At 66.7% G+C, this 56213-nt stretch carries 53 protein-coding genes, 1 tRNA gene and 4 pseudogenes (1 of these 58 running past the window's edge); 29 read left to right on the top strand and 29 right to left on the bottom strand.

Features of this window, described 5'->3' with window-relative positions:
- Both E4A53_RS03960 and E4A53_RS03955 read left to right on the top strand, forming a co-directional pair.
- Window positions 1-447, top strand: partial view of an ATP-dependent DNA helicase gene (locus E4A53_RS03960; protein WP_136161828.1) — the end only. It extends 3174 nt beyond the left edge of the window; the window shows 447 of its 3621 coding nt (coding positions 3175-3621); its start codon lies beyond the left edge, outside the window; it ends in the stop codon at window positions 445-447.
- Window positions 448-597: 150 nt separating this feature from the next.
- Window positions 598-1218, top strand: coding sequence for a hypothetical protein (locus E4A53_RS03955; RefSeq protein ID WP_136161827.1), 621 nt, complete (start codon window positions 598-600; stop codon window positions 1216-1218).
- Window positions 1219-1565: 347 nt separating this feature from the next.
- On the opposite strand, the gene E4A53_RS03950 is transcribed toward E4A53_RS03955, so the two are convergent.
- Both E4A53_RS03950 and E4A53_RS03945 read right to left on the bottom strand, forming a co-directional pair.
- The gene (locus tag E4A53_RS03950) at window positions 1566-3362 is read right to left on the bottom strand and encodes an ATP-dependent helicase (protein WP_136161826.1); all 1797 of its coding nucleotides are present in this window, start codon (window positions 3360-3362) and stop codon (window positions 1566-1568) included.
- Complete coding sequence (locus tag E4A53_RS03945; RefSeq protein WP_136161825.1) at window positions 3343-5166, bottom strand: ATP-dependent nuclease; 1824 nt, start codon at window positions 5164-5166, stop codon at window positions 3343-3345. Before E4A53_RS03945 ends, E4A53_RS03950 begins: the two co-directional genes overlap by 20 nt.
- A 210-nt stretch (window positions 5167-5376) precedes the next feature.
- Here E4A53_RS03945 and E4A53_RS03940 point away from each other — a divergent pair.
- Window positions 5377-5730, top strand: a pseudogene (locus E4A53_RS03940) (IS91 family transposase); the annotation flags it as partial.
- 235 nt (window positions 5731-5965) lie between these two features.
- Here E4A53_RS03940 and E4A53_RS03930 read toward each other — a convergent pair.
- From E4A53_RS03930 to E4A53_RS03875, 12 genes and pseudogenes are all read right to left on the bottom strand, one after another.
- A pseudogene (locus E4A53_RS03930) lies at window positions 5966-6208 on the bottom strand (phosphoglucosamine mutase); the annotation flags it as partial.
- Between the two features lie 86 nt (window positions 6209-6294).
- Window positions 6295-7110, bottom strand: coding sequence for a sulfonamide-resistant dihydropteroate synthase Sul2 (sul2, locus tag E4A53_RS03925; RefSeq protein WP_001043260.1), 816 nt, complete (start codon window positions 7108-7110; stop codon window positions 6295-6297).
- A gap of 261 nt (window positions 7111-7371) precedes the next feature.
- Window positions 7372-8727, bottom strand: coding sequence for an IS1380-like element IS1247 family transposase (locus E4A53_RS03920; RefSeq protein WP_078527637.1), 1356 nt, complete (start codon window positions 8725-8727; stop codon window positions 7372-7374).
- 542 nt (window positions 8728-9269) lie between these two features.
- Window positions 9270-9989, bottom strand: a complete 720-nt coding sequence (gene arsH / locus E4A53_RS03915; RefSeq protein WP_136161824.1) for an arsenical resistance protein ArsH — start codon at window positions 9987-9989, stop codon at window positions 9270-9272.
- Window positions 9989-11044 carry an ACR3 family arsenite efflux transporter gene (arsB, locus tag E4A53_RS03910; RefSeq protein WP_136161823.1) on the bottom strand — a complete coding sequence of 352 codons (1056 nt, stop codon included), beginning with the start codon at window positions 11042-11044 and terminating at the stop codon, window positions 9989-9991. Before arsB ends, arsH begins: the two co-directional genes overlap by 1 nt.
- Before the next feature lie 9 nt (window positions 11045-11053).
- A complete protein-coding gene (arsC, locus tag E4A53_RS03905) occupies window positions 11054-11479 on the bottom strand; it encodes an arsenate reductase (glutaredoxin) (protein ID WP_136161822.1) in 426 nt (141 codons plus the stop codon).
- An 8-nt stretch (window positions 11480-11487) separates the two neighbouring features.
- Entirely contained in the window at window positions 11488-12027 is a 540-nt protein-coding gene (locus E4A53_RS03900; protein WP_136161821.1) for an arsenate reductase ArsC, read from the bottom strand.
- Entirely contained in the window at window positions 12020-12382 is a 363-nt protein-coding gene (locus tag E4A53_RS03895) for an ArsR/SmtB family transcription factor (protein WP_136161820.1), read from the bottom strand. The genes E4A53_RS03900 and E4A53_RS03895 overlap by 8 nt, the downstream gene beginning before the upstream one ends.
- 243 nt (window positions 12383-12625) lie before the next feature.
- Window positions 12626-13405 (bottom strand): inositol monophosphatase family protein, encoded by a 780-nt coding sequence (locus E4A53_RS03890; protein WP_136161819.1) that lies wholly within the window; start codon window positions 13403-13405, stop codon window positions 12626-12628.
- Window positions 13398-14744, bottom strand: coding sequence for a TldD/PmbA family protein (locus tag E4A53_RS03885; RefSeq protein ID WP_136161818.1), 1347 nt, complete (start codon window positions 14742-14744; stop codon window positions 13398-13400). Before E4A53_RS03885 ends, E4A53_RS03890 begins: the two co-directional genes overlap by 8 nt.
- Window positions 14745-14784: 40 nt before the next feature.
- Window positions 14785-15681: a 4-hydroxybenzoate octaprenyltransferase gene (gene ubiA, locus E4A53_RS03880; protein ID WP_136161817.1), complete on the bottom strand. Its 897-nt coding sequence runs from the start codon at window positions 15679-15681 to the stop codon at window positions 14785-14787.
- 107 nt (window positions 15682-15788) lie between these two features.
- Window positions 15789-16358 carry an outer membrane protein gene (locus tag E4A53_RS03875; protein ID WP_136161816.1) on the bottom strand — a complete coding sequence of 190 codons (570 nt, stop codon included), beginning with the start codon at window positions 16356-16358 and terminating at the stop codon, window positions 15789-15791.
- Between the two features lie 316 nt (window positions 16359-16674).
- Between E4A53_RS03875 and E4A53_RS03870 the strand changes: the two genes are divergently transcribed.
- The 18 genes and pseudogenes from E4A53_RS03870 to E4A53_RS03785 all read left to right on the top strand — a co-directional run bounded on the left by E4A53_RS03870 (window position 16675) and on the right by E4A53_RS03785 (window position 33821).
- Complete coding sequence (locus E4A53_RS03870; RefSeq protein WP_136161815.1) at window positions 16675-17418, top strand: 16S rRNA (uracil(1498)-N(3))-methyltransferase; 744 nt, start codon at window positions 16675-16677, stop codon at window positions 17416-17418.
- A 35-nt stretch (window positions 17419-17453) separates the two neighbouring features.
- Window positions 17454-18827: a glutamate--cysteine ligase gene (locus tag E4A53_RS03865; RefSeq protein WP_136161814.1), complete on the top strand. Its 1374-nt coding sequence runs from the start codon at window positions 17454-17456 to the stop codon at window positions 18825-18827.
- 67 nt (window positions 18828-18894) lie between these two features.
- Window positions 18895-20031, top strand: a complete 1137-nt coding sequence (locus tag E4A53_RS03860) for an aminotransferase class I/II-fold pyridoxal phosphate-dependent enzyme (RefSeq protein WP_136162059.1) — start codon at window positions 18895-18897, stop codon at window positions 20029-20031.
- 139 nt (window positions 20032-20170) lie between these two features.
- On the top strand, window positions 20171-20695 hold the full coding sequence (gene rimP / locus E4A53_RS03855; RefSeq protein ID WP_136161813.1) for a ribosome maturation protein RimP: 525 nt from the start codon (window positions 20171-20173) through the stop codon (window positions 20693-20695).
- Between the two features lie 6 nt (window positions 20696-20701).
- Window positions 20702-22348, top strand: coding sequence for a transcription termination factor NusA (gene nusA / locus E4A53_RS03850; protein ID WP_136161812.1), 1647 nt, complete (start codon window positions 20702-20704; stop codon window positions 22346-22348).
- Window positions 22329-23081, top strand: a complete 753-nt coding sequence (locus tag E4A53_RS03845) for a DUF448 domain-containing protein (protein ID WP_239018123.1) — start codon at window positions 22329-22331, stop codon at window positions 23079-23081. Before nusA ends, E4A53_RS03845 begins: the two co-directional genes overlap by 20 nt.
- Entirely contained in the window at window positions 23078-25645 is a 2568-nt protein-coding gene (gene infB, locus E4A53_RS03840) for a translation initiation factor IF-2 (RefSeq protein ID WP_136161810.1), read from the top strand. The genes E4A53_RS03845 and infB overlap by 4 nt, the downstream gene beginning before the upstream one ends.
- A gap of 51 nt (window positions 25646-25696) precedes the next feature.
- Window positions 25697-26095, top strand: coding sequence for a 30S ribosome-binding factor RbfA (gene rbfA / locus E4A53_RS03835; protein ID WP_136161809.1), 399 nt, complete (start codon window positions 25697-25699; stop codon window positions 26093-26095).
- A 2-nt stretch (window positions 26096-26097) separates the two neighbouring features.
- Window positions 26098-26676 carry a thymidine kinase gene (locus E4A53_RS03830; RefSeq protein ID WP_136161808.1) on the top strand — a complete coding sequence of 193 codons (579 nt, stop codon included), beginning with the start codon at window positions 26098-26100 and terminating at the stop codon, window positions 26674-26676.
- Window positions 26673-27212, top strand: a complete 540-nt coding sequence (locus tag E4A53_RS03825; protein ID WP_206366227.1) for a GNAT family N-acetyltransferase — start codon at window positions 26673-26675, stop codon at window positions 27210-27212. The genes E4A53_RS03830 and E4A53_RS03825 overlap by 4 nt, the downstream gene beginning before the upstream one ends.
- Window positions 27213-27304: 92 nt before the next feature.
- On the top strand, window positions 27305-27688 hold the full coding sequence (locus tag E4A53_RS03820; RefSeq protein WP_136161807.1) for a DUF6491 family protein: 384 nt from the start codon (window positions 27305-27307) through the stop codon (window positions 27686-27688).
- 31 nt (window positions 27689-27719) lie between these two features.
- Window positions 27720-28598 carry a tRNA pseudouridine(55) synthase TruB gene (gene truB, locus E4A53_RS03815; RefSeq protein WP_136161806.1) on the top strand — a complete coding sequence of 293 codons (879 nt, stop codon included), beginning with the start codon at window positions 27720-27722 and terminating at the stop codon, window positions 28596-28598.
- Window positions 28599-28612: 14 nt separating this feature from the next.
- Entirely contained in the window at window positions 28613-28882 is a 270-nt protein-coding gene (gene rpsO / locus E4A53_RS03810; protein WP_136161805.1) for a 30S ribosomal protein S15, read from the top strand.
- A gap of 228 nt (window positions 28883-29110) precedes the next feature.
- Window positions 29111-31435: a polyribonucleotide nucleotidyltransferase gene (pnp, locus tag E4A53_RS03805; protein WP_136161804.1), complete on the top strand. Its 2325-nt coding sequence runs from the start codon at window positions 29111-29113 to the stop codon at window positions 31433-31435.
- Between the two features lie 1165 nt (window positions 31436-32600).
- Window positions 32601-32705: pseudogene (locus tag E4A53_RS15070) on the top strand (PEPxxWA-CTERM sorting domain-containing protein); the annotation flags it as partial.
- Window positions 32706-32911: 206 nt separating this feature from the next.
- Window positions 32912-33151 (top strand): hypothetical protein, encoded by a 240-nt coding sequence (locus E4A53_RS03795; RefSeq protein WP_136161803.1) that lies wholly within the window; start codon window positions 32912-32914, stop codon window positions 33149-33151.
- Between the two features lie 62 nt (window positions 33152-33213).
- Window positions 33214-33498 (top strand): hypothetical protein, encoded by a 285-nt coding sequence (locus E4A53_RS03790; RefSeq protein WP_136161802.1) that lies wholly within the window; start codon window positions 33214-33216, stop codon window positions 33496-33498.
- Between the two features lie 41 nt (window positions 33499-33539).
- Window positions 33540-33821, top strand: a complete 282-nt coding sequence (locus E4A53_RS03785; RefSeq protein WP_136161801.1) for a site-specific integrase — start codon at window positions 33540-33542, stop codon at window positions 33819-33821.
- Between the two features lie 60 nt (window positions 33822-33881).
- Here the strand turns inward: E4A53_RS03785 and E4A53_RS03780 are convergent.
- A tRNA-Arg gene (locus E4A53_RS03780) sits at window positions 33882-33958 on the bottom strand.
- Window positions 33959-34024: 66 nt separating this feature from the next.
- On the opposite strand from E4A53_RS03780, the gene E4A53_RS03775 reads away from it, so the two are divergent.
- The gene (locus tag E4A53_RS03775; protein WP_136161800.1) at window positions 34025-34747 is read left to right on the top strand and encodes a queuosine precursor transporter; all 723 of its coding nucleotides are present in this window, start codon (window positions 34025-34027) and stop codon (window positions 34745-34747) included.
- On the opposite strand, the gene purQ is transcribed toward E4A53_RS03775, so the two are convergent.
- From purQ to purC, 5 genes are all read right to left on the bottom strand, one after another.
- Window positions 34748-35413: a phosphoribosylformylglycinamidine synthase subunit PurQ gene (purQ, locus tag E4A53_RS03770; RefSeq protein WP_136161799.1), complete on the bottom strand. Its 666-nt coding sequence runs from the start codon at window positions 35411-35413 to the stop codon at window positions 34748-34750. It lies immediately after the preceding gene.
- Window positions 35413-35643: a phosphoribosylformylglycinamidine synthase subunit PurS gene (purS, locus tag E4A53_RS03765; RefSeq protein WP_136161798.1), complete on the bottom strand. Its 231-nt coding sequence runs from the start codon at window positions 35641-35643 to the stop codon at window positions 35413-35415. The genes purQ and purS overlap by 1 nt, the downstream gene beginning before the upstream one ends.
- A 72-nt stretch (window positions 35644-35715) precedes the next feature.
- The gene (locus E4A53_RS03760) at window positions 35716-37071 is read right to left on the bottom strand and encodes a surface lipoprotein assembly modifier (protein ID WP_136161797.1); all 1356 of its coding nucleotides are present in this window, start codon (window positions 37069-37071) and stop codon (window positions 35716-35718) included.
- Between the two features lie 2 nt (window positions 37072-37073).
- Window positions 37074-38297 carry a transferrin-binding protein-like solute binding protein gene (locus E4A53_RS03755; RefSeq protein ID WP_136161796.1) on the bottom strand — a complete coding sequence of 408 codons (1224 nt, stop codon included), beginning with the start codon at window positions 38295-38297 and terminating at the stop codon, window positions 37074-37076.
- Window positions 38298-38567: 270 nt separating this feature from the next.
- Window positions 38568-39347, bottom strand: a complete 780-nt coding sequence (purC, locus tag E4A53_RS03750; protein ID WP_136161795.1) for a phosphoribosylaminoimidazolesuccinocarboxamide synthase — start codon at window positions 39345-39347, stop codon at window positions 38568-38570.
- Window positions 39348-39642: 295 nt separating this feature from the next.
- Here purC and E4A53_RS03745 point away from each other — a divergent pair, with 295 nt between their 5' ends.
- The 4 genes from E4A53_RS03745 (at window position 39643) to rnk (ending at window position 43543) form a co-directional block, all read left to right on the top strand.
- Window positions 39643-40176 carry a PEPxxWA-CTERM sorting domain-containing protein gene (locus E4A53_RS03745; protein WP_136161794.1) on the top strand — a complete coding sequence of 178 codons (534 nt, stop codon included), beginning with the start codon at window positions 39643-39645 and terminating at the stop codon, window positions 40174-40176.
- A gap of 43 nt (window positions 40177-40219) precedes the next feature.
- Window positions 40220-40987 carry a TlyA family RNA methyltransferase gene (locus E4A53_RS03740; protein ID WP_136161793.1) on the top strand — a complete coding sequence of 256 codons (768 nt, stop codon included), beginning with the start codon at window positions 40220-40222 and terminating at the stop codon, window positions 40985-40987.
- A gap of 9 nt (window positions 40988-40996) precedes the next feature.
- Window positions 40997-42877, top strand: coding sequence for an ABC-F family ATP-binding cassette domain-containing protein (locus E4A53_RS03735; protein WP_136161792.1), 1881 nt, complete (start codon window positions 40997-40999; stop codon window positions 42875-42877).
- Between the two features lie 252 nt (window positions 42878-43129).
- The gene (gene rnk / locus E4A53_RS03730; protein WP_136161791.1) at window positions 43130-43543 is read left to right on the top strand and encodes a nucleoside diphosphate kinase regulator; all 414 of its coding nucleotides are present in this window, start codon (window positions 43130-43132) and stop codon (window positions 43541-43543) included.
- Window positions 43544-43561: 18 nt separating this feature from the next.
- Here rnk and E4A53_RS14995 read toward each other — a convergent pair whose 3' ends face one another.
- From E4A53_RS14995 to E4A53_RS03685, 9 genes are all read right to left on the bottom strand, one after another.
- Entirely contained in the window at window positions 43562-44176 is a 615-nt protein-coding gene (locus tag E4A53_RS14995; RefSeq protein ID WP_168694305.1) for a CatB-related O-acetyltransferase, read from the bottom strand.
- Window positions 44173-45630, bottom strand: a complete 1458-nt coding sequence (locus E4A53_RS03720; protein ID WP_136161790.1) for a flippase — start codon at window positions 45628-45630, stop codon at window positions 44173-44175. Before E4A53_RS03720 ends, E4A53_RS14995 begins: the two co-directional genes overlap by 4 nt.
- A complete protein-coding gene (gene rfbA / locus E4A53_RS03715) occupies window positions 45627-46502 on the bottom strand; it encodes a glucose-1-phosphate thymidylyltransferase RfbA (protein WP_136161789.1) in 876 nt (291 codons plus the stop codon). Before rfbA ends, E4A53_RS03720 begins: the two co-directional genes overlap by 4 nt.
- A complete protein-coding gene (rfbD, locus tag E4A53_RS03710; RefSeq protein ID WP_136161788.1) occupies window positions 46499-47368 on the bottom strand; it encodes a dTDP-4-dehydrorhamnose reductase in 870 nt (289 codons plus the stop codon). Before rfbD ends, rfbA begins: the two co-directional genes overlap by 4 nt.
- A gap of 3 nt (window positions 47369-47371) precedes the next feature.
- Window positions 47372-48430 carry a dTDP-glucose 4,6-dehydratase gene (rfbB, locus tag E4A53_RS03705; protein WP_136162055.1) on the bottom strand — a complete coding sequence of 353 codons (1059 nt, stop codon included), beginning with the start codon at window positions 48428-48430 and terminating at the stop codon, window positions 47372-47374.
- 5 nt (window positions 48431-48435) lie between these two features.
- Window positions 48436-49002, bottom strand: a complete 567-nt coding sequence (rfbC, locus tag E4A53_RS03700) for a dTDP-4-dehydrorhamnose 3,5-epimerase (protein WP_136161787.1) — start codon at window positions 49000-49002, stop codon at window positions 48436-48438.
- Between the two features lie 3 nt (window positions 49003-49005).
- Entirely contained in the window at window positions 49006-50346 is a 1341-nt protein-coding gene (locus E4A53_RS03695; RefSeq protein WP_136161786.1) for a UDP-glucose dehydrogenase family protein, read from the bottom strand.
- Window positions 50347-50463: 117 nt separating this feature from the next.
- Window positions 50464-52404 (bottom strand): S9 family peptidase, encoded by a 1941-nt coding sequence (locus E4A53_RS03690; RefSeq protein WP_136161785.1) that lies wholly within the window; start codon window positions 52402-52404, stop codon window positions 50464-50466.
- A 51-nt stretch (window positions 52405-52455) separates the two neighbouring features.
- Window positions 52456-53304 (bottom strand): peptidylprolyl isomerase, encoded by an 849-nt coding sequence (locus E4A53_RS03685; protein WP_136161784.1) that lies wholly within the window; start codon window positions 53302-53304, stop codon window positions 52456-52458.
- Window positions 53305-53407: 103 nt separating this feature from the next.
- Here E4A53_RS03685 and E4A53_RS03680 point away from each other — a divergent pair, with 103 nt between their 5' ends.
- The 3 genes and pseudogenes from E4A53_RS03680 to E4A53_RS03670 form a co-directional block, all read left to right on the top strand.
- Window positions 53408-54709 carry a thymidine phosphorylase gene (locus E4A53_RS03680; RefSeq protein ID WP_136161783.1) on the top strand — a complete coding sequence of 434 codons (1302 nt, stop codon included), beginning with the start codon at window positions 53408-53410 and terminating at the stop codon, window positions 54707-54709.
- 15 nt (window positions 54710-54724) lie between these two features.
- On the top strand, window positions 54725-55984 hold the full coding sequence (locus E4A53_RS03675) for a NupC/NupG family nucleoside CNT transporter (protein ID WP_136161782.1): 1260 nt from the start codon (window positions 54725-54727) through the stop codon (window positions 55982-55984).
- Window positions 55985-56105: 121 nt separating this feature from the next.
- Window positions 56106-56213 (top strand): annotated as a pseudogene (locus tag E4A53_RS03670) (IS5 family transposase); the annotation flags it as partial.

The following is a 56213-nucleotide window of genomic DNA, read 5'->3' as shown; positions in this document are numbered from 1 at the left end:
CGGCGAAAAGAGAATGCTCAGAGCGTACTCGTGTCGTCATCGCTGTTCGGTCGTTTCAGGACAGTTGACGAGCGCCTGCTGGCTAGAAACGGCTGGTATGAAAGCGGCAAGATTCATGAAGCGCTCAGCGGCGATATGGTGCGCTCGAAATCGGAGGTGATAATTGCAAATCTGCTCCATCAAGCAGGGATACCATTCACATATGAAGAGCCACTCTATGCTGAAGATGGTAGCTTCTTTCTGCCAGATTTCACGCTTCGGGTGGCTGGGGAGAAATATTTTTGGGAGCATTGGGGGATGCTGTCCGAAGAAGGATATTCCGCACATCGTGATCAAAAGAAATGTTGGTACGAGTCGAATTTTCCAGGTCGTCTGATTGAAACATCCGAAAGCAGCCAACTTAGTTCGGAGGCAAATCGCCTGATTAAGGGAATTGCGCGACCATAAATCCCTTGGGTGATGCCATCCCAATGTACCGGCAGTTCCATGCCTTGATTATATTGGAATGTAGGATTCGTAGCGAACGGTTGTGGGTGTGGAGGGGTAGATATGGGCAATCCTCAAAATTTCAGCGTCGACGTTCCACGGAGATGCCATATGCTTCTCGAACAACTGTGGCCTTCAGTCTCCAACAAGGTTGATGGCCGGGCACTCCCGCTGAACGCTTCATTCCTGCTAGCGATCTCCACGCCAATGGTGAACTTGCCCATCGAGAGGATCTGGAAGCCTCAGAAAGGCAGAGCCGTCGGTCATCTTAATGACGCCATCCTTGATGCCTCGCTAGCAAAAACTGTGAAAGCGGATATTGGCCAAGCCTCCGTCACAAAGGCAACTTTTTACACAGCAGGCGCGTGGCGATATCACTATTTACCAAAGGGTGCAGCGTTACCCGACCTTTCCAAACAAGGACTACCAGCGGACATTCAAGAAGCCCTTTCTGCGGATAGCGCGCTGACTGCCGCCGACGCTCTAGCGACGGAAACATTCTGTAGCATTCTGCGAAACGGGTTGGCTCACGGGGGCGTTCTGTACCTTGATAGCCACGGCCAGACAACGGAAGGATCGCCAGTGACGAGGTTCTGCTTTGTCAGCACAAAGCAGAAAAGTCAGGCTGTCCAGGGCCTTCACTTCCTTCAAGTCAAGATGAAAGATTATCGTACATTTCTCGGTCAGTGGGTCGGTTGGCTTCAAGGCGCGACTGCAACGATCGCACGATGAGGAACATAGCATGCCCACCACCGGAGTCTCGCTACATCAATCCACATTATAAGCCGAAGTAGGGGGGCTGCAGATGGTACTGAAGGGAAGCAGTGAGCAAGCTTTCGGACGAAAGCTCTGGGACGCTCATATATTTAAGAGGGGTATAGCTTGGGTGTATTTCTCTAAATTGAGGCACGAGCAAAAGACCGAAATGGGGTAGGAAACGGACTGGAAAGTTTCGGCGACTACGCCGGGAAAGCTGCACTCTACTTGCTGAACGGGCTTCGGCAGCAACGCGCCTACAATCAATCCGGTCCTTCGGAGTTTGTCGGCTAGCATTTCTGTACTTGAGCAGCCTGACAAGCTCATTCACCTTCGAGGCGCTCCTGGACTTCTGTCACGAAGCGCGACGGATTGTGCTGCCCATGCACGAGATGGATCTCATGCCTCGCGCGTGTGAAGCCGACATAGAAGAGGCGTCGAGCCTCACGGACGTCGTTCTCCGTGGCATTGCTACGCGGCAATCGGCCTTCCTCCGCGCCGAACAGGATCACCACATCGAATTCGCGCCCCTTGGCGCTGTGCAGCGTCGACAGATTGAGACGATCGAGGCCGCTCCCGATTCCCGCGAACTCACCTAACGGAAAATCATCGACATCGCCGGCTGGACCGATACGCGCGAGAAAGTCGTTTAGTGTCCCGTATTCATCAGTGAGTGATCGGGTGAGATCGACCCGGGGTCGAATGATGTCGTCGCGCAGAGCTGCCAGCCAATCGGAGAGGCTGAGCGTCTCGTCCCGCCGATCCCATAACGCTGCGGTGAGGTCGCGCTGGAAGGTGAGCCGCTCATCCTCATCGGTTATGGTTTCGCGGAACAGCCTGATGCCTTCGCTTACCACACGAGACAACCGAGGCGTCCCTGATCGCCAACCCCCACAGCACCACATTGCGCATTGCTCTAGCCATCGCATCAACCTGCTGCCGCGCGGATACAGTGCGTTGCCGTCGGTCCGTATCACGGAATAGCCATGTTCTGCAGCCGCATTGGTAACCTCATCGCCAAGGAATGCCGCAGGATACAGCACCGCGATCTCTCCGAGATTGATGTCAGACCGACGCTCGCAGATCTCCGGGATCAGCTCCTCGACGAGATATCGTGCGTGCCCGGCATAGCCCCCTGTACAGGGGTGAAAATAGATCGTTCCTTCATGGGCACCGTCTGGCGCCTTGTAGCCTCGGTTCTCTCCGAGCGCATATTCGGACGCACTGACGATTCGCGAGCCGCAGCGATAGTTGAGACCTAGCCGCACCGTCTCGACGTCATCGCGCTCGGACAGTCGTCGCAGCAGCTCTGGCGTTGCGCCGGTAAAGCCATAGATCGACTGGTCGACATCGCCGACCGCTAACAACCGCATGCCCGCGCTGAAGCAGAGGCCCATCACCATACCGTGGAGCGCACGGCCCAAGTCCTGATACTCGTCTACGGCTAGGATTGGATATTTCGCCACCATCGCCGTTCGAAGCCACTTGTTGGCAGCAAGGGCACGCACCGCGAGGAGCGGCATGTCGTCAAAATCTATCAGCCGGAGAGCGCGAAGTTCGGCCTCATACGCCTCGACGAGTTCGGTGAGCTGCGGGTCGAGCGTTCTCCACTCCGGCCGCTCGCGATTGAGGAACCGGCGCCGATGACGGCCGACCCGAATGTCCCAGTTCTGCGGGTTCTCCGGCCCACCTATGACTTTCGCATGAGCGGCAGCCAATGCAGCTCGAGTCTGCTGCCGGGTCGCCACCGTGAATTCGTCAGGCAGGCCCAGCCCGGCCACCCTGGCGTAGGGCAGCAGAATTTGTGTGAGTGAGAATGAGTGAACAGTTCCGATAAAGACGCGTCCGCCCGGTGCGATGCCGAGCGCTTCCAAGCGGCTTTCGAGCTCGCGTGCACATTCGTTATTGTAGGTGATACAGGCAATACCGCGTGGCTCGTCCACATCCTCGCTGAGCATTCTGGCGAGTTTGACCGTCAGCGTCTTGGTCTTGCCGCTGCCTGGCCCAGCCAGCAGTACGCAATGCCCGGTCGATTCATAGGCCTGCCACTGCTTCTCGTTGGGACGCAGATCTTCTGCCCCCTTGAGATAGAGAGCCCGGTTAAACGAGACCGACGACATGATTGATCGCATCCGCAATATAGTCGGGCACGAGCTTGCCAGGCGCGCGCGTCGCTAATCTTTGCGCGAACCGGCCCTTGCCCATCTGTTCGATCATCTTGAGCAGTTCATCAGCGTCGAAAGCCTTCGGCTTCGCTTCCCATCCGTCGAGGATCGCCTTGCGCTCGGCGCTAAAGTTATGCTCGCGGAGGGTGTCGATCATTTCCTGAGCATAGTCTCCCTCGAACAGCTCGGTCTCGAGTGTGCTCCAGTTCACGAAGATGCCAAACTTCTGGATTTCGGCAAATGTCTCGCCCCAAGTCTTTTTGTCCTTGATGGCTTTGACCACTGCATCGGTATCCTCACCGCCAGCGGCCTCGTCGATGATACGAACGAGCTTGAGCGCCCGATTGTAAGCGCGGGGTTTCTCGTCCACTTCGTCATAATCGGTGATGATAGAGAATGGGATGCCCAAGGCGCAGAGTAGCTTCACATAGGGCTGGAAGTTGGTCCCGGCAACCGAGCAGACCGACACGCCATGCTCGTCGAGGGAGATGTCCATATCCTCGGCAAATGCCGGGATCAGAAACCGCTCCGCGTCACCTTCGACGAGGATGACGCCGCGCGCGAAGACCATCTCCGCGCGGGTGACATCGAGATATCGTTCGAGATCTTCGGTGTCGGCTTTGGTGAAGTCGGCTTCGGCGGTCGAGTATCCCCTCGTTCCCTCGTTCAAGTGCGACCGAAGAAGCAGGAGAGACCCTAGCGGTGCGACGCTTGCGATATGCGGCGAGTGGGTGGTCAAAATGACCGAAAGCGGCCCGGCAGCCTCCCCGTCATCGTTGTCATCGACACCGTGTTCGCCATCGACGATCGTCTCAAACAGATGCTTATAGACCAAGCGCTGGAGGTGTGGATGGAGGTGCGCCTCCGGCTCCTCGATCGCGAGCAATGACTGGTCGCGCTTGTTGGCAGCGATCAAGCGCTGAAGATCGAGCAGTTTGAGCGTGAGAAAGATGAGATTTGCCGAACCCAGGCTGGCGTCGGCGACGCCGCGCCGCCCCTCATCTATCAGCAGCCGGATCTGACGATTGATGCGCGTGGCGTCGGTCGCGCTGAATCCAAGTGATGGATGCACATCCTGCTTCGATCCCGCCATTGCCAAAAACAGCTCTGCGATGCTGGCTTCGAGCGCCTTCACCTCGTCGAAGTCAATCGCCGTAGCGCTTGCCTCCGCGATCTTGTCTCCGATTTCTTTGAGCGCTTCCTTGTCGATGCCGATGAACGCATCCTCTACGAGAGGACGAAGTGGCGACCGGCGCCAAGCGGCAAGGTCCCCCTCGGCGTCCCGAAGCGCCGGCAAAAGGTCCATCGTGATGCGGCGCCGAAGATCATGGCCAAAGCGCTTAGCTTCATCCTCACCGCCGAAGCAGACGAACGAGAAATCGTCGTCACTAGCGGGGGCGTGATCGAGGCCAGGCTGAGCACGCAATTGATAGGTAAGGCGGACTGTCTCCGGGTCGTCATCGAGGCGGTAGTCGGTCAGCACCGCCAGGACATCGAGGTCTTCCTCGAAATCCTTGATCTCCACCGAGATGGTGATGGTCGTCTCGGCGGTGATCTCCTCCAGCCCATCCCAGAAGTCGGCGAGACCGAGCTGCCGGCTGCTATCGGGCAGTGAGGGGTCGAAGATCAGGCGCAGCCCAAAGAGCAGATTGCTCTTTCCGACGCGGTTTTCGCCGACAATGACAATGTTACCGCCAAGCGCGACATCAAGGTCGCGGAAGTTGCGGAAATTCTCAATCCTGATTCGCGACAGATACATAATGCCCCCTCCTACCAACCCATATCATAAATGATCACATTCAGGATTTGCCATGCCCGGAAAAACGGTGAGCGTAATAAATAATGCCTCGAAGCAGTGCAATTGCCACATATGTTTGATATTATAATGACGCGCAATCATCTAAGATATAAAGAGAAAATGGCGATCCGATGCTTGAAATTATGGACATTTTTAAAACTATCTCTCAAGTCGCTATCCCGCTTCCACGGGGTGTTCGCACCCAACAGTCGGCACCGGGCGTTGGTCACGCCGGCAAAACGGGGCAGGGGCAACAAGGTCAGGGTGGCTGATGAACCGGCAACACCAGCACAACGGCGAGCGTCGATGACATGGGCGCAACGGCTCAAGCGTGTTTTCAATATCGACATCGAGACCTGCAGCGGCTGCGGCGGCGCCATGAAAGTCATCGCCTGCATTGAAGACCCTATAGTGATCAAGCAGATCCTTGATCACCTGAAGCACAAAGCCGAAACCAGCGGGACCAGGGCGTTACCCGAAAGCCGGGCGCCACCGGCTGAGCTGCTCCTGGGTCTGTTTGACTGACGAGCCTGAAGGCCAACGATACCAATCAAAATGCTGCGTTCACAGCGCCGCGGCAGGGATCCGCCGTGCTGGTTGTCGGAAAAGGAGCCGCTAGTGGGAAAGAGGAGGGTAAATTTTCAGCGTTGCTGGCTCCCCGTCAGCCGGATTGGGTTGCATCGCAGGGGTGTCGAAAGAGTCAACTGCGGTCCAAAGCTGTTGGACTTGGGTGAAAAGGGCGTTTATTCTTCCTATACGTTGTCGGCAGCGGGCCAAAAAGGAATACGTCCATGCCCATCGAGGTGAAACCGGCTGTGAGCGCGGGTTCAAGCATATAGCCCGACAGGCGCGTATCCTTGCCGATCACGACACGATGGCGGTGGTCACCGCGACGAAAGACACGGCCAGCCGCCATGCCGACGCGCAAGGCGGTTTCCGCCGTCATCGCGCCTTCGTTGGCTTTGCCACGAATACCGTCTGTGCCGAAATATTTGCGCACCATAAGGTCGATTATCCTGTCGTCGGGTCGCCCTCAAAGGGGACATGCCTGCTGAACCGCGAATATAGAGAAATATCCCGAATGTGCAGTTAACGAATTCTTGCGGTTTCTTTCAGCGCCGCCAATACCGCCAGCCCGTCGCGCAAGGGGCGCGGCTCGTGTGTGCGGATGAAGTCAGCTCCACCTGCGGCGGCGGCAAGCTCTGCAGCGAGTGTCGCGGCCCCGACATCCCCCGGACCACGGCCTGTGAGCGCGCGCAGAAAGGATTTGCGCGAAACAGACAGAAGCACCGGCAAATCGAAGCGCAGCCGCAATTCATCGAACCGCGCCAGCACCGAGAGCGAGGTTTCGGGAGCAGCCCCCAGAAAAAACCCCATGCCGGGATCAAGGACAAGGCGGTTGCGTTTGATACCGGCACCCGTCAGCGCCGCGATGCGCGCGTCAAAGAACGCCGCAATGTGATCCATGATGTCGCCAGCGGGTGCCTCGCGCCGATCTGCCTGCCCGTCTTGCACCGAATGCATAACGACGAGTTTGGCAGATGATTTCGCCAATTGCGGATAGAACGCAGCGTCTGGAAAACCGCGAATATCATTGAGATAGGCCACACCACGCGACAAGGCATAGGCTTGCGTCGCGGGTTGATAACTGTCGAGCGAGACGGGAATGCCATCTGCCTTGAGCGCGTCCAGCACCGGCGCGATACGCGCGATTTCTGTGTCGGACGAAACAGGCGCGGCGTCGGGATTGCTGGATGCCGGACCGAGGTCGATCACATCTGCCCCCTCGGCCATCAGCTTACGCGCCTGCGCAATGGCTGCGTCTGGCGCCAGATACCGGCCTCCATCGGAGAAACTGTCCGAGGTTATGTTGACGATGCCGAAAATGATGAGCGATTTATTCATGGGGGCTTCTATAATAATAATAATCGAGCATGAGTCTCATCCTGCATTCCCCAAGTGGCGTGTCGTTTGAGGTGAAGATCGCCTGTATCCGAGCGCTAGACAAGGATTTTCTGCCGCAAGCGGCACCTGCGGTCGCGCAGACTGCTGGATCTGGACGGATCAGACCGCGAAGCCGCTGTTTCCTTGCCCAGGGGCGGCGTTTTTCAGCGCAGCGGACAGATCTGTCCAGCCGCTTTCGTTCAGTTTGAGCGTGGATCGCGATCATGCGCATAGCGGTGGCGCTCGCAATCGGCGGATAGCGGCGAGGATGGCGCGTACCATCGTGCCGGTGACAGCGACCTCGGCCAGCTGGAAGGTGATGGTGCGGGCGTGACGGACCACACGTGCCCCGATCTTGATCAGCTTCAGTTGCAGGCTGGTCAACGACCAGTCGGCCATGGCCTCGGGCAGCTCGATGCAGTGCAAGAAGGTGGCCAGGTTGTACGCCAGGGCGTGCAGTTGCAGCCGCACCTCATTGTCGCGGAACTTCCGGCACGACAGCCGCGTCCAGCGAAAGGCGTATTTGCCCTCTTTGATGTGCTGCTCGGCGGTGCCGCGCTGGTTGTAGAACCGCACCACCCAGTCCGGCTCCATCGGCAGGTTGGTGACGATGAAGCCGACACGCGGGAACAGTTCGCCCGGATGCCATTCGATCTTGGCGATCACCCGGCGTTCCTTGTCCCAGGACGCCGCCTGATACTCGAATTCCTCGAAGAACCGCTTGACCTTGGTCAGTGACGGCCGCCCGACAGGGCGCGTTAGCCGATGCGCGATCTTGTCCTTGAGGACCGCGTTTGCGGGCAGCCGGATGGCGTAGAAGAACCGCGCTTCTTCCAATCGCTCATAGATCGCCGGGATCGCGTAGGCAGCATCGGCCCGGAAGAACCTGCCACCAAGGTCGCGCTCCGCGTAGCGCGCAATGACGGGGTCGAGAACATCACGCCAGCCATCGGCGCTGTGGACGTTGCCATGGCGCAGGGCGCAGCGTTCCAGCATCCCGAACTGGTTGAACAGAAAGTTGGGGTGATAGCAGCTACAGTCGAAATGGCCATTCCAGGCGGACCCTTCCTGGTCGCCATGGGTCGGGCTGACCGAGCTGTCCATGTCCAGAACGATGTACTTCAGCCCGTTACGGTCATGGAACCGGTCGATCCATTGCCCGTTCAGGTCGGCCAGCGCGGCACGGTTCCCGGCCAGAGCCAGCGTCTCGGTCTCGAACCGTCCCATCTGCGATGCCGAGGCCGCTTGTGCATCGACCGCTCTGCCGCCGACAACTTGGCGCATGACCGGATCGCAGGCGAGACGGTTGGCGTCGTTGACATCCTCGTATCCGGCCAGCCGCCCAAAGACTGATTGCCGGAACAGGCCGTCGAGCCGATGGACCGTGTTCTTGCCAGAGCGAGTATCGCGCAGCGCCGCTGACGCCAAATCGGACAACCCGAGCGCGTCATCAAGCTCGCGCATCACCAGAAGGCCGCCGTCGGAACTGAGCTGCGTGCCGCGAAATTCCAGCCGCACGCGAGGGTCGAAATCCACCCGATCTGCCCGTTGCAAGCCCGCACCCTCTGGGTGATCCATGAAACGCGCCCCTCGCAGCCTTCAACACCATGTTTTATATAGGAAATATAATGGTCAGGACAGCGAAATCAGCGCCTTACTTGGGAAATGTGGGCACATTTCAGCACGATCAAGACTGTCTAGATCGCCCCCAATCTTGTCGTCCTCAGTCGCTGTACGAAGGGCAGCTTTCGGGAATCCGCAAACGGCCATCGAATGTCCGAGATGGGGTCGCAAGCGCCATCTCCGTTGGCAAGATATATCGGGCTATAGTGTAGAATCGGCGGTTTACTATCTCACCCGGTGAGATGCGGTAATCGGCGGCAATATCGCACCATAGAGGGTAATCGGCGGTGTTTGGCGGAACGGGAGGGATTCGAACTTAGAGGTTTTCACCTATTTTGACTTGGGAGGCGAGTTGCCAAGATCAGTAGGGTAACTGCTAGGACATATGCCTCAGCCGTTCAACAAAAGCGGGCCTTAGAGGGATATGGCGTAGACGTAGTTTCAGCTCGACCCGGCACCGCGCGGCAAGCTCTGCCAATTACCCTATCGGCAGACGATTACATCAAAGCCGCCGTCAGGTTCATCCGCCGCGCCAAGGCTTCATCACTCTCCTTTCGCTCGGAATAGCGATCCGTCAGGTAGGACGACACGTCGCGCGTCAGCAGCGTGAACTTCACCAGTTCCTCCATCACATCGACCACCCGATCATAGTAGGGCGACGGTTTCATCCGGCCGGCTTCATCGAATTCCTGATATGCTTTGGCGACGGACGACTGGTTGGGGATCGTCACCATTCGCATCCAGCGGCCGAGCACCCGCATCTGGTTGACGGCGTTAAAGCTCTGCGAGCCGCCGGAGACCTGCATGACGGCGAGTGTCCGGCCTTGCGTCGGCCTTACCGCGCCGACCGAAAGGGGAATCCAGTCGATCTGCGCCTTCATCACCGCGCTCATCGCACCGTGACGCTCCGGGCTGGTCCAGACTTGACCTTCCGACCAGAGCGAGAGTTCGCGCAGTTCCTGCACCTTGGGATGATTGATGTCAGCCCCGTCCGGCAACGGCAGTCCGTGTGGATCGAAGATGCGTGTTTCCGCCCCAAAATGTTTCAGCAGACGCTCGGCCTCGAATGTCAGGAAACGGCTGTAGGATCGTTCACGCAGGGAGCCGTAAAGCAGCAGGATACGCGGCGGGTGGGTAGAGGGTGTCGCATCGCGCAGCCTGCCAATGCCCGGAATATCAACGCAACCGGCGTCGAGATTGGGAAGATCGTCCGGCATCAACGCTGCTCTTTCGCGAGTTCGGATGCTTTTCCGCCGCGCTCATACCAGCCTTTGGAGCGGTTCACGATCCAGACGACCGAGAGCATCACCGGCACTTCGATCAGCACGCCGACGACAGTGGCGAGCGCCGCGCCCGAATGAAAGCCGAACAGGCTGATGGCGGCAGCAACCGCCAGTTCGAAGAAATTCGACGCCCCGATCAGCGCAGAAGGACCCGCGACGCAATGCTGCTCGCCGGCCATCCGGTTGAGCAGATAGGCAAGGCCGGAGTTGAAATAGACCTGAATCAGGATCGGCACGGCCAGCAGGCCGATAATCGCAGGCTGGGCGATGATCTGCTCGCCCTGAAAGCCGAACAGCAGAACCAGCGTCGCCAGCAGGGCAACGAGGGAGGCCGGGCCGAGCTTTGCAAGCAGGCGGTCGAGCGCTGCCTGCCCGCCGCTCGCCAGCATCCGGCGGCGGATGATCTGCGCAATGATGACGGGAATGACGATATAGAGCACGACAGACAGGGCCAGCGTGCCCCATGGCACGGTGATGGCGGACAGCCCCAGCAGCAGGCCGACGATGGGTGCGAAGGCGACAACCATGATGGCGTCGTTGAGGGCGACCTGGCTCAATGTGAAATGCGGCTCACCCTTTGTGAGGTTCGACCAGACGAACACCATGGCCGTGCAAGGTGCTGCGGCAAGAATGATGAGGCCGGCAATATAGCTGTCGATCTGATCCGCCGGCAGATATGGCCGGAACAACCAGCCGATGAACAGCCATCCCAGCAGCGCCATCGAAAACGGCTTTACCGCCCAGTTGATGAACAGCGTCACGCCGATGCCGCGCCAGTGGCGGCCGACTTCTCCGAGGGCGGCGAAGTCGATCTTGAGCAGCATCGGGATAACCATCAACCAGATCAGCACCGCCACCGGCAGGTTGACCTTGGCAATTTCCATCGAGCCGATGGCCTGAAATGCGCCCGGCAGCAAGTGGCCGAGCCCGATGCCAACGACGATGCACAATGCGACCCAGAGGGTGAGGTAGCGTTCGAAGGTGGACATGGAATTTCCTCAGGCCGTGGCCACGCGCCGGCCGTGTTCATCGATCACCCGCTCGCCATCTTCCTTGATGAACGCGCCGCGCTGCGGCGGCAACAGGTCGAGCACGTCCTCGGACGGCCGGCAGAGCTTGACGCCCTTTGGACTGACGACGATGGGTCGGTTGATCAGGATGGGGCGCGCCATCATGGCGTCGAGCAACTGCTCGTCACTCAAAGCCGGGTCGCCAAGGCCCAGTTCCGCATAGGGCGTGCCCTTCTCGCGCAGCAGTTCCCGCACCGATATGCCCATGCGCGCAATAAGTCGGGTCAGCATCTCGCGCGACGGCGGCGTCTTCAGATATTCGATGACATGCGGCTCGACGCCCGCATTGCGGATCATCGCCAGCGTGTTGCGGGAGGTGCCGCAATCGGGGTTATGATAGATGATGACATCCATGGCCTGCCTCACGCTGCACTGTTGCGTGGAGACGACGCGCCGTCGGATTGGCCGATCTCGGTCAGCTTTGTGCGCAGCGACGCCTTATCGAGACTGGCGACCGGCAGGGACGTGAAGGCCGAGATGCGGTTCTTCATGTAGCGGAAAGCCGCAACGAAGGCGGCTTCCTTCTGAATGTCCGACCCCTCGACGGCCGCCGGGTCTTCGATACCCCAATGCGCGGTCATGGGCTGTCCGGGCCAGACCGGGCAGGCTTCGCCGGCGGCGTTGTCGCAGACGGTGAACACGAAATCCATGACAGGCGCGTTTGGGCCGGCGAACTCTTCCCAGTTTTTCGAGCGAAAGCCCTCGGCGGGGTAGTCGAAGCTCTTCAGCACCTTCAGCGCAAAGGGATTGACCTCGCCTTTTGGCTGCGACCCGGCGGAGAAGGCGCGGAAGCGACCCTCGCCATCCTTGTTCAGGACGCTTTCCGCGAGAATCGAGCGCGCGGAATTACCGGTGCAGAGGAATAGAACGTTGAAGACGCGATACTCTTGTCCATCAGACATGGGAGGTTTCTTTCGTGGGTTCGCAGCAGGAAGACAATGCCGCCATTGCCGGATTGCAGACCTCCGGGTGGCCCTGACAGCAATCGCGCATGAGGAATTCGACCAAGCCGGACAACGTGGTCAGCGCGGCGCTGTAGATGATCGACCGCCCCTCGCGGCGGGACTCGACAAGCCCCGCCTGTTCGAGATGGCTCAGATGAAACGACATACGGGACGAAGATGCGCCATCCATCGCATCGCCGATGGCTCCGGCTGGCATGCCTTCCGGGCCGGCAGTCACCAGCAGTCGAACGATGCGCAACCTCGTTTCCTGTGAGAGTGCTGCAAAGGCATTAAGGGCTTGCTTCTCGTTCATTGTAATCTCAACAATTCAAGAATCATTGAGATGATAACTACTCCAAAGCTGTGCCGTACGCCAGCGGAAATTCTCGACGGCCTAACAGAGCGAGGCTGCGTCAGCGGCCTTGCCAGCCTTAAGGAGGGCTATGGAGGGGAATAGCGTAGACGAAGTTGTCATCTTCACCCGGTGCAGCGCACCAATTTCCTTCCATCGCGATATCGAATCGGTCGACGGTGGCGGCGCGGGCCGGTTCCAAATCTAGCGTGGGTGGGCCGCTTCTGCCCGCGCGCGCAGGCGGTCGAGCGCGGCGGCGTGGATGCCGGGCGCGCTGGCGAGCACGCCGAACATCTCGCCGCTGGTCGAGTTGAAACGCAGCGGGCGGCCGAGCGCGTCGCTGACCGCCGCGCCTGCTTCGGCGGCGATCAGCGCGGCGGCGGCGACGTCCCATTCATGGCCCCAGCGTACCGACGCGACCAGATCGGCCTCGCCGGCGGCGACCATCGCGACGCGCAGCGCGATCGAGTTGGGCTTGGCCACCGCGACGAGATCGCGGTCGACCCGGGGCAGGCTGTCGGCCGGCACGCGGGCGCCGGCCAGTTCGGCGCGCGCCGCCGCGCGGATCGGCACGCCGTTGCGCCACGCGCCCTTGCCGGCCTCAGCTCGCCAATGTTCGCCTCGGCCGGGCGCGGCGAGCACGCCGATCACCGGCTGTCCGTCCGCGACCAGCGCGATCGACACCGCCCAGCCGGTGCGGCCGCGCAGATAGTCGCGGGTGCCGTCGATCGGGTCGACCACCCACAGCCGGGCGCGGGTCAGCCGTTCGGGGCTGTCGCGGGTCTCTTCCGACAGCCAGCCGGCCTCCGGGTCGATCGCGCTCAGCCGGTCGCGGATCAGCCGGTCGGCGTCGAGGTCGACCTGGCAGACCGGCTCGCCCGCCGCCTTTTCCCACCGCTCGAACCCTTCCTGCTGGCGGGCGAGCGCCATCGCCCCTGCCTCTGCCGCGACCGCCGCGACCCGGTCAGCCAGCGCCTCAGCCATAGGCGACGGTCATCCCGTCGACGCGCAGGGTCGGCACGTCGATGCCGTAGCGGCGCTCCAGGTCGTCGGCCGGTGTCATCGCCAGCAGCATCGCCTTCAGGTTGCCGGCGATCGTCACTTCGGTCACCGCCGGGCCGATCGCGCCGTCGCGGATCAGGAAGCCGGAGGCGCCGCGGCTGTAGTCGCCGGTCACGCCGTTGACCCCCTGGCCGATCAGGTGGGTGACGAGCAGCCCGTCCTTGATCCCGGCGATCATCCCGGCGCGCGACACGCCGCCCGGCACGATGTGCAGGTTGGCGGCGCTGACGCCGGGCGGCCCGCCGATGCCGCGGCTGGCATGGCCGGTTGGCGCCAGGCCGAGCTGGCGGGCAGCGGCGCTGTCCATCAGCCAGCCGGTCAGCACTCCGGCGTCGACGATCCGGCCGGGCCGGGTCGGCAGGCCTTCGCCGTCGAACGGGCGGGAACGCAGGCCGCGCGGCCGGTGCGGATCCTCGACGATGGTGATGGCGGGCGCGCAGACCGGTTCGCCCAGCTTGTCGAGCAGGAAGCTGGTCCGCCGCGCCACCGCGCTGCCGCTGATCGCGCCGAGCAGATGGCCGACCAGGCTGCCGCCGACACGCGGGTCGAACAGCACCGGCATCGCGCCGCCGGCGAACTTGGCCGGGCTGAGCCGCGCCACCGCCCGTTCGCCGGCGCGGCGGCCGATCGCCTCCGCCGCTTCCAGATCGGCGAGATGGCGGGTCGAATGCCAGGCGCCGTCGCGTTCCATGCCGGCCCCTTCGCCGGCGATGACGCTGGCCGATACGCCGTGGCCGCTCAGCGCATAGGCGCCGGTGAAGCCGCCGCTGGTCGCCAGCGCCATGGTCGTCCGCCCGGCGCTGGCGCCGCCGCCCTCGCTGTTGCTGACGCCGGCGACGGCGCGGGCCGCGTCCTCCGCCGCAAGCGCGCGCGCCTTCAGCGCCGCCGGATCGGGCAGGATGCCGTCGTCGAGGTCGAGCGCCGGCGGCGCCTCGCGCAGCAGCCGGTCCTCCGGCGCCAGCCCGGCATAGGCATCCTCCGGCGCCTCGCGCGCCATCGCCACCGCCCGCTCAACCAGCGCCGCCAGCGCCGGTGCCGACAGGTCGGACGACGACACGCTGGCCGAACGGCGGCCGACGAACAGACGCAGGCCGATCTCCTCGCTTTCGGAACGCTGGACATCCTCCAGCGCGCCGAGCCGGACCTGCACCTGGGTGGAGGCTTCGCCGGCATAGAGGGCGTCGGCGGCATCGGCGCCGGCGCGGCGGGCGGCGGCGACCAGATCGGCGGCGCGGGCGCGGGCGTCTTCGGGGGTCAACATCAGCGGGACTTAGGCGGAGGACGCCGCCGGGGCAATCGCCTCAAGCGGTGCCGACGACGACGCAGGCGAGAAACACCAGCACCCCGGCGAAGCGGTTGGACCGGAATTTGGCGAGCGCGTCGGCGCCGTCGTCGACGCGGAGCGCGACCACCTGCCAGCCAAGATGCGCCGCCGCCGGGGCGAGCGCGACCACCGCCAGCGGATCGGGCCGGACCAGCCAGATCGCGCCGCTCCACAGCAGCAGCGCCAGCGCGTAGAAGCCGCCGACCCCGGCGCGGACATGGCGGCCGAGCCGGAGCGCGGAGGAGCGCACGCCGATCAGCGCGTCGTCCTCGCGATCCTGCAGCGCATAGATGGTGTCATAGCCGATCACCCAGGCGATCGCGCCGGCATAGAGCAGCAGCGCCGGCGCGGTGAGCGTGCCGGCCACCGCCGCCCAGCCGACCAGCGCACCCCAGGAAAATACCAGCCCCAGCCAGGCCTGCGGCCACCAGGTGATCCGCTTCATGAACGGATAAGCGGCGACCAGCGCCAGGCTTGCCACCGCGACGGCGGCGGCGAAGGGCGGCAGTTGCAGCAGCACGACCAGCCCGATCAGGCAGAGCAGCGCCAGCCAGGCCCACGCGGCCTTCAGGCTGACTGCGCCGCTCGCCAGCGGGCGGCCACGCGTCCGCGCCACCCGCGCGTCGAGGTCGCGGTCGACGATGTCGTTATAGACGCAGCCGGCGCCGCGCATCGCGACCGCGCCGAGCAGCATCCACAGGATCAGGTCGAACCGCGCGAAGGCGCCGCCGGCCAGCGCCACCCCCCAGGTGCAGGGCCAGTAGAGCAGCCACCAGCCGATCGGCCGATCGAGCCGGGCGAGCAGGATATAGGGGCGCAGCGCGCTGCCGCGTGCCAGCGCATGATGCTCGGTATCGGGAAGGGAGTCGGCCATGCCCCCTCTTAGAGTGTGTCTGCTTCCGGTGGGAAGCGGGCCGCCGGCCGCCCGCACGAAAAGGGCCGGGCGCTGCCGCCCGGCCCTTCCGTCGCGTTACGATCGGGTCAGAAGCCGTAGACCAGGCCGACAAGGCCCTGGTTGTTGCTGACGCCCTTTTCGTAGTTCACGTAGTTGTACTCGGCGCGCAGCCGCAGCTGCGGGGCGAGGCGGGTCTCGACGCCGCCGCCGACGCGGACGCCGTCACCCCACGCCTTGTCGGCGATGCCGTTGGTGACAACCTTGATCTGGTTGCGGGCATAGCCGGCGCGCAGATAGCCGGCGGTGCTGTCGGACAGGTCGTAGCCGACACGGGCGCCGACGCCCCAGCCCCAGCGGGCCTTGGCGCGCAGCACGTCGGTGCCGTCAGCCACCTTCGCCTCGACGCTGTTCAGGTCGATATTGGCCTCCGGCGCGACGAACAGTCCGTTGCCGAGCGCGATGTTGTAGCCGGCGAAGGCGGATGCGCCGACGCCGGTCGCGCCAAGGCTGTCGACCACGCCGAGATCGGCATTGGTCGCGTCGACGGTCGCGGCGACGCCGACATAGGGGCCGGTTTCCGTCGCGGCCTGGGCCGCCGTGGCGGCCGATGTGGCGAGGGCGAGCGCGGACGCCGCGAGAATTGCGTTGCGAAACATATCAAATCCTTATTTTTACGTCTTTTCCCCGAACCGGGTGACAGCGATCTAGGGGGCGTACCGATCGGTTACAATGGGAGATCGATTGCTTATTGCAACCTACTAAGTGCAGAGTTTGCATCCGCTGGCGGTATTCGGCGGTTGGCCGCTCCACAGGCGGCGGATCCCGGCCTGCGCCGGGGTGCCGGGTCGGGTCGCATGGCCGCGCCCGCTATCCGTCCTCCCGGCCCAGGCTCGGACCTCCCCCTTTCCCAACTTTCTCCGAACCGCGCGCCGGGTGATTCCCCATGGCCGGAAAAGCTATTAAGGGGCGGTCATGCCCGCCACCCCCGCCTGGCCGCCGGACAGCACGCCGCGCCTGTTCGTCGACACCGCGCTCGCCGCCGGTGCGACGCTGACCGTGGACGGGGCGCAGGCGCATTACCTGCTGGCGGTGATGCGGGCGAAGCCGGGCGCGCCGGTCCGGCTGTTCGACGACCAGAGCGGCGAATGGCTGGCGACGGTTGCCGAGGCGAGCCGGCGGGCGCTGACCCTGACGATCGGCGCGCAACTTGCCCCGCGCGAGGCGGTGCCCGACCTGTGGCTGTGCGCCGCGCCGATCAAGCGCGGGCGGATCGACTGGGTGGCGGAAAAGGCGACCGAGCTGGGCGTCGCCCGGCTGGTCCCGGTCGCCACCCGCCGCACCGTCGTCGACCGGCTGAACGCCGAGAGGCTGCGCGCCCATATGGTCGAGGCGGCCGAGCAGTGCGAGCGCACCGCCCTGCCGGACCTGGCGCCGCTGACTCCGCTTCCAGCGCTGCTCGCCGCCTGGCCGGCCGGCCGCGCGCTCTATTTCGCCGACGAGGAAGGCGGCGCCCCGCTGGCCGAGGTCGCCCGGCCCGGCGCGGCGGCGATCCTGATCGGGCCGGAAGGCGGCTTCACCGCGGAGGAACGGGCGGCGATCCGCGCCGTGCCGGCGGCCGTTGCGGTGTCGCTTGGTCCGCGCATCCTGCGCGCGGATACCGCCGCCGTCGCCGCCGTCGCGCTGTGGATGGCGGCGGCGGGGGACTGGATAAAATGATTTTCACGCCGCGCGCGACCGCCTAGAGCCGCGCTATGAGCACGCGGGAAGAATCGAGCGGCAACGATCCGGTCATCACCGGCCGGGACCAGCTCGTCGCCTATTTCGCCGGCGGCGAGAAGGCGCCGGATCGCTGGCGGATCGGCACCGAGCACGAGAAGTTCGTCTACCGCAAGGCGGACCATCGCGCCCCGTCCTATGCGGAGCCGGGCGGCATCCGCGACCTGTTGATGGGCCTGACCCGTTTCGGCTGGCGGCCGATCGAGGAGAACGGCGTCGTCATCGCCCTCGCCGGCCCGGACGGCACGGTCAGCCTGGAACCGGCCGGCCAGCTTGAACTGTCCGGCGCGCCGCTCGACAATCTGCACCAGACCTGCGCCGAGACCGGCCGCCATCTGCAACAGGTCAAGGCGGTCGGCGACGAGCTTGGCCTCGGCTTCCTCGGCCTCGGCATGTGGCCGGACAAGCGGCGCGACGAATTGCCGATCATGCCCAAGGGTCGCTACGCGATCATGCTGAACCACATGCCGCGCGTCGGCTCGATGGGCCTCGACATGATGCTGCGGACCTGCACGATCCAGGTCAATCTCGACTACCAGTCCGAAGCGGACATGGTGAAGAAGTTCCGCGTCGGCCTGGCGTTGCAGCCGCTGGCGACGGCGCTGTTCGCCAATTCGCCGTTCACCGAAGGCAAGCCGAACGGCCTGCTCAGCTACCGCAGCCATATCTGGTCGGATACCGATCCGGCGCGCACCGGCATGCTGCCTTTCGTGTTCGAGGACGGCTTCGGCTACGAACGCTACGCCGACTATGCGCTCGACGTGCCGATGTATTTCGTGTTCCGCGACGGCAAGTATATCGACGTCGCCGGCCAGAGCTTCCGCGATTTCCTCGACGGCCGACTGCCGGCGCTGCCCGGAGAGCTGCCGCGCCTGTCCGACTGGGCCGACCATTTGTCGACCGCCTTCCCGGAAGTGCGGCTGAAGACCTTCCTGGAGATGCGCGGCGCCGACGGCGGGCCGTGGAACAAGATCTGCGCGCTGCCGGCGCTGTGGGTCGGCCTGCTGTACGACGGCACCGCGCTGGATGCAGCCTGGGACCTGGTCCGCCACTGGACGCTGGACGAACGGCAGGCGCTGCGCGACGCCGTGCCGAAACTGGCGCTGGACGCGCCGGCCCCCGGTGGCGGCACGCTCGGCGACATCGCCGGCACGGTGCTCGACATCGCCAGCGCCGGCCTCAACGCCCGTGCACGGCTCGACGGCGGCGGCGACAGCGAGGCGGGCTTCCTGGAGCCGCTGCGCCGCAACGTCGCCAGCGGCAAGGTCCCCGCCCAGCGCCTGCTTGACCTGTATAATGGCGAATGGGCCGGCGACCTGAGCAAGGTCTACGACAGCTACAGTTTCTGATCGGCGCCGCCGCTTGTCCGACGGCGGACCGGGTTGGGGGATGCGTGGGAGTGCGGTGATGAGCGTGATGCCGGTCGAGATCGACCCGTTCCATGCAATTGCGATCAGCCGGCTGGCGCATCGCATGGCGGCACAGGGCGCGCCAGTGATCCACATGGAGTTCGGCCAGCCGTCGACCGGCGCGCCGGCTGGGGCGATCGCGGTCGCCCACCGCATCCTCGACAGCGACGGCATGGGCTATTGGGAAAGCCCGGAGCTGAAGGCGCGGATCGCCGGCCTGTACCGCGAACGCCACGGCGTCGCCGTCGACCCGGAGCAGATCATCCTCACCTGCGGCGCGTCGCCGGCGCTGGTGCTGGCGCTTAGTTGCATGTTCGCGCCCGGCGCGCGGGTGGCGCTCGCCCGGCCGGGCTATGTCGCCTATCGCAACACGCTGAAGGCGCTGCACATCACGCCGGTGGAAATTGCGTGCGGCGCGGCGGAGCGGTTCCAGCTTTCGGCGGCGGCGCTGGCCGCGCTCGACCCGGCGCCGGATGGGGTGATCGTCGCCAGCCCGGCCAACCCGACCGGCACGATCATCCCCGAGGACGAACTGCGCGCGATCGCCGCCGTCTGCCGCGACCGGGGCATCCGCGTGCTGTCGGACGAGATCTACCACGGCCTCAGCTATGTCGGCCCGGCGCGCTCGCTGCTGGAGGAGATGCCGGACGCGCTGGTCATCAGCAGCTTCTCCAAATATTTCAGCATGGCCGGCTGGCGGCTCGGCTGGCTGGTGGTGCCGCCGGCGCTGGTCGCGGCGGCACGGGCGCGGATGGGCAATCTGTTCCTGACCCCGCCGTCGCTCAGCCAGCATGCCGGGCTGGCGGCGTTCGATTGCCGCGACGAGTTGGAGGGGCATATCGCCAGCTACCGCCGCAACCGCGACCTGCTGCTCGACCGGCTGCCGGCGCTCGGCCTGACCCGGATCGCGCCGCCCGACGGCGCATTCTACATCTATGCCGACATCGGCCATCTGACCGACGACAGCCTCGCCTTCTGTACCCGGCTGCTGGAGGCGACCGGGGTGGCGACGGCGCCGGGCATCGATTTCGACCCGGTCGACGGCCACCGCTTCATGCGGTTCAGCTTCGCGGTGTCGACGGCACAGGTGGAGGACGCGCTGGCGCGGATGGCGCCGTGGTTCGCGCAGCAGAACCGCCGCTGACCGGGCCGTTGCGCCGCGTGCGAGTTCGCGCTTGCCGTCGCGGGGCAACAGGCTTATATGCGACCTGCTTCTCGACATCGGTATCTATGTTGAGGTCGGGCCCACCGGGTCCGGCGCCGAAGCCGCTTATGGAGATTCGATGGCCGACATCGCCGCGCTGACCCGCCTGATCGAACCGGAGGCCAAGGCCCTCGGCTTCGCTCTCGTGCGCGTCAAGATGATCGGCGGTACGTCGGACCCGACGTTGCAGGTCATGGCCGAACGGCCGGAAACCCGCCAGTTGACCATCGACGACTGCGCCGTGCTGTCGCGCCGCCTGTCCGACGTGCTGGACGCGGCCGACCCGATCGAGGACGCCTACCGGCTGGAGGTCAGTTCTCCGGGGATCGACCGGCCGCTGACCCGGCCCGCCGACTTTGCCGACTGGGCGGGGCACGAGGCGCGGATCGGCCTGGTCGAGCCGGTCGACGGCCGCAAGCAGTTGACCGGCATATTGCAGGGCATCGACGGCACGACGATCGCCGTCGACATGGGTCGGCACGGGCGAGCGGAAGTGGATTTCGCCAATGTGAGGAGCGCGAAGCTGCTGTTCACCGAGGCATTGGTCGCGGCCACGGCGCCGCTTTCGGCGGAAGGCGCCGACAGGATTCAGCTGGAAGGGTAAGACAGGATGGTTACCGCGATTTCCGCCAACAAGGCAGAGCTGATCGCCATCGCCGATGCGGTCGCCAAGGAGAAGCTGATCGACCGCGCCATCGTCATCGAGGCGATGGAGGATGCGATCCAGCGCGCCGCCCGCGCCCGTTACGGCGCCGAGAACGACATCCGCGCCAAGCTCGACCCGCAGACCGGCGACCTGCGCCTGTGGCGCGTCGTCGAGGTGGTCGAGGCGGTCGACGATTATTTCAAGCAGGTCAGCCCCAAGGACGCGGAAAAGCTCCAGCCCGGCGCCGCGATCGGCGATTTCATCGTCGATCCGCTGCCGGCGATCGAGTTCGGCCGCATCGCCGCCCAGGCCGCCAAGCAGGTGATCTTCCAGAAGGTCCGCGATGCCGAGCGCGAGCGCCAGTATGAAGAGTTCAAGGACCGCGCCAACGAGATCATCACCGGCGTCGTCAAGCGCGTCGAGTTCGGCCATGTCGTCGTCGACCTCGGCCGGGCGGAAGGCGTCATCCGCCGCGACGCGCAGATCCCGCGCGAAGTGGTGCGCGTCGGCGACCGCATCCGCTCGCTGATCCTGCGCGTGGTGCGCGAAAATCGCGGGCCGCAGATCTTCCTGTCGCGCGCCCACCCGGAATTCATGAAGAAGCTGTTCGCGCAGGAGGTGCCGGAAATCTACGACGGCATCATCGAGATCAAGGCCGCCGCCCGCGATCCGGGCAGCCGCGCCAAGATCGGCGTGATCAGCCGCGATTCGAGCATCGACCCGGTCGGCGCCTGCGTCGGCATGAAGGGCAGCCGCGTCCAGGCGGTCGTCCAGGAAATGCAGGGCGAGAAGATCGACATCATTCCGTGGTCCGAGGACACGGCGACCTTCGTCGTCAACGCGCTCCAGCCGGCCAATGTCAGCCGCGTCGTCATCGACGAGGAAGAGGACCGGATCGAGGTCGTCGTCCCCGACGATCAGCTGTCGCTCGCCATCGGCCGGCGCGGCCAGAACGTCCGCCTCGCCAGCCAGCTGACCGGCAAGGCGATCGACATCCTGACCGAGGCCGACGCCAGCGAGAAGCGCCAGCGCGAGTTCACCGAACGCTCCGAACTGTTCCAGCGCGAACTGGACGTTGACGAGACGCTGGCCCAGCTGCTGGTCGCCGAAGGCTTCGGCAGCCTTGAGGAGGTCGCCTATGTCGAGGCCGACGAGATCGCGACGATCGAGGGCTTCGACGAGGAACTGGCCGGCGAGCTGCAGAGCCGCGCGCAGGAGGCGCTGGAACGGCGCGAGGAAGCCAATCGCGAGGAACGCCGTGCGCTCGGCGTATCGGACGATCTGGCTGGCATGCCCTATCTGACCGAGGCGATGCTGGTAACGCTGGGCAAGGCGGGCATCCTGACCCTCGACGACCTGGCCGATCTTGCCACCGACGAACTGGTGCAGAAGCGCCGGGTCGAGCCGCGCCGCCGCGCCGAGAGCGCCGGCCGGCCGGAGGACAAGGGCGGTGTCCTCGCCGAATACGGCCTGAGCGAAGAGCAGGGCAACGAGATCATCATGGCCGCCCGCGCCCACTGGTTCACCGACGAGGACGTGGCGGCCGACGGGCAGGATGAGGCCGGGCAGGACGAAACCGGGGAGGACGCAGTTGCGGGAACTCCCCAATGATCCGCTAGACGCCGACATCCACGGCAACAGCCGGCGCTGCATCCTGTCGGGTGCGCGCGCCGATCCTGTCCGGCTGGTGCGGCTTGCGCTCGCGCCGGACGGCCAGGTGCTGCCCGACGTCCGCGGCAAGGCGCCGGGGCGCGGCGCGTGGATCGCCGTCGACCGTGCGACGCTGGACGCGGCGCAGGCGAAGGGGCGGCTGAAGGCCGCGCTCGCCCGCGCGTTCAAGAGCGGTGCCGCCGCCGCGCCGGCCGACCTTGGCCAGCGCATCGCCGACGCGCTCGAACGCGCCGCGCTCGACCGGCTGGGTCTGGAGGCGCGCGGCGGCACGCTGGTGACCGGCGCCGAACGGATCGAGGCGGCGGCGCGGGCGGGCAAGGTGGCGCTGCTGCTCCACGCCGCCGACGCCGGCACCGACGGCTGCCGCCGGCTCGACCAGGCACTGCGGGTCGGCAGCGGCACGGAAGGGTCGGGCGCGCGCGGGTTGGTAATCGCCGCCGGGCGCCCCACATTGTCCTTGGCGCTCGGGCGTGAAAATGTGGTACATGTCGCGGTAACGGGCCGTGACGCGGCGGCAAGGGTGGGCGATGCTGTCGCCCGCTGGCACGCATTCATCGGATTTGAAGCGGGCGACCGGCCTTGCGAAACCGCCTCGCAAGGTCCATCCGCCCCCGTGGCGGACGGCACGACGGCGGAACGGACGACGAACGAAGGGTCTCGGGCAAGTTCATGAGTGATAGCGACAACAAGGAAAAGCCGAAGCTCGGCGCGCGGGTCCCCCTGGGCCTGAAACGCACGGTGGAGACCGGCAAGGTGAAGCAGAGCTTCAGCCATGGCCGCTCGAACACCGTCGTCGTCGAAGTCAAGCGGCGCCGGATCCTCGGCAAGCCGGGCGAAGCGGACGCTCCGGTGGTGGAGGACAGCGCGCCTGCGCCTGCGCCCGTGCGCACGCCGGCCGCGCCGCCCCCACCGCCGCCCGCCCCCGTGCGGCCGGCCGCCGATTCGCTGATGTCGCGCCAGGAATTGCAGGCGAAGCTGCTGCGCGAGGCGGAAGAGGCGCGGATGAACGCGCTGGAGGAAGCGCGCCATCGCGAGGAGCGCGAACGCCAGCGCGTGTCCGAGGAAGAGCGCCAGCGCGCCGAGGACAATCGCCGGGCGGAGGAGGAAGCGCGTCGCGCCGCCGAGGACGCCGCCCAGAACCCGCCGCCGGCGGCGGAAGCCCCGGTTGCCGCTGCCGCGCCTGCACCCGCGGCGCCCGCCGACACGGCGCCGCCAGCGCCAGCGCCCACGCCTGCTGCCGACGCACGGCCGGCACCGCGCCGCTTCACCCCGGTCGCCCCGCCGCCGAAGCGGCCGGATGCGCCGCGCCCGTCGCGTGGCGCGCCGCGCGGTGACGATCGCCGCCAGGGCAAGCTGACCGTGACCCGCGCGCTGAACGACGGTGACGGCGGCGCCCGCGCGCGTTCGCTCGCCGCGCTGAAGCGCGCCCGCGAGAAGGAGCGGCGCGCCCAGGGCGGCGGCGGTTCGCAGGTGCAGGTCCGCCAGGTTCGCGACGTCAACGTGCCGGAAGCGATCACCGTCCAGGAACTCGCCAACCGCATGGCGGAAAAGGGCGCCGATCTGGTCAAGGCGCTGTTCAAGATGGGCATGCCCGTCACCGTGAATCAGACGATCGATCAGGACACGGCTGAACTGCTGGTCACCGAATTTGGCCACAACATCAACCGCGTATCCGATTCCGACGTCGACCTGGCCGTCGACGACGATGTCGACGCGGTGGAAGCGCTGCGCCCGCGTCCGCCAGTGGTGACGATCATGGGCCATGTCGACCACGGCAAGACCTCGCTGCTCGACGCGCTGCGCGGCACCGATGTCGCGACCGGCGAGGCCGGCGGCATCACCCAGCATATCGGCGCCTATCAGGTGACGGTGAAGTCGGGCGACAAGGTCACCTTCCTCGACACGCCGGGTCACGAGGCGTTCACCGAGATGCGCCAGCGCGGCGCCAACGTCACCGACATCGTGGTGCTGGTGGTTGCCGCCGACGACGGGCTGAAGCCGCAGACGGTCGAGGCGATCAACCATACCAAGGCGGCCGGCGTGCCGATGATCGTCGCGATCAACAAGGTCGACAAGCACGAGGCGAACCCGCAGCGGGTACGCGAGGCGCTGCTCCAGTACGACGTGCAGGTCGAGGCGATGGGCGGCGACACGCAGGACGTCGAGGTTTCCGCGCTGAAGAAGACCGGGCTCGACGAGCTGGTCGAGAAGATCCTGCTGCAGGCGGAGCTGCTGGAGCTGAAGGCCAACCCCGACCGCCACGCCGAAGGCACGGTGATCGAGGCGCAGCTCGACAAGGGCCGCGGGCCGGTCGCGACCGTGCTCGTCCGGCGCGGCACGCTGAAGGTCGGCGATGTGTTCGTCGTCGGCGCGGAAAGCGGCAAGGTCCGCGCGCTGATCGACGACAAGGGCCGCAACCTGAAGGAAGCGGGGCCGTCGACGCCGGTCGCGGTGCTCGGCCTGTCCGGCGTGCCGCAGGCGGCGGACCCGCTGTCGGTGGTCGAAAGCGAGGCCCGCGCCCGCGAGGTCGCCGCTTACCGCCAGAGCGTCATCACCCGCAAGCGGACGACGCAGGCGCCGGCCGACCTTGAGAGCATGTTCTCCGCCCTGCGCCAGAAGCAGGCGATCGAATATCCGCTGGTCGTCAAGGGCGACACCCAGGGTTCGGTCGAGGCGATCGTCAACGCGCTCAACAAGATCTCGACCGACGACATCCGCGTGCGAATCCTCCACGCCGGCGTCGGCGGGATCACGGAGAGCGACGTGACGCTGGCCTCCGCCAGCCGGTCGCCGATCATCGGCTTCAACGTCCGCGCCAACGCCAAGGCGCGGGAAATCGCCACGCGGGATCAGGTCGCGCTCAAATATTACGACGTGATCTACCATCTGACCGACGAGATCCGCGCCGGCATGGCCGGGGAGCTTGGGCCGGAGGCGGTCGAGCATGTCGTCGGCCGGGCCGAGGTGCGGGAAGTGTTCTCCGCCGGCAAGCACGGCAAGGCGGCGGGCCTGCTCGTCACCGAGGGGCTGATCCGCAAGGCGCTGAAGGCGCGGATCACCCGCGACGACGTCATCATCTACAACGGTGCGATCGCCTCGCTGCGCCGGTTCAAGGACGACGTGCCGGAAGTGCGCGCCGGCCTGGAATGCGGCGTGACCTTCGAGAACACGACCGACATCAAGCCCGGCGACTTCCTCGAAACTTTCGAGGTCGAGATGCGCGAGCGCACCCTCTAACCGCCATTCCTGCCCCCGCCACAGCGGCGGGGGCGGGGCACGGAACCGCCGATGCCAGCCCACCGCACGCCCGAAACCCGCTCCGTCCGTCTGCTGCGCGTCGGCGAGCAGGTGCGCCATGCGCTGAGCGACATATTGATGCGCGGCGACGTGCATGACGAAACGCTGGCCGGTGCGATGGTGACGGTGACGGAGGTCCGCATGTCGCCGGACCTGCGCCACGCCACCGCCTTCGTGAAGCCGCTGCTCGGCGCCGACGAGGATAAGGTGCTGAAGGCGCTGCGCACCAACACCGCCTATCTGCAGGGTGAGGTGGCGCGGCGGGTGAACGCCAAATATGCCGCGAAGCTGAAATTCCTGGCTGACGGCAGCTTCGACGAGGGCAGCCATATCGACGCCGTGCTGCGCCGCCCGCATGTCGCGCAGGACCTGGGCGAAGGGGACGGCTGAGCTTGGCCAAGCTCTATTTCTACTATGCGTCGATGAACGCGGGAAAATCGACGACGCTGCTGCAGGCCGCCTTCAACTATCGCGAACGCGGCATGGAAACCATGCTGCTCACCGCCGCCGTCGACAACCGCGCCGCGCCCGGCACCATCGCCTCGCGGATCGGGCTGGCGGCGCCGGCGGTGCCGTTCGACGCCGCGCTCGATATCGGCGCGGCGGTCGCGGCCGAGCATCGCCGCCGCCCGCTGTCCTGCGTGCTGGTCGACGAGGCGCAGTTCCTGTCGCGCGCGCAGGTGCTGCAACTGGCCGATATTTGCGACACGCTCGGCATACCGGTGCTCGCCTACGGGCTGCGCACCGATTTCCAGGGCAATCTGTTCGAGGGTAGCGCCCATTTGCTGGCGCTCGCCGATGCGCTGATCGAACTGAAGGCGGTGTGCGCCTGCGGGCGCAAGGCGACGATGAACCTGCGCGTCGACGCCGCTGGGCGGCCGGTCAACGAAGGCGCGCAGACCGAAATCGGCGGCAACGACCGCTATGTCGCGCTGTGCCGCCGCCATTTCATGGAGGCCCGCCGCCAGTGACGGAGGCGCTGCGCCACCCGCCGGCCGACGGCACATTGCGGCTGGAACCGCTGGCCGAGGCGCATCGCGCTGCGCTCGCCGCCGCCTGCGCCGAGGACGCGGATATCTGGGCGATCTACAGCCTGTCCTATGATCCGGCGCATTTCGACGCGAGCTTCACCGCGCTGCTCGCCAATCCGCGCTACGTGGCGTTCGCCATCCTCTCCGACGACCGGCTGGTCGGCATGACCGCCTATCTGGCGCCGGACCGGGCGCGCGGCGTTGTCGAGATCGGGATGAGCTACATAGTCCCGTCGCTGCGCGGCACCGGCTTCAACGGCCGGCTGAAACGGCTGATGATCGGCCACGCCTTCGCCTGCGGCTATCGGCGCATCGAATTCCGCATAGACGTCCGCAACGCCCGCAGCCAGGCAGCGGTCGCCAAGCTCGGCGCCCTGCGCGAAGGGGTGATGCGGCAGGATCGGGTGACCTGGACCGGCCATGTCCGCGACACCGCGCTGTTCGCGATCCTGAAGGACGAATGGCGCCTGGCCTGAACGTCCGCCTGAACGGATGAATTCGGCGTCATTCAGCAACCCGCCAGCCGCTTCATGCTTTGATGTGCCGTCACCGTGATGGAGTGCGTAACATGAAAAACAGTCGCTTGGGCCTGGCGCTTGCCGCGCTGGCCGGGGCCGGGCTGCTTGCCGCGCCGACCGTGGCGAAGGATGCGAAGCCGCGCGCGCTGGGCGTCGAGGCGAGCATCCCCTTCGCTTCGTCGAGCATCAACAACTGGCAGGCGGACGGCAGCGATGCCCTCTATATCCAGGACCTGCGCCGGCAATGGTATCGCGCGACGCTGATCGGGCCGTGCACCGAGCTGCCCTTCGCCACCGCCGTCGGCTTCGATGCCGGGCGGGCGCTCAACACCCTCGACCGCTTCTCCGCCATCGTCGTGCGCGGGCAGCGCTGCCCGCTGACCAGCCTGGTCACTTCCGCGCCGCCGCCGGCCAAGGCGAAGAAGAAAGGCTGACAGCGTCGCGCGATCCGGGCATGGGCCGGCGATGCATGGCTGGCTGATCATCGACAAGCCGGTGGGCCCCGGCTCCACCCAGGTCGTCTCCGCGGTCAAGCACGCGCTGCGCGCCGGCGGCTATGCGAAGGCGAAGGTCGGCCATGGCGGCACGCTCGACCCGCTGGCGTCGGGCGTGCTGCCGGTCGCGCTGGGCGAGGCGACCAAGCTGGCCGGGCGGATGCTCGATAGCGACAAGGTCTACGCCTTCACCATCGCCTTCGGCACCCAGACCGACACGCTCGACGTGGAAGGGCAGGTCGTCGCCACCTCCGCCGTTGTGCCGACGCCGGCTCAGGTTCAGGCGGTGCTGCCCCGCTTCACCGGCACGATCGAGCAGGTGCCGCCGGCCTTCTCGGCGCTAAAGGTCGACGGCGCGCGCGCTTACGCCCTCGCCCGCGCCGGGGCGGAGGTGGCGCTGAAACCGCGTGCCGTCACCATCCACGCGCTCAGCGTTGACGAGAGCCAACCGTTCCTGACCCTCGTCGCCCATGTCTCGAAAGGCACCTATATCCGCAGCCTGGCGCGCGACATCGCCCATGCGCTCGGCACCGTCGGCCATGTCGCGATGCTGCGCCGGGTGAAGGCCGGGCCGTTCACCCTCGACACCGCGATTTCGCTGGACAAACTGGCCGAACTGGGGCAAGCGCGCCGCCTTGAAGACGTTTGCCTGCCGCTGAGGGCGGGGCTGGACGACATCCCGGCTCTATCCCTCACCCCCGATCAGGCAGGGCTGCTCCGTCAGGGGCGGGTCTTGGTCGGGATCGCCGCAAACCAGGGCCTCAACTTCGCGATGCTGGGGGAAACCCCCGTCGCCCTCGTTGAGGTTTCGGACCGCGAGGTCCGGGTGGTGCGCGGTTTCAACCTCTGATTGAAAGGATGACGATGTCGATTACCGCCGAGCGCAAGGAAGCGCTGATCAAGGACAATGCCCGCGCCGATGGCGACACCGGTTCGCCCGAAGTGCAGGTCGCGATCCTCACCGAACGGATCGTCAACCTGACCGAGCATTTCAAGACCCACGCCAAGGACAATCATTCGCGTCGCGGTCTGCTGATGCTGGTCAACAAGCGGCGCAGCCTTCTGGACTATCTCCGCAAGAAGGACGGCGAACGCTACACCGCACTGATCGCGAAGCTGGGTCTTCGCAAGTAATCCGAACGGCCCCGCTTACGGGGCCGTTCTCGTAAATGCCCCCGCATGGTGCGGGGGCGCAGCCGCCGCGCGCCGCGTGGCGGATCAGGGGCAAGCGGCAATCCGGTCGTGCGCCCGCCGGGACCAGATGCGTTCCGAACCGCGCGGGCCGGCTAGCCCGCATCGGCCTCGCTTCGGCAGGCCGGACAAGGCCCCGGCGGCATAGGGTCGCCGGATGAAGGAAAACAGATGTTCGATACCAAGAAAGTGGAAATCGAGTGGGGCGGCCAGACGCTCACTCTCGAAACGGGCCGCGTTGCCCGCCAGGCCGACGGCGCGGTGCTCGCGACGCTCGGCGAAACCGTGGTTCTCTGCGCCGTCACCGCGGCGCGCAAGGTGAAGGAAGGGCAGGATTTCTTCCCGCTCACCGTTCACTATCAGGAAAAATACGCGTCGGCCGGCCGCATCCCCGGCGGCTTCTTCAAGCGGGAGCGCGGCGCGACCGAAAAGGAAACGCTGACCTCGCGCCTGATCGACCGGCCGATCCGCCCGCTGTTCCCGGACGGCTTCTACAACGAGATCAACGTCATCGCCCAGGTGATGAGCTATGACGGCGAAAACGAGCCGGATATCCTGGCGATGGTCGCCGCCTCGGCGGCGCTGACGCTGTCGGGCGTGCCGTTCATGGGGCCGATCGGCGCCGCCCGTGTCGGCTATGTCGACGGCGAATACGTACTGAACCCGACCGACGAGCAGGTCGCCGCCGGCGATCTGGACCTGGTCGCCGCCGCCACCCACGACGCGGTGATGATGGTCGAGTCCGAAGCCAACGAGCTGTCGGAAGAGGTGATGCTGGGCGCGGTCATGTTCGCCCATGCCGAAAGCCGCAAGGTGATCGACGCGATCATCAAGCTGGCCGAGCAGGCGGCGAAGGAGCCGTGGGACCTGCCGGCGCAGTCCGATACCGCCGCGATGAAGGACAAGCTGAAGAAGCTGGTCGGCAAGGACATCACCGCCGCCTACAAGCTGACCGACAAGTCGGAGCGGTCGAACGCGCTGAACGAGGCGCGGGCCAGGGCGAAGGACGCCTTCGCCGACGCCAGCCCGCAGGACCAGATGGTCGCCGGCAAGCTGGTCAAGAAGCTGGAGGCGGAAATCGTCCGCGGCGCGATCCTGAAGGACGGGCGCCGGATCGACGGCCGCTCGACCACCCAGATCCGCCCGATCGAGGCGGTCGCCGGCTTCCTGCCGCGCACCCACGGTTCGGCGCTGTTCACCCGCGGCGAGACGCAGAGCATCTGCACCACCACCCTTGGCACCAAGGATTCGGAGCAGATGATCGACGGGCTGACCGGCCTGCACTACCAGCATTTCATGCTGCACTATAACTTCCCGCCCTATTCGGTCGGCGAAGTGGGCCGCTTCGGCGCGCCGGGCCGGCGTGAGATCGGCCATGGCAAGCTGGCCTGGCGGGCGCTGCATCCGGTGCTGCCGACCAAGGACGAGTTCCCCTACACGATCCGCGTCACCTCCGACATCACCGAGTCCAACGGCTCCTCGTCGATGGCGACGGTGTGCGGCGGTTCGCTGTCGCTGATGGACGCCGGCGTGCCGCTGAAGCGGCCGGTCTCGGGCATCGCGATGGGCCTGATCCTGGAAGGCAAGAAGTTCGCGGTGCTGTCCGACATCCTCGGCGACGAGGATCATCTGGGCGACATGGACTTCAAGGTCGCCGGCACCAGCGAAGGCATCACCAGCCTGCAGATGGACATCAAGATCGCCGGTATCACCGAGGAGATCATGAAGCAGGCGCTGGCCCAGGCGCATGAGGGCCGTGCCCATATCCTGGGTGAGATGGCCAAGGCGCTCGACCACAGCCGTACCGAGCTGTCGGCGCACGCGCCGCGCATCGAATCGCTGCAGATCGACAAGAGCAAGATCCGCGAAGTGATCGGCACCGGCGGCAAGGTGATCCGCGAGATCGTCGCCGAGACCGGCGCCAAGGTCGACATCGACGACGAAGGGCTGATCAAGATCAGCTCGTCCGACCCGGCGCAGATCGAGGCGGCGAAGAACTGGATCCTCGGCATCGTCGAGGAACCGGAAGTCGGCAAGATCTACACCGGCAAGGTGGTCAACCTCGTCGATTTCGGTGCGTTCGTGAACTTCATGGGCGGCAAGGACGGCCTCGTCCACGTCTCCGAGATCCGCAACGAGCGGGTCGAGAAGGTCGCCGACGCCCTGTCCGAAGGGCAGGAGGTGAAGGTCAAGGTGCTGGAAGTCGACCAGCGCGGCAAGGTTCGCCTGTCGATGCGCGTCGTCGACCAGGAAACCGGCGCCGAGCTGGCGGACACCCGCCCGCCGCGCGAAGACCGTGGTCCGCGCGGCGATCGCGGCCCGCGCCGTGACGGCGGCGACCGTGGTGATCGCGGCCCGCGCCGCGATGGCGGCGATCGTGGCCCGCGTCGTGGCGGCGGCGGACGTGACCGTGGCCCACGGCGTGAATCGAACGATCGGGACGAGGGCCCGGCACCCGAATTCGCGCCGGCCTTTCTCACCCGCGACGACGACTGATCGCAGGCATCCGCCGGATGCGGGAAAGGGGGGCTTCGGCCTCCCTTTTTCGTTTCGGTATCGTTTCGGGCCGATTGGCGGGCGGCGGCGGGGCGGGCCGCCCGGCGGGGGCAAGCCGCTGGTCTGAAACGGCAAAAAGCCGACGTTTCCAGGGGTGGGGGAAACGCCGGCTCGTTGCAACCCGAAAGCTCAACCGACCGGGTGGAGCGGTTTCTTCCGGACGCATATATCTTGCCCCGAATGCTATCGGGAGCGCAAGCCACCAAACGCTTCCGCGCAGCAATGGTGCAGCAAAATGCGACGGGCCGTTGCGATAGTCGTCCGGTGCGACGCCGGTGCCGGCGCACGGGGTGGTTGGTCAGACATTTGCGCGCCTGTCAGGCGCCATTCGAGGGCCCGTTGCGGACAAATGCCTGCGATATGTCCGACGCAATCGCCCTGACCGGGCCGGGCATTTCGGGTGGAAATGCGGCGGGGCGTTCACACTTTCCCCACAATTCCCGGCCATGCTTCCACCGCTCGCAGCCAGCCCTCTCGCGTCGCTGAGGACAGCACCCCCGATCGATAGTCTGGCTGCGGGCAACCTATACTGCCGATCACCCGCTCACGGCCCGTCCCTCCGATCCATCCGGTCGTCTCAATATGGGACGATCGGGACGGGTTTCTGTGGACAGAAACCGCTGGCGCACGGCAGCTTTCCGCAAAAGGGGAGACTGCCATGCGATTCTCTTGGCTCGGACTGGCGAGTGCGCTTGCATGCGCGACCAGCGTCAACGCGGCGACCGTGACCCGGCATGTTCTCGAAGGTGATTTTTCCGTGTCCGGGCCGGGCCTGGTCCAGTTCGCCGCCCAACCGATGATGACCTATGTCGTGCTGGTGGAACTGGAGCGCCCGCTCGTCTCCTATCTTTCAGGCTATTACGACATCACGTACGACATGTACGACAGCGACGGCGCGTGGATCGGCGGGAATAACCTGTTCTTCGACGACTATCGCGCGCACAGCGGCGAAGCCCGATATTACGAGACCTTCCACTTCGGCGACGCGTCGGTCACCCGCGTTGACCAGAATACGGGGGAGACGACCTATTTCCGCAACGCCAATCACGCGATCACGCTGTCGGCCTGGGACGACACCCATTACCGGCTGACCATCGACGCCTATGCGGGCGTGCCCGAACCGGGTGCGTGGGCAATGCTGATCGCCGGCTTCGGCCTTGCCGGCGGCGCCTTGCGAAGCCGTCGGCAGCCGCGCACCGCCCGCGCATAGCGGCGCGTGGGGGTGGCGACCCCGGCGTTTGTGCATTAGGCATGTAATATCAACGAGGTATATTGCCGCGCATCCAACTAAGCTAGGCTCCGTTATTCATGCCGACAATCCAGGGATTCGTGCTACAAGCTGCCATCACCGGATTCATTCCGAGCAACTTGTGACTGAGGGACGTTGTGCCCTCGCTCCTTCGGGAGGCCCCCGCCATGGACATCAACGAATTGCTCGCACGTGAGCAGGTATCCCTAATGTGCGCCGCCAACGCCCGGCACGGCGCCGCACGCGACGCCCATCTTGGGCTTGCCGAGCTATATGCCGGGCGCGTCCGCAAACTGGCAGGCCGCCTGAAAGCGGCAAATAAGGTAGCGGCGGGATGCACGCCCCTGACACGTGAACATATTGCACTGTTCGTCCCCGGCTCGCGGGATGGTTACGGTCGCGCCTAGGTCGGTCGGCCCCGCGTCCGTTCATGCGAGCAAATCTCGCGACCCACGCCGGAGTGCGTTTTATGGACATCAATAAACTGCTCGAACGTGAGCGGTCGGCGCGGGCTCGCGCGGCCGCTTCCAACAGCGATGTGGACCGTTGCGCCTTACTCGACATTGCCGATCATTATGCGGAAAGGATGTGCCGCCTCGCATATCGCAACGGCCCCGGTGCATCGACCTCTCTGGATGTCCGGCTTGTGCGCACGTCTGACGGCAGCGCCGAGCCGGCGCGATCCTTTGTCAGGGCGGAAGGACCAGCGCTCCAGCGGGCAAATGACAATAACGGGGCAAATGACGAGAGTTAGGATTGCCGCGTATTGCTAGCAGCTGACCGCCATCCCGTTGCGTGCCGCCCTGCGGCGGATCCGGCCATCACATCCGGAGCGAGGCGGAGATCGCGCAGTATAAAAAGCGCCATCCGCTCGGCGCAAAAGCGCGGTTGGCGCCGGCAATCACCTGCTGGACCGGCCAGCGGCGCGGCGACGCACGACTGTTCGGCCTAAGGCATGTCGTGCGCGGCAAGATCAATTTTCAGGCGAGCAAGAATGGCGCGGATCTGTGGCTGCCGGCCGCGGGGGACCTGCGCCGCGCGGTCGAACGGCTTTCGGATCAGGAAACAGGTGGATGAGGCCTGAATTTGCCTAACCTAGAAGAAAATGCAGGAAATACAATCAATTAGTGAAGGATATGGCGACCCCGGCGTGACTCGAACACGCAACATCCTGCTTAGAAGGCAGGTGCTCTATCCAGTTGAGCTACGGGGCCGTGCGCCGTTCGCTAGCAAGCCGCGACGCGATTGCACAGAGGCGAAACCGGTCTAAGACTTGGCCGATGGACAGCAACTTGGGGCCGGCGGCGACAACCGCCAATGCGCTGGCGGGCACGCATTTCCGCTATTTCGATTTCGTGATGGCGGCATTCGTCGCCATCCTGCTGCTGTCGAACGTGATCGGCGCGGCCAAGGTCGCCAGCGTCGGCGGCTTCCTGTTCGGCGCCGGCATCCTGTTCTTTCCGCTGTCCTACGTGATCGGCGACGTGATGACCGAGGTCTACGGCTATGCCCGCGCGCGCCGGTGCATCTGGGCCGGGTTCGGCGCGATGTTGTTCATGGCGCTGATGAGCTGGGTGGTGGTCAGCCTGCCGCCGGCGGAGGGCTGGGACGGACAGAGCGCCTATGAAGCGGTGTTCGGCCAGGTGCCGCGCATCGTCTTCGCCTCGATCGCCGCCTTCTGGGCCGGCGAGTTCGTCAACAGCTTCGTGCTGGCGCGGATGAAGATCATGACCGGCGGGCGGATGCTGTGGGCGCGCACCATCGGCTCGACGATCTTCGGCCAGGGCGTCGACAGCCTGATCTTCTACCCGCTCGCCTTCCTCGGCGTGTGGGAAACCCACCAGGTATTCGTCGTCCTCGCCACCAACTGGGCGCTGAAGGTCGGCTGGGAAGCGGCGCTGACCCCGGTCACCTACATCGTCGTCGGCTGGCTGAAAAAACGCGAGGGCGTCGACGTGTTCGACGAGGGCACGGAGTTCACCCCGTTCCGGACGCGGGTGTAATCAGGCAACGGCTTCCAGCAGGCTTTCGAACAGGCGGCGGCCGTCGCTGCCGCCATGGGCGGGGCCGATCATCCGTTCCGGGTGCGGCATCATGCCGAGCACGTTGCCGGCCGGGTTCAGGATGCCGGCGATCGCGCGGGCGGCGCCGTTGACCGGCTCGGCATAGCGGAAGGCGACGCGGCCTTCGCCTTCCAGCCGGTCGAGCGTCTCGGCGTCGGCGGCGTAGTTGCCGTCCTGATGGGCGACCGGGATGCGGATCGTCTCGCCGGCGTCATAGCGCTGGGTGAAGACCGACTGGCTGGTGCCGACGGTCAGCGCGACGTCGCGGCAGACGAAGTTCAGCCCGGCATTGCGCATCAGCGCGCCGGGCAGCAGCCCGACCTCGGTCAGCACCTGAAAGCCGTTGCAGATGCCGAGCACCGGCACCCCGCGCTCCGCTGCCGCGACCACCGCCGCCATGATCGGGCTGCGCGCCGAAATCGCGCCGCAGCGCAGATAGTCGCCGTAGGAAAAGCCGCCGGGCAGGCCGACCAGGCCGATGCCGTCGGGCAGGCTGGTTTCGCGGTGCCACACCATTGCCGGCGCGGTGCCGGTCACCTCGTGCAGCGCGGTCGCCAGATCGCGGTCGCAGTTCGATCCGGGAAAGACGATGACCGCGCTTTTCATCACATGTCCTCGATGCGGAAATTCTCGATCACGGTGTTGGCGAGCAGGCGGTTGCACATCGCCTCGATCTCCTCGCGGCTGGTTCCGTCGGCCAGATCCAGCTCGATCAGCTTGCCGGCGCGCACGTCATTGACTCCGGTGAAGCCGAGGGCGTGGAGCGCGTGGTGGATCGCCTTGCCCTGCGGGTCGAGAACGCCGTTCTTCAGGGTGACGAAAATGCGGGTTTTCATGGATGCTGCTGGTCCCGGGGGCTGGTCGCCGTCCCTATGCCGCCAGTCGGGCGTGGGGGCAAGGATCAGCGCTCAGAAATAGCGGGCCAGTTCGAACTGCATCCGGTGGCGGGCGGTGTCGTACAGCGCGATGTGCGACGCGTTGCGGCTGTAGGTGTAGGTGACGGACGGCGAGAAGCCGAGCACCCGGATCGAGCGCAGGCCGACATAGGCGCGGCCGTAGAGCCGCCAGTCCTTGCGCGCGTCGAAGCTGAGCAGCGGGATCGGCGCGTCGTACCAGGCGCGCGACACACTGCCGGACAGGCCGGCGTTGATGCCGTGGCGGAGCTCGCCGCCGATACCGGCGCTGACGCCCAGCTCGGTGTTCGCATAGGCATCGCCGCGCAGATCCTCGCGCCGGACGAAGCCGGTCAGCGACGCGATCATCGAACGGCGGACGACCCGCTCGTAGCTGGCCGACCCGCCATAGCTCCAGCCGCCATACTGGCTGCCATAGTCCGAATCGTAACGGCGGATCTCGATCCGGCCGCTGACCCGCTGGCCGGCGGACAGGTCGCGCTGGTAGCTGATCCGCGCGCCGCCGCCCTTCTGCACCGCGGTGCCGCCGTACCAGCGGACCAGGCCGAGTGCCTGGATGCTGGCGCGGGTGCGGGAACTCAGCGTCGCCTCCGGCCCGGCGGCGAGCAGCAGCGATATGTCGTCGTTGCTGGTGCCGCGCTGGTTGGTCGCCTGGGCGCTGGCGTCGATCGCCAGCGCGATCTTCTCGCTCAGGCCAAGCCGCATCCCGCCCTGGGCGCCGAACGTCTGGCCGACGCCGGACCGGCGCCGGGCGTCGCGGCCCAGTTCGAAGGCGATCGGCTGGCCGTTGATCTGCAGGGTGCTGTTCTGGGTTTCGGCGTTGGTCGCGCTGTTGACGTTGCTGTCCGGAGCCAGGCCGAAATCGAAGTTGAAATACCAGTTGCGCCGGTTGCGGATGATCGCGCGCGAGCTGCGGATCGTCCGCTCGATCTCCGGCGGCAGGCTGGATGCTTCCTCCGCCAGGCGGAAATGGTGGTCGGCGGCGGCGTCCTTGCCCTGCAGCATCAGCGCGCGGGCCAGTTCCAGCCGCGCGCGGGTCATGTCCGGCCGGTCGCGCAGCACCGCGCGGAACGCGGCGACGGCGCCGTCCAGGTCGCCGGTCTCGACCGCGACGTAGCCGAGCAGGAACTGTCGCTCCATCTTGTACTGCGGCGCGTGCTCCAGCGCGGCGAGCAGCGGCTTCGCCTCGTCGAACTTGCGGTCGAGGACCATCCGCTCGGCGACGCGCAGCACCTCGGCGGCGGTCATCCGGGCGCTGCATCCGTCGGCGGTGCAGGTCGGCGTCTCGGCGGCGAGCGCCGGGGTTGCGGGGAGCAGGCTCACCGCAACCGTCGCCAGGAGCATGCGCATGGCTATTTCTTGCCGGTGAAGGCGCCCAGAATGTCGATCCGCTGGTCCGGCGTGCCGCCGACGATGCGGAAGCCGCCGCCGATTTCCTCGGCCGCCGGGCCGTAGAAGGCGCCGTCCAGGCTCGATCCGGCGATGGTGACCGGGTGGTCGCCGCCGCCCGGCGCGGTGAAGCCGGCGCTGTTGAACACGCCGATGAAGCCGCCGGCATTGACCAGGTCGATGCGTCCGGTGCCGCTGGCGGTGAAGGTGGTGCCGGCCGGCAGGATGCTGGCGGACGAGTCGGTGTAATAGTCGACCTGCGGCGCGAAAACCGTACCGTTCAGCGTCGCGGTCAGCGTCGACGCGCCGAAATCGACGTCCAGCTTCGACGTGCCGCTGATCCACTGGAAGAAGGTGGGCAGTTCGGCGACGGCATTGCCCTGATAGACGCCGTCGAAGGTCGGGTTGTAGACCATCGTCGCCAGCATCGCGCCGGTATAGCTGCCGCTGCCGGTTTTCGGCACCGCGCTGGCGGCGGTCATCTCGCCATAGGCGAAGGCGCCGCGCTCCAGCTTCCACGTCGCCTGGAAAGCGTCCTGCGCGCCGATCTGGATGTTGTGCCAGCTCATCGAATTGCGGACATAGCCGGCATAGGTGACGTATTTGGTCGTCGACCCCGGAACCTCGTAGAAGAAGCTGGTCGCCTGATAGGTCGATCCGTCGGTGCCGATCGCGGCGTTATGGTTGTCGCCGGGGTCCACCGCGCCGGTGCCGCTGCCGCGATAGGGCGACAGCGGGTCGCCGTCGCCGGCCTGCAGATAGCGGATGTTCGGGTTGTTCAGGTTGGGCGTGCCCCATTGCGGTTCGAGCGTGCCGGAAAAGTCGGTCCGCGATGCCGGGTCCTGAAAGCGGGTCTGGGTGTCGGCGCCCGATTTCGGGTCGGTGACGGTCAGCGTGAAGATCGCGTCGCGCGGGTCGTAGGCGATCGATATGCTCGAATTGCGCACGCTCGTCGCGTTGCCGGCAAAGGTCTGCGCCTGCTGGCCGCAGCAGTTGCGATCGTCGGTGGAATACTGGAACACTTGGCTGCCGCCGATGCCGACATAGGTCTTGGCGGCCAGCGGGGTGACGAAACTGTGGACCTGATTGGGGGTGGCGGGCGGCGGCGTGCTGCTCGCGGTCTGCGGGCCGCCGCCCGAACAGGCGGCCAGCGCGGTGGTCGCGACCAAGATTGCCCAAATACGCATGCTAGATCCCCATTGCCCGCACGGCGAACGCCCGCGCTCTCTGGCCGGTTCGTAACGAACGATGGTTAAAAGGAGCTAAATGACGCGCGCCGCCGCACGCGAATGCGACGAACCGAAAACCGCCGGATTCCGGCTCTTTCTCGTCCAGCCCCCTCCGTCATCCCGGCGAAGGCCGGGTTCCTGCGGGTGGGGCCGCGTAGCGCCGGAGATGCCGGTTTTTTTGCCGGCATGATGTGGAGACAGGTGGCGGGTTTGCGCCGGGCCGCCGGGCTATTTGCCGCGGCGCTTGCGGTGGCTTTCCAGGTCGAGCACGGCGCTGTCGGCACCTTCGGGCAGCAGGCCCAGCCGGCGGGCGACTTCCTGATAAGCCTCGACCTCGCCGCCCATGTCGCGGCGGAAACGGTCCTTGTCCAGCTTCTCGTTGGTCGTCGCGTCCCACAGCCGGGCGCCGTCGGGGCTGATCTCGTCGGCCAGGATCAGCCGGCTGTAGTCATTGTCCCAGATCCGGCCGAATTCCAGCTTGAAGTCGATCAGGCGGATGCCGATGCCGGCGAACAGGCCGGACATGAAGTCGTTGATGCGGATCGCCATGTCGGCGATGTCGTGCATCTCGTCCTGGTTGGCCCAGCCGAAGCAGGCGATATGCTCCTCGGAAATCAGCGGATCGCCGAGCGCGTCGTCCTTGTAGTAATATTCGATGATCGTGCGGGGCAGCGGCGTGCCTTCCTCGATCCCCAGCCGCTTCGACAGGCTGCCGGCGGCGACATTGCGCACCACCACCTCGATCGGCACGATTTCCACCTGGCGGATCAGTTGCTCGCGCATGTTCAGCCGGCGGATGAAGTGAGTCGGCACGCCGATGTGGCCGAGCAGGGTGAAGATATGCTCGGAAATCCGGTTGTTCAGCACGCCCTTGCCGCTGATCGTGCCCTTCTTCTGCGCGTTGAACGCCGTCGCGTCGTCCTTGAAATACTGGATCAGCGTGCCGGGTTCAGGGCCTTCATAGAGAATCTTGGCCTTGCCTTCGTAGACCTGGCGACGACGAGCCATGTGGCGGACCTCCTGCGGGCGCGGCGCGCATGCGTCGGCGCTTGAAACGAATGACGCCCCGGACGCGCGGCGAACCGTGCGCGCGTGCCGAGGCGGACGCAGCGGCCTATAGCGGAAGCGGGGGGGACAGGCAATTGACGACGCTTCGGCGCGCCCCGGGCTCCGTTCATCGCCGGTTAGGCGAATCGGTGGCAGGGGAGAATCATCGTAAACGCCGTGGCAAGAACGACTTCGGTCTGCTAAATGGCCGTTTGTCGATACCCGTCGTGTCGATGCGTAAGGAGGGTCGCAGTCCATGTTGAAGGAAGCTTTGACGTCCAGCACGGCGAAGCTGATCGCTGCCTGTGTGTGTCCGGTCGCCGGCACCACGGCGCTGACCGTTTCGGTGCCGCAGGTGCGCCAGGCGGTTCACAAGGCCACGGCGCCGGCGCCGAAGGCGCGCGCCAAGCCGAAGGTGCGCCCCGCCGCGCAGCCGGCCGCGCCGCAGGTGGAATGCCCCGCCGATACGCCGATCCTGCTCTCCGGCTATTCGATCGCGCCGCTGACCGACCTGCCGCCGGAACGCTTTGCCGGCGGGCCGGGCGGCGGCGACCCGGGGGGTGGCCCCGGTGGTCCGGGCCCGTGGGGGCCGGGGCCGTGGGTTCCGCCGGGCATCCCGTTCGTGCCGCCGCCGGTCAACCCGCCTGTCGTTCCCCCGGTCAATCCGCCGGTCACGCCCGGCGTGCCGGAACCGGCGACTTGGGCGCAGCTTATTCTCGGCTTCGGCATCATCGGCGCCAGCGCGCGGGTGACCTACAACCAGCGCAAGCGGCGCGGCGAATCGGCCTGATCCGGGATCGGGCCGCGCTTGCCGGCCAGCTTGTCAGGGGGTCATGAAAAAAATCCGCGCGGATCAATTGCTTGTCGATCGCGCGCTCGCCGAAAGCCGGGCCCGCGCGCAGGCATTGATCCTCGCCGGGCTGGTATATTCGGGTGATAAGCCAGTCGGAAAGGCCGGCCAGCCGCTCGCGCCCGACGCCCCTCTGTCGGTGCGCGGCCGCGATCATCCCTGGGTGTCGCGCGGCGGCATCAAGCTCGACCATGGCCTCGCCCATTTCGGCTGGGACGTCACCGGTGCGGTAGCGATCGATGTCGGCTCGTCGACCGGCGGCTTCACCGACGTGCTGCTCAGCCGCGGCGCGGCGCGGGTCTATGCCGTCGACTCGGGCACCAACCAGCTGGCCTGGAAGCTGCGCCAGGACCCGCGCGTCATCGTCCACGAACGCACCAGCGCCCGGGTGTTGACCGCCGAGCATATCCCCGAGCCGGTCGACCTGATCGTCTGCGATGCCAGCTTCATCGGCCTGGCCAAGGTGCTGGAGCGGCCGCTGACCTTCGCCGCCCCCGCCGCGCGGCTGATGGCGCTGATCAAGCCGCAGTTCGAGGCCGGCCGCGCCGATGTCGGCAAGGGCGGCGTCGTCCGCGATCCGGCGGTGCGCGACGCCGCCTGCCGCGCGGTCGCCAACTGGGTGGCCGCGCAGGGCTGGCAGGTCGCCGGCATCGTCGAAAGTCCGATCACCGGCCCGCAGGGCAATGTCGAGTTCCTGATCGCCGCGCATCGTGGCTCGCCGCCGGTGGAGCAACGCCCGGCGCTGTGCTAGCGGCGCGCGATGCTTACCCTCTCCGGCATCACCGTGCGGCTTGGCGGCCGCACCATCATCGACCGCGCGACCGCGGCACTGCCGCCGCGCGGCCGGATCGGGCTGATCGGCCGCAACGGCGCCGGCAAGTCGACGCTGATGAAGGTGATGATCGGCCAGATCGATCCGGATGACGGCACCGTCGACCTGCCGCGCGACACCCGCATCGGCTATATCGCCCAGGACGCACCCGCCGGCACCGCCACCCCGTTCGAGACGGTGCTCGCCGCCGATACCGAGCGCGCGGCGTTGCTCGCCGAAAGCGAGACCTGCGCCGACCCCGACCGGCTGGGCGACATCCACGAGCGGTTGAACACGATCGACGCCTATGGCGCGCCGGCGCGGGCGGCGCGCATCCTCGTCGGCCTCGGTTTCGACGAGGCGATGCAGGCGCAGCCGCTCGACAGCTTTTCCGGCGGCTGGCGGATGCGCGTCGCGCTTGCGGCGCTGCTGTTTTCCGGGCCTGACCTGCTGCTGCTCGACGAGCCGTCGAACCACCTCGACCTGGAAGCGACGCTGTGGCTGGAGAATTTCCTGAAGGACTATCCGGCGACCGTGGTCGTCATCAGCCACGAGCGTGATCTGCTGAACAAGGTCGTCGACCATATCCTCCACCTGGAGCAGGGCAAGGTGACGCTCTACCCCGGCGGTTATGATGCGTTCGAGCGGCAGCGCGCCGAACGACTGGCCCAACTGTCCGCCGCCCGCGCCCGCCAGCAGGCGGAGCGAGAGAAGCTGCAGGCCTTCGTCGATCGCTGGCGGGCCAAGGCGAGCAAGGCCAAGCAGGCGCAGAGCCGGATGAAGGCGCTGGAGAAGATGCGCCCGATCGCCGCCGCGCTGGAAGACCCGACGCTGTCCTTCGCCTTTCCCAGCCCGCCGGAGATGCGGCCGCCGCTGATCACCCTCGACATGGCGGCGGTCGGCTATGGCGGCACCCCGGTGCTCCGCCGGCTGAACCTGCGCATCGACCCGGACGACAGGGTCGCGCTGCTCGGCCGCAACGGCAACGGCAAGACGACGCTCGCCCGGTTGCTGGCCGCGCAGTTGCCGGCGATGGAAGGGGCGATGAACGCGTCGGGCAAGATGAAGGTCGGCTATTTCACCCAGTATCAGGTCGAGGAACTGGACGCCGACGCCACTCCGCTTGAACATATGACCCGCCAGATGCCGGGCGCGACGCCAGCGGCGGTGCGCGCGCAGCTTGGCCGGTTCGGCTTTTCCGGCGATCGGGCGACCCAGCGCGTCGCCAGCCTGTCCGGTGGCGAGCGGGCGCGGCTGGCGCTGGCGCTGATCACCCGCGATGCCCCCAATCTGCTGATCCTCGACGAGCCGACCAACCATCTCGATGTCGATTCGCGCGAGGCGCTGGTCCAGGCGCTGAACAGCTATGACGGCGCAGTCGTCATCGTCAGCCACGACCGGCATATGATCGAGCTGGTCGCCGACCGGTTGGTGCTGGTCGACGACGGCGAGGCGAAGGAATTTTCCGGCACGCTCGACGATTACACCGATCTGGTACTGGGGCGGGGTGGCGGTGCGGTGACCGACGACGACGCGAAGGTGAAGGGCGGCCGCAAGGCCGACCGCCGGGCGGCGGCCGAGGCGCGCGAGCGGAACCGGGTGCTGCGTACCGCCGCCGGCCGCGCTGAACGCGCCGTCGCCGAACTGAGCGAGGAGCGTAGCCGCATCGACCGCGCGCTGTTCGACCCCGCCGCCGCCGGGCCGGGCGAGCGTGATTGCACGGTGACCGAGTTGATGAAGCGCCGCGCCGATGTCGAGAAGCGGCTGGAGGCGGAGGAACGGCGCTGGATCGATGCGATGGAGACGATCGAGGCGCTGGCCGACGCCTGAACCCGCCGGGTCGCGCGCCACGCTGCTTTCTTGACAAGCCGTCGGCTTGTGCCATGCTTATGCCCATGACCGGCCCGCGGCATATCCAGCGAATATTCGCCAGAAAGAATCTGATCGCCGGATTCTAGTCCCGGCTCGGATTCCGCGGTTCCGAGCCACGCCGTTCCGGCGCACCGCCCCAACGGGCCTCTTTTCCGGTTTATATCCTATTATCCGTTATTTCCCGTCCGTCGGGCCAGAAGGCAGATTGCAATGAAGACTCCGTCACGCAGCCCATCGAAGCCCCGGATCGTCCTGTGCGAGGAAGATCACGACCGGCTGAGCGCCCTTGCCGACGCCGTGGCCGACAACGCGCCGGACCTTGCCGACGTGCTGACGGCGGAGATGCAGCGCGCCCGCGTGGTCAAGCGTTCGGCGCTGCCCGACACCGTCGCGCGCATGGGTTCGCGCGTCACCTTCCGCACCGAGAACGGCCGCGAGCGCACAGTGACGCTGGTCTTCCCGAAGGAGGCGGACATCGCCCTCGGCCGCCTGTCGATCCTGACGCCGGTCGGCGTCGCGCTGATCGGCCTCAGCGAAGGGCAGAGCATGCGCTGGACCGGCCGCGATGGCACCGACCACGAACTGACGGTGCTCGGCGTCGCGCAGGACGCCGACGTCGCCTGACCTCGCCCGCGCCCCGGCTCAGACGGCGCCGGAATCGACGGCGGCGATGAACGCCTCGATCCGGTCGTCGAGCAGGTAGGGCACGGCGCGGCGCACCCGTTCCTCCGGCCAGTTCCACCAGGCGATTTCGACCAGCCGGGCGATCACCTGTTCGGAAAAGCGCAGGCGGATCAGCTTCGCCGGATTGCCGGACACGATGCCGTATGCGGGCACGTCGCGGGTGACGACGGCGCGGGCGCCGATCACCGCGCCGTCGCCGATCGTCACCCCGGACAGGATCAGCACGTCGCGGCCGATCCACACGTCGTTGCCGATGACGACGTCGCCGCGTGTGCGCGGATGCCCGGTGATGTGGCCGTATTCCGGGATGATGTCGGAAAACGGGTAGGTGGAGACCCAGTCGGTCCGGTGCTCGCCGCCGAGCAGCAGGGTGACGTTGGCGGCGACCGAGCAATAGGCGCCCATCACCAGATCGGCGTCGCCGGGGTAGGAGGCGATCGACAGGTCGCCGTAGCTGCCGCGCCCGATCCGGTATTGCGGATAGGTTTCGTCCAGCATCCAGACCCGCGGCGCCCGGCCGAGCAGGCCGTTGAGCAGCGCAGTCAGCCGGCGTCTGACGGACAATGGTCTCATGCGGCCCCCCTCGGCACGTAACGCCGCAGCGCTGTAACGCGGGCATGGAGTTCGGCCGGCATCGTCCGCCAGGCGAGCAGGCTCATCGCCGCGGTCAGCACCAGCGCCGCCACCCACCAGGCCGGCTGGCGGTAGGAAAGGACGGCGGTTGCGACGACGCCAAGGGTGAGCAGCGCGGCGTTGGCGGCGATCAGCCGCTGATTTTCCAGCCGTCCGGCAGCGGCGACCGACATCAGGATGAAATCGGCGGCGCAGCGGATCGAGAAAACGATGGCGCAGCCGATCAGGCCGAATTGCTTCATGCCGAAGTACAGCGCGACCAGATAGAACGGAATCTGGACGAGCAGCAGCTTGGTTACCAGGTCGGGCCGGCCAGTCCCCTGCAGGCGGCTATAGGGGATGACGGCAAAGGCGTTGATCCAGAAGCCGAGGATGATGATGCCGCCGACCGCCGCCGCCGGCGCACCGAGCTTTGGCCCGATCCACAGGTCGAGGAACGGGTGGAGCAGGAACAGCGCGACCATGATCGGCGGGCCGAGCACGCTGAGCAGCGCGAGCAGCGCGGTCGACGAGATGCGCGCCTGCTCTTCCGGCGCGGCGGTCGGCAGGCGCGGGAAGATCGCGCTGACCAGCGCATTGGGCAGGATGGCGATGCGCTGGGCCAGCTGGAACGGCACGGTGTAGACGGTGACCGCCGTCGCGCCGAGGATCGCGCCGATCGCGAAGCGGTCGACGATGACCAGCGCCGGCCCGAAAATGGCGGTCAGCGTCACCCAGCCGCCATAGGCGAGCAATTCACGGGCGCGGCCGGCGTCGAAACGCATGCGCTCGCCGCGCAGGACGAGTTGATGGCAGCGAACCCACATGAACAGGATCGCCACCGCCCGCGCCGCCAGCGCCGCCGCCAGAAGGCCCCATATGTCCGGCCCGATCAGCCAGGCGACGGCGAGCGGGAAGATCTGGAACAGCGCGGTCGAGGTGACCGACAGGATGTTGACTTCCAGAAAGCGGTCGCGGCCCATCAGCGTGCCGGTCAGCACCCCGGTCATCGTCGCGATCGGCACCGATGCGGCGAGCAGCGGCACGCTGGCCATGATCTCCGGCCGCAGCGCCTCGTCGACCTTGAAGACATGGGCGAAGAAATAGCCAGCGGACGGCCACAGGATCGCCGCGCCGACCAGCCCCATGACGATGTTGACCATGATCGCCGACCAGAACACGTCGGCACGCTCGGCCGACGGCGCGTCGCGCAGGGCGGAGATATGATAGGTTGTCGCCCGGCCCAGTCCCAGATCGAACAGGCCGAAATAGCCGAGGAACAGCCAGGCGATCGACAGCACGCCGTAGCGGTCGTCGCCGATCAGCCGCAGGTAGAGCGGTACGGTAATCAACGCCAATGCAATCGGGATGGCGGCGCCAACCAGATTGTAGTTGGTATTGCGGCCGATGCTCACCCGCGCGCGTCCTCCGCCAGATCGAGCAACGCGCGGCCATAGGCGGTCTTTTCGAACAGCCTGCCGCGCGCGACGAGCTGGTCGCGGTCGATGAAGCCGTTCTTGAACGCGATTTCCTCAAGGCTGGCGATCTGGACCCCTTGCCGCTTTTGGAGGGTGCGGACGAATTCGCTCGCCTCGATCAGGCTGTCGTGGGTGCCGGTGTCCAGCCAGGCATAGCCGCGGTTCATTTGCTCGACATACAACTCGCCCGCGTCCATGTAGAGGCGGTTGAGATCGGTGATCTCCAGCTCGCCGCGCGCAGACGGGCGGACTTGGGCCGCGAGGTCGCAGACCCGGTCGTCGTAGAAATAGAGGCCGGTCACCGCATAGTTGGATTTGGGTGCCGTCGGCTTCTCCTCGATCGACAGTGCCCGGCCGCCTGCGTCCAGCTCGACGACGCCATAGGCGTGCGGGTCCTCGACCCGATAGGCGAAGATGGTGGCGCCGTGCGTGCGTTCGCGCGCGCGTTTCAGGATCGCGCTCAAGCCCGCGCCGAAGAAGATGTTGTCGCCCAGCACCAAGGCGCCGGGGCCGCCGGCCAGGAAGGTGCGGCCGATCAGGAATGCCTGGGCCAGCCCCTCTGGCCGCGGCTGCACCGCATAGGCTATGCTGAGGCCGAACTGGCCGCCGTCGCCGAACAGTCGCTGGTAGTTGTCGAGATATTCGGGCGACGAGATGATCAGTATCTCGCGGATGCCGGCCATCATCAGCACCGACATCGGGTAATAGATCATCGGCTTGTCGTAGATCGGCAGCAGCTGCTTGTTGATCGCCAGCGTCGCCGGGTGGAGCCGGGTGCCGCTGCCCCCGGCAAGGATGATGCCCTTCATGCGCTTTCCGCTTCCAGCAGTTCGTCGAGGATGGCGTCGATCGCCTCGCGCCACGGCCGCGGCGCTATAGCATAGTCGCGGCCGATCTTCGCGGTGGCGAGGCGGGAATTGGCCGGCCGCCGCGCCGGCGTCGGGTAATCGGCGGTGGCGATCGGGCGGACGACCGGGGTGAAGGCGGTGCGTTCGAACACCGCCGTCGCCAGATCGAACCAGCTCGCCGCGCCGGCGTTGACGAAATGATAGGTGCCCGCCGGGCCGCCCGTGGTGGCGATCCGCAGCAGCGCTTCGGCGATGTCCTCGGCCGAAGTCGGGCAGCCGACCTGGTCGGCGACGACGCCCAGTTCCGGCCGCTCGGCGCCGAGGCGCAGCATGGTCTTGACGAAATTGCGGCCCCACGGGCTGACCACCCAGGCGGTGCGCAGGATGACATGGTCGGGGGCGGCGGCGCGGACCGCCTGCTCGCCGGCCGCCTTCGATGCGCCGTAAACGCCGAGCGGCGCGATCGGATCGTCTTCTTCGTAGGGGGTCGGCTTGCTGCCGTCGAAGACATAGTCGGTCGACACATGGATCAGGCGGATGCCGCGCGTCGCCGCCGCCTCTGCCAGCAAACCGGGCGCGGTGGCGTTCACCGCATGTGCCGCTTCCGGCTCGCTTTCCGCCCGGTCGACGGCGGTATAGGCGGCGCAATTGATGATTGCCGCCCAGTCGCCGCCGGCAACCGCCGCCGCGATCGAATCCGGCGCGGCCAAGTCCAGCGTATCGCGGCCGGGGGCGACGACGGTCGCGCCGAAACGGTCGGCCAGCCGGCGCAGGCCGGTGCCGACCTGCCCGCTGCCGCCGGTGACCAGGATCGCCGGGCGCGTCACGGCTCAGGCGCTCTTCAGGCCAAGCCGCTCACCGGCATAGGCACCGGACTGGATCGGGCGCCACCATGCCTCGTTGTCGAGATACCAGTGGATCGTCCGGTCGATGCCGGTCTCGAAATTCTCGCGCGGGCGCCAGCCCAACTCGCGTTCCAGCTTGGTCGCGTCGATCGCATAGCGGAAATCATGGCCCGGCCGGTCCGCGACGAAGGTGATCTGGTCGCGGTAGCTCTTGCCGTCGGCGCGCGGGCGGATGCGGTCGAGCGTGTCGCAGATCGTTTCCACCACCGCCAGGTTGGTGCGTTCCGAATGGCCGCCGACCATATAGCTTTCGCCGGGCGTGCCGCGTTCGAACACCGTCGCCAGCGCGCGGACATGGTCGTCGACATACAGCCAGTCGCGGACGTTCTGGCCGGTGCCGTAGACCGGCAGCTCCTCCCCGGCCAGGCACTTCAGGATGACCAGCGGGATAAGCTTTTCCGGGAAATGATACGGCCCGTAATTGTTCGAGCAGTTGGTGATCAGCGTCGGCAGGCCGTAGGTGTGGTGCCAGGCGCTGACCAGATGGTCCGACCCCGCCTTCGACGCCGAATAGGGCGAGCGCGGATCGTAGGCGGTATCCTCGGTGAAATAGCCGTCCTCGCCGAGCGCGCCGAACACCTCGTCGGTTGAGATGTGGTGGAAGCGGAATGCCGCCTTGCCGGCGTCGTCCAGACCGCGCCAGTGGTCGAGCGCCGCCGCCAGCATGGTGAAGGTGCCAACCAGATTGGTCTGGATGAACTGCGCCGGGCCATCGATCGACCGGTCGACGTGGCTCTCGGCGGCAAGGTGGGTGATGATCTGCGGCTGGAATTCGGCGATCAGCGCCGCGATCCTGTCGCGATCGCACACGTCGGCGCGGACGAAGCGGTAGCGGTTGCTGTCGGCGACCGGCGTCAGCGAGGCGAGGTTGCCCGCATAGGTCAGCGCATCGACGTTCAGGACGCTGTGCTCTGTCTCGGCGATCAGATGGCGGACCAGCGCCGAGCCGATGAAGCCGGCCCCGCCGGTAACCAGGATACGCAACGCACTCATGACAACTCCGTCAGGGTCAGCGGCACGCCGTCATAGGCGAAACCGGTTTCGATCCCGTTTAGCCGGGGCAGCGCCCGGTCCTTGTCCGAAAGCTGCGGCGCCGCCCCGTCCAGCGGCCAGGCGATGGCGACGGCCGGGTCGTCCCAGGCGATGCCGGCATCGCTTTCCGGCGCGTAGAACGCCGACGTCTTATAGGCGACCTCGCAGTCCGGCTCCAGGGTCAGGAAGCCATGGGCGAAGCCGGTTGGGATATAGAGCTGTTCGCCGCCTTGCGCGGTCAGCGTCGTCGCCACCCACTGGCCGCATGTCGGCGAACCGGCGCGGATGTCGGCGGCGACGTCCCAGATCCGGCCGCGCAGGCAGCGGACCAACTTGGCCTGCGCATGCGGCGGGCGCTGGAAATGCAGGCCGCGCAGTGTCGCCGCCGGCCGCGACAGCGACTGGTTGTCCTGCACGAAGGCGTCGGCGATGCCGAAACCCTGGTAGCGCGCCTGGTTGTAGGTCTCGCTGAACCAGCCGCGTGGGTCCTCGAAGCGCCGGGGGACGATCTTGAGGACGGCCACGCCTCAGCCCTTTGCCTGTTCGAGCGAACTGTCGCCGGACGCGCCGCGGCCGATGCCGACGTAAGAAAGGCCGGCGCGCTCTGCGTCGTCGGGCGCGTAGATGTTGCGCAGGTCGACGAGCAGCGGGTTGCGCATCGTCGTCGCGATCCGGCGCAGGTCGAGGGCGCGGAACGCGTCCCATTCGGTGATGATGACCAGCGCATCGGCGCCGTCGGCGACGGCGAGCGCATTGTCCTTGAAGCCGATGCCGTCGAGCACCGCCTTCGCCGTTTCATGCCCTTCCGGGTCGTAGGCGACGATGTCCGCCCCGGCGTCGCGCAGCACCGGCACGATCGACAGCGACGGCGCGTCGCGCATGTCGTCGGTGTTGGGCTTGAAGGTCAGGCCGAGCAGGCCGATTCGCTTGCCCTTCACGTCGCCGCCCAGCGCCGCGATGATCTTGTGGCCCATCGCCACCTTGCGCAGGTCGTTGGCGGCAACGGTCGCGTCGACGATGCGCAGCGGCACGTCATGCTCCTCGGCGGTGCGCAGCAGCGCCAGCGTGTCCTTCGGGAAGCAGGAGCCGCCATAGCCCGGCCCGGCGTGCAGGAATTTGGAGCCGATGCGGTTGTCGAGACCGATGCCGCGCGACACGTCCTTGATGTCGGCGCCCGCCTTTTCCGCCAGGTCGGCCAACTCGTTGATGAAGGTGATCTTGGTCGCAAGGAAGGCGTTGGCGGCGTATTTGATCAGTTCCGCCGTGCGCCGGCCGGTGAACAGGATCGGCGAACGGTTAAGGTAGAGCGGCCGGTACAGTTCGCGCATCACATTCTGCGCGCCGATGTCGTCGGTGCCGACGACGATCCGATCGGGGCGCTTGAAATCTTCGATCGCGGCGCCTTCGCGCAGGAATTCCGGGTTGGAGACGACGGCAATCGCGACATCGGGCCGCGCCTCTCCGACGATCGCCTCGACCTTGTCGCCGGTGCCGACCGGCACGGTCGACTTGTTGACCAGCACCGTCGGCCCGGTCACCGCCTCCGCGACCTCGCGCGCGGCGGCGAAGACGTAGCTCAGGTCGGCATGGCCGTCGCCGCGCCGTGACGGGGTGCCGACCGCGATGAACACGGCGTCGGCGCCCGCCACCCCGGCCTTGATGTCAGTGGTGAAGCTCAGCCGCCCGGCGCGGACGTTGCTGGCGACCAGCGCGTCCAGCCCCGGCTCGTAGATCGGGATGCGGCCGTCCTTCAGCGCGGCGATCTTCGCGGCGTCCTTGTCGACGCACACCACTTCGTGGCCGAAGTCGGAAAAGCAGGTGCCGGAAACCAGTCCGACATAGCCCGAACCGATCATGGTGATTTTCATGGAAACCTCATCGCTGTGCGCGGCTTCGTTAGCGATGCCGATAGCCCGGCGCCACCCGCAAACAAGGTTATTGCCGCCGTTCCGGACCCGTACGGCCGCGAATCGGCGCGGCGGTGGTCATTCGCCCCCGGACAGGAACTGCGCGGTCGACGCGGCGATGGCGCCGTCCTCCGGTTCCGCACGGCCGCCGAGGCAGCGCGCGAGAAACGCCTCGGCGATCGCGTTGAAGGCGATGTTGTTTTCCGGCCGGTGGAAGCCGTGCCCTTCGTCGGGGAACAACACATAGGTGACGGGAATCGCCTTCGCCTGCATCGCCGCGACGATCTGGTCCGATTCCGCCTTGTTGACCCGCGGGTCGTTGGCGCCCTGGCCGATCAGCAGCGGGCGGACGATTCGCTCGGCGCTGTAGAGGGGGGAGGCGCGCTTCAGCGCCTCCAGCCCTTCCGGCGTGTTCGGGTTGCCCATGCGCTGGTGGAACTGCTCGATCCCCGCCGCCCAGTAGGGCGGGATCGTCTTCAGCAGCGTTTCCAGGTTGGACGGGCCGACGATGTCGACGCCGCAGGCGAACACCGTCGGGGTGAAGGCCAGTCCGGCAAGCGTCGCATAGCCGCCATAGGAGCCGCCCATGATCGCCACCTTGTCCTTGGCGGCGATCCCCCGCGCGACCGCCCAGTCGACCGCATCGATCAGGTCGTCGTGCATCTTCAGGCCCCATTGCCGGTCGCCGGCGCTGATGAACGCCTTGCCGAACCCGGTCGAGCCGCGAAAATTAACCGACAGCACCGCATAGCCGCGGTTGGCCAGCCACTGGTGGTAGGGGTTGTAGCCGTAACCGTCGCGCGCCCACGGTCCGCCATGGACCAGCAGCACCATCGGCATCGGCGTGTCCGGTATGCCGTCGCCATCGGTGTCGTTGCCCGGCGGCAGGCTGAGATAGGCGGTCAGGGTCAGCCCGTCGCGGGCGGCGATTTCCAGCGCCTGCATCGCGACCAGCGGCGCGTCGGCCAGTTCCGGCCGGCTGACGTAGAACAGGCTGAGCGTGCCGGCGGCGCGATCGTAGAGATAGACGGCGGGCGGCCCGGTCACCGGGTCGACGGCGACGGTCCACTTGTCATCGGCGTCGGTGCGGGCGGTGACGGTTATGTCGCCGTCCAGCCGCTCGCGCAGGAAGGCGAGCGATTCGCCGACCGCCGGCGCCGTCGCCGTCCATTCGGTACGCAGATAGGTGGCGGCCCAGGCGTCGACGACGCCGGTCACCGGATGCGCCATCACCGCGCCGATGTCGGCGCGCGGATCCTCGGCGACGATCCGCGTCGCGCCGCTCGCCACGTCCTGGGCGATCAGCGCGGCGGTGTCGCGACCGCGGCTGTCCAGCCAGTAGAGGGTCGCGCCGTCGGCGGTGAAGCCGGCCGGCTGGGTGGTCAGCGCGTCCTCCAGCGTCGTCGTGCCGAACGGATCCTCGGCGACGACGCCGTCGACGATGTGGAAGAAATCAAACCCGCCGGCGGCGTTCGGGCGCAACGCCATCCGCAGGTCCAGATTGTCGTCGGCGAGGAAACCGGCATAGCCGTCGCCGCGCAGCATCTCGGTCAGCGCGCCGGTGGTCAGGTCGAGGCTGTGTACGTCGTGCCAGCGCGCGTCGCGGTTGTTGAGGCCGACGAGGATGCGGTCGCGGATGCGGTGGGACGTGCCGATCACCATCGCGCGCGTGTTGTCGAACGGGGTCAGGCAGGTTTCCGCGCCGGTCGCGACGTCGACGCCGTAGAGCAGGAAATTCTCGTCGCCGCCCTTGTCCTGCACGAACAGGATGCGGCTGCTGTCCGGTGCCCAAAAATATTCGCCGATCGGCCGCTCCGTCTCGGCGGTCATCGGCCGGGCGGCGGCGCTGTCGGCGGTGGGCGCGATCCACACGTTCATCACCCCGTCGCGCGGCGCCAGCCAGCTCAGCCAGACGCCGTCCGGGCTGATCCGGCCCATTGCCCGGCTCGGATTGCCGAACAGCCTGGCGCGGGCGATCAGCGGGGCGGCGGGGGCGGGCGGTGCGGTACGGCTACTCATTCCCGAACAAATAGTGGCATCGCCGGCGCGGGCAAGCTCGCCCGTGCCAAATCAGCCGGCGGGCTTGCGGCGCAGCGGTACGGGCACGTTGCAGACGTCGGCACCACCGGCAGGCAGGTTGAAGAAGGCGTCATGGCGGTTGGCGCGCGCCCGCGCATAGGTGGCGAAGGCCGGGCTGTCGGTCGAAAGATATTGCCAGGCCGGGGCGCCCGCGTCCGGATCGCCGCGCCGGATGCGGGCGATCGGCACGTGCCGTGCGGCATCGGCATAGACGCCGAGCGCACCGTCGCCGCGCGGCAGGGCGCTCAGCCGCTCGATGCCGTCGACGACGCGACCGACCAGCGCAACGTTGCGGTCAAGGTGGCGCGGTGCATGACCGATCACCGCGTACAGCTCGGCCCCGGTGCCGGTATCCGGGCTCATGTCCCGACCGACGCCGACCATGCCGTAGCAATGGACCAGCCAGCCATTGCCCTTGCCGTCGGTCGCGACCGGCCAGCCGCCGGCATGGCCGGTCTGGCGCGCATAGGCATCGGGGAAGCCGAGCGCGCGAAAGCCGGTGCCGGCGAGCGGCCGCTGATATTCGGCGGGTGGCTTGGGCTGGACGGCGGCGGGCGCGGCGCGGGTCGCGTCGCCCCACTGGACGACGTAATTGTCCTGCACCCGGTTGATGCCGGCGCCGTCCCAGAAGCGGGCGTCGGCGAAAGCGGCGATGTTGGCGATGTGCACCGGCGCCCAGCCGGGGGCGAGCTGGATCGTCACCGTGCCGCCGTCAGCCAGGGTCATGACCAGCAGGTCCTGCGGCGCGATGTCCCGCCATGCCGCCTCCGGCGCCTGGGCGACGATCTCGGCGGGGGACAGGCTGGCGGCGGCCGCGGCGGCGAGGAGGGAGAGCAGCATCGGTGGAGGATGGCACGAGCGATGCGCGCCGAAAAGAGGGTTCGAGTCATCCTGGCAGGCGATTCCGCCTGTAACGAAAATGCTTTAGGGCGGCGTCGTGGACATGCAGGACATCATCCGCGCCAAGCGCGACGGGCGGGCGTTGGATCGCGAGCAGATCGACGCGGTGGTCGTCGCCCTTGCCGACCGATCGATCGCGCTGGAGCACGCTGCCGCGCTGGCGATGGCGATCTACCTGAACGGCATGGATGCCAGGGAGACGGCGGCGCTGACTGGGGCGATGGCGCGGTCCGGCACCGTCATCGACTGGCGGGCGGAGGGGCTGCCCGGCCCGGCGCTCGACAAACATTCGACCGGCGGCGTCGGCGACAAGGTCAGCTTCCTGCTCGCGCCGATCATCGCGGCGTGCGGCGGCTATGTGCCGATGGTCGCCGGGCGCGGGCTTGGCCATACCGGCGGGACGATCGACAAATTGTCGGCGATTCCCGGCTACGACGCCTTTTGCGGGTCGGACCGCTTTCGCGCCGTGGTGCGCGAGGCGGGCTGCGCGATCGTCGGCCAGACGCCGGACATCGCGCCGGCGGACGGGCTGCTCTACGCCGTCCGTGACGCGACCGCGACGATCGAGTCGACGCCGCTGATCACCGCCTCGATCCTGTCGAAGAAGGCGGCGGCCGGGGTCCAGCATCTGGTCATGGACATCAAGACCGGGTCGGGCGCGTTCGTGCGCGATGCGGTGGAGGCCTGGGTGCTGGGCGACGCGATCGTCGCGGCGGCGGCGGCGATGGGCATGCCGGCGGCGGCGCTGGTCACCGACATGGGATCGGTGCTGGGGACGAACGCCGGCAATGCGCTGGAGGTCAGCGAAGCGATCGCCCATCTGACCGGCACCGCCCGTGACCCGCGGCTGCACACGGTGACGATCGCGCTGTGCTCGGAATTGCTGGTAATGGGCGGCCTTGCCGCCGACCCGGCCGATGCCGCGGCGCGCTGCGAAGCGGCGCTGGCCAGCGGACGGGCGGCGGAGGCGTTCCAGCGCATGGTCGCACTGCATGGCGGCCCGGCCGACCTGGTCGAGCGACCGGCGCGACATCTGGCGCAGGCGCCTGTGGTTCGGCCGGTACCGGCGCCGGACGGCGTCGTCCAACGGGTAGACGCGCGCGCGATCGGCGAGGCGATCATCGGCCTCGGCGGCGGCCGGCGGCGGATCACCGATGCGATCGACGTATCGGTCGGGTTCAGCGCAGTCGCGCCGGTGGGGGCGCCCGTCGGCAGCGGGCGGCCGCTGGCGCTGGTCCATGCCGCCGACGCGGCGGCGGTCGAGCGCGCGATTGCCGAATTCCAAAACGCCGTTATCGTCGGCGACGAAGCGCCCCGTCCGGCGGCGTTGATCCGCAGCCGTTAGGGGACGCCGGCGCGCATGACCAAATGGCTGATCGGCATTGCCGGCATCTTGGCGATCCTCGGCATCGCCTGCCTGCTGTCGTCCAATCGCCGGGCGATTCGCCCGCGCGTCGTCTGCGCCGCCTTCGCATTGCAGGCCGGGGTCGCCATCCTCGTGTTGTACGTGCCCTGGGGGCGGGCGGTGCTGGAATTCCTGTCGGGCGGCGTCGCCAATCTGCTCGGCTATGCCAAGGCGGGGACCGATTTCATCTTCGGGCCGCTGGCGGCGCCCGGCGTCGGCGGGGCCAGCTTCGCCATCGCGGCGTTGCCGGTCATCGTCTTTTTCGCCTCGCTGGTCGCCATCCTCTACCACCTCGGCGTCATGCAGTTCATCATCCGCTGGCTGGGCGGGGCGATCGAGAAAGTGATCGGCGTGTCGAAGGTCGAGTCGCTGTGCGCGGCCGCCAACATCTTCGTCGGCCAGAGCGAGTCGCCGCTGGTCATCCGCCCCTATCTGGCCGGGCTGACCCAGGCGCAGCTTTTCACGGTGATGACGTCGGGCATGGCCGGGGTCGCCGGCACCATCCTTGCCGCCTATGCGTCGATGGGCATCCGCATCGACTATCTGCTCGCCGCGTCGTTCATGTCGGCGCCGGGCGGCATTTTGATGGCCAAGATCATCATGCCGGACGTGCCGCCGTCGCCGTTGCGCGATGCCCGGGCGGACGCCGAGGCCGAGGCGCTGGTCATGTCCGAGGCGCATTATGACGAGGAAAAGCCGGCCAACATCATCATGGCGGCGGCGCAGGGCGCACAGACCGGGGTGAAGCTGGCGGTAGCGGTCGGGGCGATGGTGCTGGCCTTCGTCGCGTTGGTCGCGCTCGCCAACGGCATCCTGACCGGGATCGGCCACTGGTTCACCCCGCACGACATCACCTTTCAGGGCCTGCTCGGCTATGTGTTCGCGCCGGTGATGTATTTGCTGAACGTGCCGTGGGACGAGGCGCTGAAAGCCGGCGGCCTGTTCGGCGAGAAGATCGTCCTCAACGAGTTCGTCGCCTATATCGATCTGGGTGCGATCCAGTCCGGGCTGGCGCCGCACACCGTTGCCGTCGTCACCTTTGCGCTGTGCGGTTTCGCCAATTTCAGCTCGATCGCGATCCAGATGGCGGTCACCGGCAGCCTGGCCCCCAACCAGCGGCCGGAGATCGCCCGGCTGGGCCTGAAGGCGCTGGCGGCGGGGTCGCTCGCCAACCTGATGAGCGCGGCCTTTGCGGGGCTGTTGCTGGCGCCGTAGCGGAACTGACCCGTCATTCCGGGGTACGCTGGAATCTGCCTGTCTTGCGAAAGGCGCCTAGGCTCAGGACCCATTGATGTGAGAGGCTCGATCTGATTCAGGCTCCGTAAGGAGACTGAGCATGAGCGACCTGTACTGGCTGAGTGACGAGCAGATGGATCGTCTGCGGCCCTATTTCCCCAAGAGCCACGGGAAGCCGCGGGTTGACGATCGGCGGGTGTTGAGCGGT

The sequence above is a fragment of the Sphingomonas flavalba genome (assembly GCF_004796535.1).
Classification (GTDB): domain Bacteria; phylum Pseudomonadota; class Alphaproteobacteria; order Sphingomonadales; family Sphingomonadaceae; genus Sphingomonas_L; species Sphingomonas_L flavalba.
The sequence above is the reverse complement of the archived record's forward strand: the minus strand, read 5'-3'. Positions and strand labels throughout refer to the sequence as shown.

What these genes read in the sequence shown, in the direction of transcription:
- E4A53_RS03955 (WP_136161827.1), top strand. Translation starts at nt 598, where the DNA reads ATGCTTCTCGAACAACTGTGGCCTTCAGTCTCCAACAAGGTTGATGGC.
- E4A53_RS03950 (WP_136161826.1), bottom strand. Translation starts at nt 3,362, where the DNA reads ATGTCGTCGGTCTCGTTTAACCGGGCTCTCTATCTCAAGGGGGCAGAA.
- E4A53_RS03945 (WP_136161825.1), bottom strand. Translation starts at nt 5,166, where the DNA reads ATGTATCTGTCGCGAATCAGGATTGAGAATTTCCGCAACTTCCGCGAC.
- sul2 (WP_001043260.1), bottom strand. Translation starts at nt 7,110, where the DNA reads ATGAATAAATCGCTCATCATTTTCGGCATCGTCAACATAACCTCGGAC.
- E4A53_RS03920 (WP_078527637.1), bottom strand. Translation starts at nt 8,727, where the DNA reads ATGGATCACCCAGAGGGTGCGGGCTTGCAACGGGCAGATCGGGTGGAT.
- arsH (WP_136161824.1), bottom strand. Translation starts at nt 9,989, where the DNA reads ATGCCGGACGATCTTCCCAATCTCGACGCCGGTTGCGTTGATATTCCG.
- arsB (WP_136161823.1), bottom strand. Translation starts at nt 11,044, where the DNA reads ATGTCCACCTTCGAACGCTACCTCACCCTCTGGGTCGCATTGTGCATC.
- arsC (WP_136161822.1), bottom strand. Translation starts at nt 11,479, where the DNA reads ATGGATGTCATCATCTATCATAACCCCGATTGCGGCACCTCCCGCAAC.
- E4A53_RS03900 (WP_136161821.1), bottom strand. Translation starts at nt 12,027, where the DNA reads ATGTCTGATGGACAAGAGTATCGCGTCTTCAACGTTCTATTCCTCTGC.
- E4A53_RS03895 (WP_136161820.1), bottom strand. Translation starts at nt 12,382, where the DNA reads ATGAACGAGAAGCAAGCCCTTAATGCCTTTGCAGCACTCTCACAGGAA.
- E4A53_RS03890 (WP_136161819.1), bottom strand. Translation starts at nt 13,405, where the DNA reads ATGGCTGAGGCGCTGGCTGACCGGGTCGCGGCGGTCGCGGCAGAGGCA.
- E4A53_RS03885 (WP_136161818.1), bottom strand. Translation starts at nt 14,744, where the DNA reads ATGTTGACCCCCGAAGACGCCCGCGCCCGCGCCGCCGATCTGGTCGCC.
- ubiA (WP_136161817.1), bottom strand. Translation starts at nt 15,681, where the DNA reads ATGGCCGACTCCCTTCCCGATACCGAGCATCATGCGCTGGCACGCGGC.
- E4A53_RS03875 (WP_136161816.1), bottom strand. Translation starts at nt 16,358, where the DNA reads ATGTTTCGCAACGCAATTCTCGCGGCGTCCGCGCTCGCCCTCGCCACA.
- E4A53_RS03870 (WP_136161815.1), top strand. Translation starts at nt 16,675, where the DNA reads ATGCCCGCCACCCCCGCCTGGCCGCCGGACAGCACGCCGCGCCTGTTC.
- E4A53_RS03865 (WP_136161814.1), top strand. Translation starts at nt 17,454, where the DNA reads ATGAGCACGCGGGAAGAATCGAGCGGCAACGATCCGGTCATCACCGGC.
- E4A53_RS03860 (WP_136162059.1), top strand. Translation starts at nt 18,895, where the DNA reads ATGCCGGTCGAGATCGACCCGTTCCATGCAATTGCGATCAGCCGGCTG.
- rimP (WP_136161813.1), top strand. Translation starts at nt 20,171, where the DNA reads ATGGCCGACATCGCCGCGCTGACCCGCCTGATCGAACCGGAGGCCAAG.
- nusA (WP_136161812.1), top strand. Translation starts at nt 20,702, where the DNA reads ATGGTTACCGCGATTTCCGCCAACAAGGCAGAGCTGATCGCCATCGCC.
- infB (WP_136161810.1), top strand. Translation starts at nt 23,078, where the DNA reads ATGAGTGATAGCGACAACAAGGAAAAGCCGAAGCTCGGCGCGCGGGTC.
- rbfA (WP_136161809.1), top strand. Translation starts at nt 25,697, where the DNA reads ATGCCAGCCCACCGCACGCCCGAAACCCGCTCCGTCCGTCTGCTGCGC.
- E4A53_RS03820 (WP_136161807.1), top strand. Translation starts at nt 27,305, where the DNA reads ATGAAAAACAGTCGCTTGGGCCTGGCGCTTGCCGCGCTGGCCGGGGCC.
- truB (WP_136161806.1), top strand. Translation starts at nt 27,720, where the DNA reads ATGCATGGCTGGCTGATCATCGACAAGCCGGTGGGCCCCGGCTCCACC.
- rpsO (WP_136161805.1), top strand. Translation starts at nt 28,613, where the DNA reads ATGTCGATTACCGCCGAGCGCAAGGAAGCGCTGATCAAGGACAATGCC.
- pnp (WP_136161804.1), top strand. Translation starts at nt 29,111, where the DNA reads ATGTTCGATACCAAGAAAGTGGAAATCGAGTGGGGCGGCCAGACGCTC.
- E4A53_RS03795 (WP_136161803.1), top strand. Translation starts at nt 32,912, where the DNA reads ATGGACATCAACGAATTGCTCGCACGTGAGCAGGTATCCCTAATGTGC.
- E4A53_RS03790 (WP_136161802.1), top strand. Translation starts at nt 33,214, where the DNA reads ATGGACATCAATAAACTGCTCGAACGTGAGCGGTCGGCGCGGGCTCGC.
- E4A53_RS03775 (WP_136161800.1), top strand. Translation starts at nt 34,025, where the DNA reads ATGGACAGCAACTTGGGGCCGGCGGCGACAACCGCCAATGCGCTGGCG.
- purQ (WP_136161799.1), bottom strand. Translation starts at nt 35,413, where the DNA reads ATGAAAAGCGCGGTCATCGTCTTTCCCGGATCGAACTGCGACCGCGAT.
- purS (WP_136161798.1), bottom strand. Translation starts at nt 35,643, where the DNA reads ATGAAAACCCGCATTTTCGTCACCCTGAAGAACGGCGTTCTCGACCCG.
- E4A53_RS03760 (WP_136161797.1), bottom strand. Translation starts at nt 37,071, where the DNA reads ATGCGCATGCTCCTGGCGACGGTTGCGGTGAGCCTGCTCCCCGCAACC.
- E4A53_RS03755 (WP_136161796.1), bottom strand. Translation starts at nt 38,297, where the DNA reads ATGCGTATTTGGGCAATCTTGGTCGCGACCACCGCGCTGGCCGCCTGT.
- purC (WP_136161795.1), bottom strand. Translation starts at nt 39,347, where the DNA reads ATGGCTCGTCGTCGCCAGGTCTACGAAGGCAAGGCCAAGATTCTCTAT.
- E4A53_RS03745 (WP_136161794.1), top strand. Translation starts at nt 39,643, where the DNA reads ATGTTGAAGGAAGCTTTGACGTCCAGCACGGCGAAGCTGATCGCTGCC.
- E4A53_RS03740 (WP_136161793.1), top strand. Translation starts at nt 40,220, where the DNA reads ATGAAAAAAATCCGCGCGGATCAATTGCTTGTCGATCGCGCGCTCGCC.
- E4A53_RS03735 (WP_136161792.1), top strand. Translation starts at nt 40,997, where the DNA reads ATGCTTACCCTCTCCGGCATCACCGTGCGGCTTGGCGGCCGCACCATC.
- rnk (WP_136161791.1), top strand. Translation starts at nt 43,130, where the DNA reads ATGAAGACTCCGTCACGCAGCCCATCGAAGCCCCGGATCGTCCTGTGC.
- E4A53_RS14995 (WP_168694305.1), bottom strand. Translation starts at nt 44,176, where the DNA reads ATGAGACCATTGTCCGTCAGACGCCGGCTGACTGCGCTGCTCAACGGC.
- rfbA (WP_136161789.1), bottom strand. Translation starts at nt 46,502, where the DNA reads ATGAAGGGCATCATCCTTGCCGGGGGCAGCGGCACCCGGCTCCACCCG.
- E4A53_RS03695 (WP_136161786.1), bottom strand. Translation starts at nt 50,346, where the DNA reads ATGAAAATCACCATGATCGGTTCGGGCTATGTCGGACTGGTTTCCGGC.
- E4A53_RS03690 (WP_136161785.1), bottom strand. Translation starts at nt 52,404, where the DNA reads ATGAGTAGCCGTACCGCACCGCCCGCCCCCGCCGCCCCGCTGATCGCC.
- E4A53_RS03685 (WP_136161784.1), bottom strand. Translation starts at nt 53,304, where the DNA reads ATGCTGCTCTCCCTCCTCGCCGCCGCGGCCGCCGCCAGCCTGTCCCCC.
- E4A53_RS03680 (WP_136161783.1), top strand. Translation starts at nt 53,408, where the DNA reads ATGCAGGACATCATCCGCGCCAAGCGCGACGGGCGGGCGTTGGATCGC.
- E4A53_RS03675 (WP_136161782.1), top strand. Translation starts at nt 54,725, where the DNA reads ATGACCAAATGGCTGATCGGCATTGCCGGCATCTTGGCGATCCTCGGC.